The sequence below is a fragment of the Roseateles agri genome, assembly GCF_034043675.1.
In the GTDB taxonomy this organism is placed as follows: Bacteria; Pseudomonadota; Gammaproteobacteria; order Burkholderiales; family Burkholderiaceae_C; genus KK5.
Window position 1 is genome coordinate 56424 of record NZ_JAXCLA010000009.1, and the last position, 52979, is coordinate 109402.

Annotated in this window: 61 protein-coding genes (2 of these 61 cut by a window edge); 33 read left to right on the forward strand and 28 right to left on the reverse strand. The window is 68.7% G+C overall.

Features of this window, described 5'->3' with window-relative positions:
- The 6 genes in view from SNE35_RS25280 to SNE35_RS25305 are tightly spaced (at most 30 nt apart) and all read left to right on the forward strand, a layout consistent with a single transcriptional unit that may run on beyond the window.
- Positions 1-1445, forward strand: partial view of an acyl-CoA dehydrogenase family protein gene (locus SNE35_RS25280; protein ID WP_320425811.1) — the 3' portion only. Its footprint begins 343 nt before the window's first position; the window shows 1445 of its 1788 coding nt (coding positions 344-1788); its start codon lies beyond the left edge, outside the window; it ends in the stop codon at positions 1443-1445.
- Positions 1432-1668 carry a hypothetical protein gene (locus SNE35_RS25285; protein ID WP_320425812.1) on the forward strand — a complete coding sequence of 79 codons (237 nt, stop codon included), beginning with the start codon at positions 1432-1434 and terminating at the stop codon, positions 1666-1668. The genes SNE35_RS25280 and SNE35_RS25285 overlap by 14 nt, the downstream gene beginning before the upstream one ends.
- A 14-nt stretch (positions 1669-1682) precedes the next feature.
- The gene (locus SNE35_RS25290) at positions 1683-2480 is read left to right on the forward strand and encodes an SDR family oxidoreductase (RefSeq protein ID WP_320425813.1); all 798 of its coding nucleotides are present in this window, start codon (positions 1683-1685) and stop codon (positions 2478-2480) included.
- A 4-nt stretch (positions 2481-2484) separates the two neighbouring features.
- On the forward strand, positions 2485-2946 hold the full coding sequence (locus SNE35_RS25295) for a PaaI family thioesterase (protein ID WP_320425814.1): 462 nt from the start codon (positions 2485-2487) through the stop codon (positions 2944-2946).
- Positions 2943-4604, forward strand: a complete 1662-nt coding sequence (locus SNE35_RS25300) for an alpha-amylase family glycosyl hydrolase (protein WP_320425815.1) — start codon at positions 2943-2945, stop codon at positions 4602-4604. The genes SNE35_RS25295 and SNE35_RS25300 overlap by 4 nt, the downstream gene beginning before the upstream one ends.
- 30 nt (positions 4605-4634) lie before the next feature.
- Positions 4635-5204 (forward strand): hypothetical protein, encoded by a 570-nt coding sequence (locus SNE35_RS25305; protein ID WP_320425816.1) that lies wholly within the window; start codon positions 4635-4637, stop codon positions 5202-5204.
- On the opposite strand, the gene pstS is transcribed toward SNE35_RS25305, so the two are convergent.
- Complete coding sequence (pstS, locus tag SNE35_RS25310; protein ID WP_320425817.1) at positions 5201-6208, reverse strand: phosphate ABC transporter substrate-binding protein PstS; 1008 nt, start codon at positions 6206-6208, stop codon at positions 5201-5203. The genes SNE35_RS25305 and pstS overlap by 4 nt on opposite strands.
- A gap of 90 nt (positions 6209-6298) precedes the next feature.
- Here pstS and SNE35_RS25315 point away from each other — a divergent pair, with 90 nt between their 5' ends.
- The gene (locus SNE35_RS25315; protein WP_320425818.1) at positions 6299-7045 is read left to right on the forward strand and encodes a hypothetical protein; all 747 of its coding nucleotides are present in this window, start codon (positions 6299-6301) and stop codon (positions 7043-7045) included.
- A gap of 28 nt (positions 7046-7073) precedes the next feature.
- Here the strand turns inward: SNE35_RS25315 and SNE35_RS25320 are convergent, their stop codons facing one another.
- The 3 genes from SNE35_RS25320 to SNE35_RS25330 are packed head-to-tail and all read right to left on the reverse strand — an operon-like array spanning position 7074 to position 9902.
- Complete coding sequence (locus SNE35_RS25320; RefSeq protein WP_320425819.1) at positions 7074-7613, reverse strand: DUF1415 domain-containing protein; 540 nt, start codon at positions 7611-7613, stop codon at positions 7074-7076.
- Positions 7614-7620: 7 nt separating this feature from the next.
- Entirely contained in the window at positions 7621-8703 is a 1083-nt protein-coding gene (locus tag SNE35_RS25325) for a M14 family metallopeptidase (protein ID WP_320425820.1), read from the reverse strand.
- The gene (locus tag SNE35_RS25330; RefSeq protein ID WP_320425821.1) at positions 8700-9902 is read right to left on the reverse strand and encodes a M20 aminoacylase family protein; all 1203 of its coding nucleotides are present in this window, start codon (positions 9900-9902) and stop codon (positions 8700-8702) included. Before SNE35_RS25330 ends, SNE35_RS25325 begins: the two co-directional genes overlap by 4 nt.
- Positions 9903-9988: 86 nt before the next feature.
- On the opposite strand from SNE35_RS25330, the gene SNE35_RS25335 reads away from it, so the two are divergent.
- Positions 9989-10957, forward strand: a complete 969-nt coding sequence (locus SNE35_RS25335; RefSeq protein WP_320425822.1) for a hypothetical protein — start codon at positions 9989-9991, stop codon at positions 10955-10957.
- A 9-nt stretch (positions 10958-10966) separates the two neighbouring features.
- Here the strand turns inward: SNE35_RS25335 and dmeF are convergent, their stop codons facing one another.
- Entirely contained in the window at positions 10967-11908 is a 942-nt protein-coding gene (dmeF, locus tag SNE35_RS25340; protein WP_320425823.1) for a CDF family Co(II)/Ni(II) efflux transporter DmeF, read from the reverse strand.
- Between the two features lie 45 nt (positions 11909-11953).
- On the opposite strand from dmeF, the gene SNE35_RS25345 reads away from it, so the two are divergent.
- The gene (locus SNE35_RS25345; RefSeq protein WP_320425824.1) at positions 11954-12226 is read left to right on the forward strand and encodes a metal/formaldehyde-sensitive transcriptional repressor; all 273 of its coding nucleotides are present in this window, start codon (positions 11954-11956) and stop codon (positions 12224-12226) included.
- 81 nt (positions 12227-12307) lie between these two features.
- The gene (locus SNE35_RS25350) at positions 12308-12484 is read left to right on the forward strand and encodes a hypothetical protein (RefSeq protein WP_320425825.1); all 177 of its coding nucleotides are present in this window, start codon (positions 12308-12310) and stop codon (positions 12482-12484) included.
- A gap of 7 nt (positions 12485-12491) precedes the next feature.
- Here SNE35_RS25350 and SNE35_RS25355 read toward each other — a convergent pair whose 3' ends face one another.
- From SNE35_RS25355 to SNE35_RS25370, 4 genes are all read right to left on the reverse strand, one after another.
- Positions 12492-13523, reverse strand: a complete 1032-nt coding sequence (locus SNE35_RS25355) for an isocitrate/isopropylmalate dehydrogenase family protein (RefSeq protein WP_320425826.1) — start codon at positions 13521-13523, stop codon at positions 12492-12494.
- 81 nt (positions 13524-13604) lie between these two features.
- Complete coding sequence (locus SNE35_RS25360; protein WP_320425827.1) at positions 13605-13784, reverse strand: DUF6496 domain-containing protein; 180 nt, start codon at positions 13782-13784, stop codon at positions 13605-13607.
- Positions 13785-13837: 53 nt separating this feature from the next.
- A complete protein-coding gene (locus SNE35_RS25365; RefSeq protein ID WP_320425828.1) occupies positions 13838-15136 on the reverse strand; it encodes a DUF3422 family protein in 1299 nt (432 codons plus the stop codon).
- Positions 15137-15167: 31 nt separating this feature from the next.
- Positions 15168-16328, reverse strand: a complete 1161-nt coding sequence (locus SNE35_RS25370; protein ID WP_320425829.1) for an ABC transporter substrate-binding protein — start codon at positions 16326-16328, stop codon at positions 15168-15170.
- 97 nt (positions 16329-16425) lie between these two features.
- Here SNE35_RS25370 and SNE35_RS25375 point away from each other — a divergent pair, with 97 nt between their 5' ends.
- Genes SNE35_RS25375 through SNE35_RS25385 form a run of 3 tightly spaced genes read left to right on the forward strand, consistent with a single transcriptional unit; the run spans position 16426 to position 19856 of the window.
- On the forward strand, positions 16426-18471 hold the full coding sequence (locus tag SNE35_RS25375) for a molybdopterin-containing oxidoreductase family protein (RefSeq protein ID WP_320425830.1): 2046 nt from the start codon (positions 16426-16428) through the stop codon (positions 18469-18471).
- Positions 18468-19535, forward strand: a complete 1068-nt coding sequence (locus SNE35_RS25380) for an aminopeptidase (protein ID WP_320425831.1) — start codon at positions 18468-18470, stop codon at positions 19533-19535. The genes SNE35_RS25375 and SNE35_RS25380 overlap by 4 nt, the downstream gene beginning before the upstream one ends.
- A 15-nt stretch (positions 19536-19550) precedes the next feature.
- Positions 19551-19856, forward strand: coding sequence for a polyhydroxyalkanoic acid system family protein (locus tag SNE35_RS25385; protein WP_320425832.1), 306 nt, complete (start codon positions 19551-19553; stop codon positions 19854-19856).
- A 9-nt stretch (positions 19857-19865) separates the two neighbouring features.
- On the opposite strand, the gene SNE35_RS25390 is transcribed toward SNE35_RS25385, so the two are convergent.
- From SNE35_RS25390 to SNE35_RS25400, 3 genes are all read right to left on the reverse strand, one after another.
- A complete protein-coding gene (locus tag SNE35_RS25390; protein WP_320425833.1) occupies positions 19866-20117 on the reverse strand; it encodes an acyl-CoA-binding protein in 252 nt (83 codons plus the stop codon).
- A 59-nt stretch (positions 20118-20176) separates the two neighbouring features.
- Positions 20177-20959 carry a tetratricopeptide repeat protein gene (locus tag SNE35_RS25395; RefSeq protein ID WP_320425834.1) on the reverse strand — a complete coding sequence of 261 codons (783 nt, stop codon included), beginning with the start codon at positions 20957-20959 and terminating at the stop codon, positions 20177-20179.
- Positions 20960-21076: 117 nt separating this feature from the next.
- Positions 21077-22420 (reverse strand): diguanylate cyclase domain-containing protein, encoded by a 1344-nt coding sequence (locus tag SNE35_RS25400; RefSeq protein WP_320425835.1) that lies wholly within the window; start codon positions 22418-22420, stop codon positions 21077-21079.
- 104 nt (positions 22421-22524) lie between these two features.
- Between SNE35_RS25400 and SNE35_RS25405 the strand changes: the two genes are divergently transcribed.
- The 5 genes from SNE35_RS25405 to hisD are packed head-to-tail and all read left to right on the forward strand — an operon-like array spanning position 22525 to position 26439.
- Entirely contained in the window at positions 22525-23439 is a 915-nt protein-coding gene (locus SNE35_RS25405; protein WP_320425836.1) for an ABC transporter ATP-binding protein, read from the forward strand.
- Positions 23440-23453: 14 nt separating this feature from the next.
- A complete protein-coding gene (locus SNE35_RS25410) occupies positions 23454-24209 on the forward strand; it encodes an ABC transporter permease (RefSeq protein ID WP_431312796.1) in 756 nt (251 codons plus the stop codon).
- Positions 24210-24236: 27 nt separating this feature from the next.
- Positions 24237-24479, forward strand: coding sequence for a BolA family protein (locus SNE35_RS25415; protein ID WP_320425838.1), 243 nt, complete (start codon positions 24237-24239; stop codon positions 24477-24479).
- Positions 24476-25120: an ATP phosphoribosyltransferase gene (gene hisG / locus SNE35_RS25420; RefSeq protein ID WP_320425839.1), complete on the forward strand. Its 645-nt coding sequence runs from the start codon at positions 24476-24478 to the stop codon at positions 25118-25120. The genes SNE35_RS25415 and hisG overlap by 4 nt, the downstream gene beginning before the upstream one ends.
- Positions 25121-25122: 2 nt before the next feature.
- The gene (hisD, locus tag SNE35_RS25425) at positions 25123-26439 is read left to right on the forward strand and encodes a histidinol dehydrogenase (protein ID WP_320425840.1); all 1317 of its coding nucleotides are present in this window, start codon (positions 25123-25125) and stop codon (positions 26437-26439) included.
- 6 nt (positions 26440-26445) lie between these two features.
- Here hisD and SNE35_RS25430 read toward each other — a convergent pair whose 3' ends face one another.
- Positions 26446-26934: a GNAT family N-acetyltransferase gene (locus SNE35_RS25430; protein WP_320425841.1), complete on the reverse strand. Its 489-nt coding sequence runs from the start codon at positions 26932-26934 to the stop codon at positions 26446-26448.
- Between the two features lie 19 nt (positions 26935-26953).
- On the reverse strand, positions 26954-28123 hold the full coding sequence (locus SNE35_RS25435) for a serine hydrolase domain-containing protein (protein ID WP_320425842.1): 1170 nt from the start codon (positions 28121-28123) through the stop codon (positions 26954-26956).
- 107 nt (positions 28124-28230) lie between these two features.
- Between SNE35_RS25435 and SNE35_RS25440 the strand changes: the two genes are divergently transcribed.
- From SNE35_RS25440 to rsmD, 8 genes are all read left to right on the forward strand, one after another.
- Positions 28231-28449, forward strand: coding sequence for a CopG family transcriptional regulator (locus SNE35_RS25440; RefSeq protein WP_320425843.1), 219 nt, complete (start codon positions 28231-28233; stop codon positions 28447-28449).
- Positions 28446-28886 carry a PIN domain-containing protein gene (locus SNE35_RS25445; protein WP_320425844.1) on the forward strand — a complete coding sequence of 147 codons (441 nt, stop codon included), beginning with the start codon at positions 28446-28448 and terminating at the stop codon, positions 28884-28886. The genes SNE35_RS25440 and SNE35_RS25445 overlap by 4 nt, the downstream gene beginning before the upstream one ends.
- The gene (hisC, locus tag SNE35_RS25450; RefSeq protein ID WP_320425845.1) at positions 28886-29968 is read left to right on the forward strand and encodes a histidinol-phosphate transaminase; all 1083 of its coding nucleotides are present in this window, start codon (positions 28886-28888) and stop codon (positions 29966-29968) included. The genes SNE35_RS25445 and hisC overlap by 1 nt, the downstream gene beginning before the upstream one ends.
- Positions 29965-30588, forward strand: coding sequence for an imidazoleglycerol-phosphate dehydratase HisB (gene hisB, locus SNE35_RS25455; protein WP_320425846.1), 624 nt, complete (start codon positions 29965-29967; stop codon positions 30586-30588). Before hisC ends, hisB begins: the two co-directional genes overlap by 4 nt.
- A 1-nt stretch (position 30589) precedes the next feature.
- Positions 30590-31243 (forward strand): imidazole glycerol phosphate synthase subunit HisH, encoded by a 654-nt coding sequence (gene hisH / locus SNE35_RS25460; protein WP_320425847.1) that lies wholly within the window; start codon positions 30590-30592, stop codon positions 31241-31243.
- Between the two features lie 73 nt (positions 31244-31316).
- Complete coding sequence (gene hisA / locus SNE35_RS25465) at positions 31317-32060, forward strand: 1-(5-phosphoribosyl)-5-[(5-phosphoribosylamino)methylideneamino]imidazole-4-carboxamide isomerase (protein ID WP_320425848.1); 744 nt, start codon at positions 31317-31319, stop codon at positions 32058-32060.
- A 10-nt stretch (positions 32061-32070) separates the two neighbouring features.
- On the forward strand, positions 32071-32832 hold the full coding sequence (gene hisF / locus SNE35_RS25470) for an imidazole glycerol phosphate synthase subunit HisF (RefSeq protein WP_320425849.1): 762 nt from the start codon (positions 32071-32073) through the stop codon (positions 32830-32832).
- On the forward strand, positions 32829-33380 hold the full coding sequence (gene rsmD / locus SNE35_RS25475; protein WP_320425850.1) for a 16S rRNA (guanine(966)-N(2))-methyltransferase RsmD: 552 nt from the start codon (positions 32829-32831) through the stop codon (positions 33378-33380). Before hisF ends, rsmD begins: the two co-directional genes overlap by 4 nt.
- Here the strand turns inward: rsmD and SNE35_RS25480 are convergent.
- Positions 33377-33949 (reverse strand): CHRD domain-containing protein, encoded by a 573-nt coding sequence (locus SNE35_RS25480; protein WP_320425851.1) that lies wholly within the window; start codon positions 33947-33949, stop codon positions 33377-33379. The two genes, rsmD and SNE35_RS25480, sit on opposite strands and share 4 nt — an antisense overlap.
- Positions 33950-34070: 121 nt before the next feature.
- On the opposite strand from SNE35_RS25480, the gene coaD reads away from it, so the two are divergent.
- The 5 genes from coaD (at position 34071) to SNE35_RS25505 (ending at position 38011) form a co-directional block, all read left to right on the forward strand.
- Positions 34071-34571 carry a pantetheine-phosphate adenylyltransferase gene (gene coaD / locus SNE35_RS25485; protein ID WP_320425852.1) on the forward strand — a complete coding sequence of 167 codons (501 nt, stop codon included), beginning with the start codon at positions 34071-34073 and terminating at the stop codon, positions 34569-34571.
- A gap of 4 nt (positions 34572-34575) precedes the next feature.
- Positions 34576-34842 carry a YfhL family 4Fe-4S dicluster ferredoxin gene (locus SNE35_RS25490; RefSeq protein WP_320425853.1) on the forward strand — a complete coding sequence of 89 codons (267 nt, stop codon included), beginning with the start codon at positions 34576-34578 and terminating at the stop codon, positions 34840-34842.
- A 157-nt stretch (positions 34843-34999) separates the two neighbouring features.
- Positions 35000-36487, forward strand: coding sequence for an NCS1 family nucleobase:cation symporter-1 (locus SNE35_RS25495; RefSeq protein WP_320425854.1), 1488 nt, complete (start codon positions 35000-35002; stop codon positions 36485-36487).
- A 32-nt stretch (positions 36488-36519) separates the two neighbouring features.
- Positions 36520-37293: an aspartate/glutamate racemase family protein gene (locus SNE35_RS25500; RefSeq protein ID WP_320425855.1), complete on the forward strand. Its 774-nt coding sequence runs from the start codon at positions 36520-36522 to the stop codon at positions 37291-37293.
- Positions 37268-38011, forward strand: coding sequence for a GntR family transcriptional regulator (locus SNE35_RS25505; RefSeq protein ID WP_320425856.1), 744 nt, complete (start codon positions 37268-37270; stop codon positions 38009-38011). The genes SNE35_RS25500 and SNE35_RS25505 overlap by 26 nt, the downstream gene beginning before the upstream one ends.
- Positions 38012-38021: 10 nt before the next feature.
- Here SNE35_RS25505 and SNE35_RS25510 read toward each other — a convergent pair whose 3' ends face one another.
- From SNE35_RS25510 to SNE35_RS25550, 9 genes are all read right to left on the reverse strand, one after another.
- The gene (locus SNE35_RS25510) at positions 38022-38417 is read right to left on the reverse strand and encodes a DUF3597 domain-containing protein (RefSeq protein WP_320425857.1); all 396 of its coding nucleotides are present in this window, start codon (positions 38415-38417) and stop codon (positions 38022-38024) included.
- A 93-nt stretch (positions 38418-38510) separates the two neighbouring features.
- On the reverse strand, positions 38511-39251 hold the full coding sequence (locus SNE35_RS25515; protein ID WP_320425858.1) for an L-fucose dehydrogenase: 741 nt from the start codon (positions 39249-39251) through the stop codon (positions 38511-38513).
- Between the two features lie 6 nt (positions 39252-39257).
- Positions 39258-40538 carry an L-fuconate dehydratase gene (locus SNE35_RS25520; RefSeq protein WP_320425859.1) on the reverse strand — a complete coding sequence of 427 codons (1281 nt, stop codon included), beginning with the start codon at positions 40536-40538 and terminating at the stop codon, positions 39258-39260.
- Positions 40539-40551: 13 nt separating this feature from the next.
- Entirely contained in the window at positions 40552-41406 is an 855-nt protein-coding gene (locus SNE35_RS25525) for an ureidoglycolate lyase (RefSeq protein WP_320425860.1), read from the reverse strand.
- 109 nt (positions 41407-41515) lie between these two features.
- The gene (locus tag SNE35_RS25530) at positions 41516-42451 is read right to left on the reverse strand and encodes an ABC transporter substrate-binding protein (protein WP_320425861.1); all 936 of its coding nucleotides are present in this window, start codon (positions 42449-42451) and stop codon (positions 41516-41518) included.
- A gap of 78 nt (positions 42452-42529) precedes the next feature.
- Positions 42530-43546, reverse strand: a complete 1017-nt coding sequence (locus SNE35_RS25535; RefSeq protein ID WP_431312792.1) for an ABC transporter permease — start codon at positions 43544-43546, stop codon at positions 42530-42532.
- Positions 43547-43562: 16 nt separating this feature from the next.
- The gene (locus SNE35_RS25540) at positions 43563-45071 is read right to left on the reverse strand and encodes a sugar ABC transporter ATP-binding protein (protein WP_320425862.1); all 1509 of its coding nucleotides are present in this window, start codon (positions 45069-45071) and stop codon (positions 43563-43565) included.
- Positions 45068-45910 carry an amidohydrolase family protein gene (locus tag SNE35_RS25545; RefSeq protein ID WP_320425863.1) on the reverse strand — a complete coding sequence of 281 codons (843 nt, stop codon included), beginning with the start codon at positions 45908-45910 and terminating at the stop codon, positions 45068-45070. Before SNE35_RS25545 ends, SNE35_RS25540 begins: the two co-directional genes overlap by 4 nt.
- A 7-nt stretch (positions 45911-45917) precedes the next feature.
- On the reverse strand, positions 45918-46670 hold the full coding sequence (locus tag SNE35_RS25550; protein ID WP_320425864.1) for an SDR family oxidoreductase: 753 nt from the start codon (positions 46668-46670) through the stop codon (positions 45918-45920).
- Between the two features lie 177 nt (positions 46671-46847).
- Here SNE35_RS25550 and SNE35_RS25555 point away from each other — a divergent pair, with 177 nt between their 5' ends.
- Together SNE35_RS25555 and SNE35_RS25560 are read left to right on the forward strand one after the other, a co-directional pair.
- The gene (locus SNE35_RS25555; RefSeq protein ID WP_320425865.1) at positions 46848-47612 is read left to right on the forward strand and encodes an IclR family transcriptional regulator; all 765 of its coding nucleotides are present in this window, start codon (positions 46848-46850) and stop codon (positions 47610-47612) included.
- 3 nt (positions 47613-47615) lie between these two features.
- On the forward strand, positions 47616-49295 hold the full coding sequence (locus SNE35_RS25560) for a PAS domain-containing sensor histidine kinase (protein ID WP_320425866.1): 1680 nt from the start codon (positions 47616-47618) through the stop codon (positions 49293-49295).
- On the opposite strand, the gene SNE35_RS25565 is transcribed toward SNE35_RS25560, so the two are convergent.
- The 4 genes in view from SNE35_RS25565 to SNE35_RS25580 are tightly spaced (each overlapping or abutting the next) and all read right to left on the reverse strand, a layout consistent with a single transcriptional unit that may run on beyond the window.
- Complete coding sequence (locus SNE35_RS25565; protein ID WP_320425867.1) at positions 49271-49804, reverse strand: histidine phosphatase family protein; 534 nt, start codon at positions 49802-49804, stop codon at positions 49271-49273. The genes SNE35_RS25560 and SNE35_RS25565 overlap by 25 nt on opposite strands.
- Positions 49801-50562 carry an adenosylcobinamide-GDP ribazoletransferase gene (locus SNE35_RS25570; protein ID WP_320425868.1) on the reverse strand — a complete coding sequence of 254 codons (762 nt, stop codon included), beginning with the start codon at positions 50560-50562 and terminating at the stop codon, positions 49801-49803. Before SNE35_RS25570 ends, SNE35_RS25565 begins: the two co-directional genes overlap by 4 nt.
- Positions 50562-51599, reverse strand: a complete 1038-nt coding sequence (gene cobT, locus SNE35_RS25575) for a nicotinate-nucleotide--dimethylbenzimidazole phosphoribosyltransferase (protein ID WP_320425869.1) — start codon at positions 51597-51599, stop codon at positions 50562-50564. The genes SNE35_RS25570 and cobT overlap by 1 nt, the downstream gene beginning before the upstream one ends.
- On the reverse strand, positions 51596-52979 hold the 3' portion of the coding sequence (locus SNE35_RS25580; protein ID WP_320425870.1) for a cobyric acid synthase. Its footprint extends 71 nt past the window's final position; the window shows 1384 of its 1455 coding nt (coding positions 72-1455); its start codon lies beyond the right edge, outside the window; it ends in the stop codon at positions 51596-51598. The genes cobT and SNE35_RS25580 overlap by 4 nt, the downstream gene beginning before the upstream one ends.

Sequence of the window (52979 nt, forward strand, 5' to 3'; positions counted from 1 at the left end):
CGGTGTCGATCGGTGGCTACGCGATGCTGACCAAGGGCAATGCCCACCTGCTGCTGGCCCACGGCACGCCGCGCCAGCAGGAAGTCTTCGTGGCGAAGGAGCTGGCCGGCCAGTGGTTCGGCACGATGTGCCTCAGCGAGCCGCAGGCCGGCTCCTCGCTCAGCGACGTGGCCACCCGCGCCGAGCTGGAGGACGAGGCCGATCCGCTCGGCCCGCGCTACCGCCTCAAGGGCAACAAGATGTGGATCTCGGGCGGCGAGCACGAGATCACCGAGAACATCGTCCACCTGGTGCTGGCAAAGATTCCCGGCCCGGACGGCAAGCCGGTGCCCGGCGTCAAGGGCATCTCGCTATTCATCGTGCCCAAGAAGATGGTGGGCCCGGACGGCGCGCTGACCGGCGAACGCAACGACGTGCAACTGGCCGGCCTCAACCACAAGCTCGGCTATCGCGGTACCACCAACTGCCTGCTGAACTTCGGTGAGAAGAACGGCGCCGTGGGCTACCTCGTCGGCAAGCCCGGCGAGGGCCTGAAGTGCATGTTCCACATGATGAACGAGGCCCGCATTGGCGTGGGCCTGGGCGCGGTGATGCTGGGCTATGCCGGCTACGAGGCCAGCCTCGAATACGCACGCCAGCGGCCGCAGGGCAGGGCCGTGACCAGCACCGGCAAGGACGCCGCCAGCCCGCAGCTGAAGATCATCGAGCACGCCGACGTCAAGCGCATGCTGCTGGCGCAGAAGAGCTATGTGGAAGGCGGCCTGGCGCTGGAGCTGATGTGCGCGCGCCTAGTCGACGAGCAGCGCACCGGCACGCCCGAGGACGCCGCCGAGGCCGCGCAGCTGCTGGAGGTGTTGACGCCGATCGCCAAGAGCTGGCCCAGCGAATGGTGCCTGGAGGCGAACTCGCTGGCGATCCAGGTGCTGGGCGGCTACGGCTACACACGCGACTTCCCCGTCGAGCAGTACTGGCGCGACAACCGCCTGAACATGATCCACGAGGGCACGCACGGCATTCAGGGTCTGGACCTGCTGGGTCGCAAGGTCGTGATGAACGGCGGCGCCGCACTGCAGGTGCTGGCTGCCCACGTCAACGACACGATCGAGAAGGCGCTGCAGCAGCCGGCGCTGGCCGAGCAGGCGAACCAGCTCGCCGCTGCGCTCGCCAAGGTGGGTCGCGCGACCAAGAATGCCTGGTCCACCGGCCTGCCGGAGGAGGCGCTGGCCAATGCCACGCCCTATCTGCAGGCCTTCGGCCACGTCGTGCTGGCCTGGCTGTGGCTGGACGTTTCGATGGCTGCAGACAGCGACAGCGACTTCCACAAGGGCAAGCGCGCCGCCGCTTCATACTTCTTCGCCTACGAACTGCCTAAGATCGACGCTTGGCTGGCCGTCGTGGCCCGCCGCGAATCCTTGTGCAGGGAGATGCAGGATGGCTGGTTCTGAAGCAACGAAGACCGCGTCGCCGAAAACGATCGTCTGGATCGAGCGGCTGGTCTGGATCCTCATCTACGGTGGCCTGTTGGTGATGAGCCTCGGCCTGTTCCTGGTGCGCGGCGAGGGGCCGGTGCTCGGTTCGGTGCTGCTCGTCAAGGGCGGCATCGCGACGGCGGCCGGTGTGTTCCTGATCTGGCTGCGCTCGCGCTTGAAGCAAACCCCTAACGATTGAACTGGACTGACACGATGAGCACCACGAGGCGCGTCCAAGACCTCTTCGACCTGAGCGGCCAGATCGCCCTCGTCACCGGCGGCTCGCGCGGCCTGGGCCTGCAGATGGCCGAGGCGCTCGGCGAGGCCGGTGCCAAGGTGATGCTGACCTCGCGCAAGGCCGCCGACCTGGAGGAAGCCGTGGCGCAGCTGCAGGACCGTGGCATCGACGCCCGCTGGATCGCCGCCGACGCCTCCAAGGAATCGGCCGCGCAGGACGTCGTCGTGCAGACGATGGAGCGGCTCGGCCAGATCGACATCCTCATCAACAACGCCGGTGCCACCTGGGGCGCGCCGGCCGAGGAGCACACGCTGGAGGCCTGGGACAAGGTGATGAACCTGAACGCCCGCAGCCTGTTCGTGTTCGCGCAGGCGGTGGGACGGCTGTCGATGATCCCGCGCCGCAAGGGCCGCATCGTCAACATCGCCTCCATCGCGGGCCTGGGCGGCAACCCTTCGGTGATGAAGACCATCGCCTACAACACCAGCAAGGGCGCGGCGGTGAACTTCACCCGCGCGCTGGCCGGCGAGTGGGGTGCCTACGGCATCACCGTCAACGCCATCGCCCCCGGCTTCTTCCCGAGCAAGATGACCCGCGGCACGATGGACGCGGTCGGCGCCGACGTCATCGCCTCGCACTCGCCGCTGAACCGCATCGGCGACGACGAGGACCTGAAGGGCGCCGTGCTGCTGTTCGCCAGCGAGGCCGGCAAGCACATCACCGGCCAGATCCTCGCCGTGGACGGCGGCGTCAGCGCCATGGTTGGAGGCTGAGCGGATGGCCGAGAAGCTGGCGTTCCCGGTCCACATCCCCTTCGTCGAACGGCTGGGCTTCGAACTGGTGGCGGTGGGCCACGGCGATGCGGAACTGAGCGTCGACCTGACCGAGGCGCACCTGAACTCCTGGGCCGTCGCCCACGGCGGCGTCGTGATGACCCTGCTGGACGTGGCGATGGCGCATGCCGCGCGCTCGGTGAACCGCAAGACCGCGGAAGACGGCGCCACCGACTTCGGTCCCGGCGTTGTCACCGTCGAGATGAAGACCTCCTTCATGCGGCCCGGCGAAGGCCGGTTGCGCGCCAGCGGCAAGCTGCTCCATCGCAGCACGACGATGGCCTTCTGCGAGGGCTCGGTGTTTGACGACACCGGCAAGCTCTGCGCGCACGCCACCGGCACCTTCAAGTACCTGCGGGCGCTGCCGGGCCGGGGCCTGGCTTTGAAGCCGCTGCAGGGCCGATGAAGCTGCGCCGCCTGCTGCCGGCCCTCGTGCTCGCGGCGGGTATTGCGAGCCTAGCGGGCGCGGCGATGGCTGCGGACTTCGCCGACAACCCGATCGTCTACTTCCTGATCACCGACCGCTTCGCCAACGGCGATCCGTCCAACGACAACAGCTACGGCCGCACGCGCGAGAAGGATCCGAAGGCCGACGTCGCGACCTTCCACGGCGGCGACCTCAAAGGCGTCACGGCCAAGCTGAAGCAAGGCTGGTTCCAGCAGCTGGGCATCAACGCCCTCTGGATCACCGCGCCTTACGAGCAGATCCACGGCTGGGTCGTCGGCGGCGACAAGGCCTTCAAGCACTACGCCTATCACGGCTACTACGCGCTCGACTACACGGTGCTCGACCGCAACATGGGCACGCCCGACGAGCTGCGCGAGATGATCGACACGGCCCATGCGCAAGGCATCCGCGTGCTGTTCGACGTGGTGATGAACCACCCCGGCTACCTGGACATCCGCACGGCCGACGAGCTGAAGATCCCCGTGCTGTGGCCCGGCGCGCTGGCCAAGGCCACGCTGGCGGATTACCACTCCTTCATCGACTACAACAGCGCCAACTTCAAGGACTGGTGGGGCCGGCCCTGGGTGCGCGCCGGCCTGCCGGGCTACATCGACGGCGGCATCGACGACCTGACCAAGCAGCTCGCCTACCTGCCCGACTTCCGCACCGAGAGCCGCGAGTTCGTCAAGCTGCCGAAGTTCCTGCGCGACAAGCCGGACACGAAGGCCGTAGACCTGCCGGACACCACCGTGCGCGGCTACCTCGTCAAATGGCTCAGCGACTGGGTGCGCGAGTACGGCGTCGACGGCTTCCGCTGCGACACCGTCAAGCACGTGGAGCCCGAAGCCTGGCGGGAGCTGAAGCAGCAGGCCAGCGCCGCGCTGGCCGACTGGAAGGCCCGCCATCCGACGAAGAAGATCGACGACGCGCCCTTCTGGATGACCGGCGAGTTCTGGGGCCACGGGCCCGAGCGCGACAAGCGCGACGAGCAGGGCGGCTTCGACGCGATGGTCAACTTCGACTTCCAGGAGCGCGCGGCGGATGCCGACCGGCTCGACGCGCTGTTCGCCCGCTACGCCGCGCTGCAGGCCGGCCACGCGGTGCAGATGCTGAACTACATCTCCTCGCACGACACCCGCCTGTTCCCGCGCGATCGCTTGATGGCCGGCGCCGACGCGCTGCTGCTGGCACCGGGCGGGGTCCAGGTCTTCTACGGCGACGAGACCGCGCGGCCCGCCGGCCCCGCGCCGGCCGGCGATCCGCAGCAGGCGACGCGTTCGGACATGAACTGGGACAGCGTGGACGAAGCGCTGCTCGCGCACTGGCGCAAGCTCGGCCAGTTCCGTGCGCGCCATGTGGCGCTGGCGCGTGGCGCGCACGAGCGCCTGGGCACCCAGCCCTATGCGTTCTCGCGCATCGACGGCGATGACAAGATCGTCGTGGCGCTGGACGTGAGTGCGGGCTCGCGCGTGCCCGTGGGAGCGGTGTTCGCGGACGGTACGCCCCTGGTGGACGCGTATTCGGGCCGACGCCTTGTCGTCCGCGCCGCCGCCGTGCAAGCCGAGGTCGCTGCGCCGGCGATGCTGCTGGAACGCGAGGAGATCGCGCCGAAATAGTCGAAGATGGCGGCACGGGAGGAACCACGGATGCCGCTCTACTTCATCTTTTTCCTGGCCATGCTCGGCGCTTCGGTGCTGCTTTTTGTGGGGGCGCTGCTGCGGGCGGCGTTCGCGCGTGGCAAGCCGCCACCCCGCCTGCTCGGCGCGGCAGCCGCCGACATCGTGCAGGCCCTGGGCCTGGCGCTGCTGTGGATCAACTTCGGCGTCGGCTGGCTGCTCTACTTCAACGTCTACCAGATCCACGTGGACATGGGCGCCATCGGCAACGAAGCCTTCCAGGCCTTCACCCGTGGCTACACGCGGCGCCTGCCCATCGTCGTGCTGCCCTTCGGCGCGGCCTGCCTGGCATGGGCGCTGTCGCTATGGGGCGAGCCGGGCCGCTATTCACGCCGGGCCCTTTGGGCGATCACGGCGCTGTGCCTGCTGTCCATCGCGAGCACGCCCTGGGCCGCCGGTGCACAGGGCGACATGCAGGAACAGGGCTTCACGCAGGCGGCCTACGAGCAATTGCAGGCGGCGCATCTGGTGCGCTCGCTGGCGATCAGTGCGGCGGCGGTGTGGGCGCTGGTGAAGGGCTGGCGCCGCGCAGGCTCCTAGGGCGCGTACCGCTCCCGCCACAAGGCTTCCACGCCGGCCACCGCCTCGGGCGGCAGCGGCACGTAGTCCTGCTGCATCGCCAGGCCCTGGCCGTGATGCAGCGCCCAGCCGAAGAAGGCCAGCACCTGCTGCGTGCGCGGCGTCGCCTGGGCCGGCAGCAGGATGAAGCTGGCGCCGACGATGGGCCAGGTCTGCGTGCCGGGCCGGTCCAGCAGCGGTGGTTGCGCCGCGGGCAGCGCGGTCCAGTCCAGGCCCTCGGTCGCCGCTTCGAAGGCGGGGCGGCTCGGCACTGCAGGCAGGCCGTCGTGGTTGCGAAGTGCGGCCATGTTGAGCCGGTGCTGCATCGCGTAGCTCGATTCCACGTAGCCGATGGCCATGCGCGTGCGCTGCACCGTGGCTGCCACGCCCTCGTTGCCGGTGGCGGCCACGCCGGTCTGCCATGCGGCGTCGTCGCGCGCCGCGGGATCGGACAGCGCGAGGTACTCGCGCCACAGCCGCGTCGTGCCGGAGCCGTCGGCGCGGCGCACGACGGTGATGCGCGAGCTGGGCAGGCTCAGGTCCGGGTTCAGCGCGGCGATTCGCGGGTCGTTCCATTTGCGCACTTGGCCGAGGTAGATCGCAGCCAGCAAGCGGCCGTCGAGCTTCAGCTCGGCCGGGCCGATGCCGTCCACATGGATGACTGGCACCACGCCACCGATGACGACCGGAAACTGCACCAGCCCGCGGCGCTGCAGTTCCTCCGGCGCCAGCGGAATGTCGGAGGCACCGAAGTCCACCTCGCCGCGCGTGATGCGCTCGATGCCGGCCGTCGAGCCGATGGGCTGGTAGCGGATCTCGTGCATCTCGCCATTGCCGGCCTCGCGCGCCCAGGCGGCGGCCCAGCGGGCGTACAACGGGGCGGGGAAGGTGGCGCCGGCGCCGTCCGCAGCTGCAGCGGGACTGGCGAGCAGCGCCATCGACAGCGCAGCGAGCAGGGCTGTGCGCTGGGCAAAGAGCGGCCTCATGCGCCGAGTATGGGGCTGGCCCGTTGCGCCGATGTGACGGCTTCGTGGCGGGGTCACGGCTTGGTCATCAGTGCTTCCTAGACTGCCGCGATGCGGTTTTTTGCCTGTCTCCTTGCCTCGTTCATCCTGGCTGGCCCGGCCCATGCCGCCCACCCGCTGCAGACCGAGGACACCGGCACGCAGGGCGAGGGCAATCTGGAGCTGGAGAACGGTCTCGACCGCGCGCGCAACCGCGACGGCAGCCGCGACTTCTCCTACCAGCCGCAGCTCTCCTGGGGCCTCACGCCTGAGGTGGACCTGATCGTCCAGCCGTCCTGGCTCGCGCACCGCGACCCGGCCGGCGGCCCGACCCACCGCGCAGCGGGCGATACGAACCTCGACGCCAAGTGGCGCTTCTACGGCAGTGCGCCCTGGTCGCTGGCCGTGCGGGCCGGCGTGACCCTGGCCACCAGCGGCCAGGACCTGGGCCAGCCCAAGGGCACGGTCGGCGCACACGGGCTCCTGGCGCTGACGCTGGACGCTGCGCCGCTGACGGCGCATTTCAACGTGGGCGCGGCGGAGAACCCCAACGACGTCGGTCAGCGCCGCCGCATCGCCAGCACCTCGGTGGCGCTGATGTGGCAGGCGAGCGATGCGCTGATCCTGACGATGGATGGCAGCCTGCAGTCGAATCCCGACCCGTTCCGCAAGGCCTGGCCCGGCCTGCTGCTCGGTGGCGTCATATGGACCGTGCGGCCGGGGCTGGACCTGGACGTCGGCTGGCAGAAGAGTTACGGCCCCGCGCAGCCGGCGCGGCGCGACCTGCTGATGGGGCTCACCTGGCGCTTCGCGCCCTAGCCCCCTACCGGCTTACCGGCTTACCTGCCTACTTGAGCCCGAGCGCCTGCCAGCCCTCGATGCCCAGCTTCTCCATCGTCTCGATGTTCTTCTCGAAGATCGAATCGGTGTCTTCCATCGTCTCGGTGGCCCGCTCGATGCTGCTCTCGCGCAGGATGTGCATCGTCGGGTAGGGCGAGCGGTTCGTGTAGTTCGTGATGTCCCCGGGCTCGGTGCCGCCGAACTGGTAGTGCGGGTGGAAGTTGGCGAACTGCAATTCACCGTCCAGTTCCAGGTCCTCGATCAGCGCATCGGCGGCGCCGAGGAAGTCGTTGAAGTCGAGGAAGTCGGCAAGCGTGTGCGGATGGATGACCAGCGTGGTCTCGATCTCTTCCGGGTCGGCGCGCTTCAGCGCCAGCAGCTCGCGGGCGAGGTCCTTCAGCAAATCCTCGGGTGTCTCGGCGGCGCTGACGACGTAGCGGATCCGGTCGTTGACGTGGACGCTCTTGGCGAAGGGGCAGAGGTTCAGGCCGATGACGGCCTTCTCCAGCCAGGCGCGGGTGTCCGCAATGACTTCTTGTTCGTTCATCGCGCGATTATCGAAGCAGGCCTGCCAAGCCCTGCCGCACCGCGTCGGCGGCCTGCTCGACGAGCTGCCGTTTCCACGCGGGCGTGTCCACGTAGAACGCATCGCGCACCTGCCGCTTGATCGACACGGCCAGCGCCTCGGGCGCTTCGGGGTGCAGTTCCAGCCAGTGGTCGGCGCGCAGCGCCAGGATCATCTGGTCGACCGGCAGGGTGCCGAACTCCAGCGCGATGCCGGTGTACTCGGCCCCGGGGCAGGCATCGAACACGACGTTCCACATCAGGCCCTGCAGCAGCGCGGAGCTGGAGCTGCCGTCGTAGATCGAGGTGACCTCGGGGCCCCACCAGGCGCGGGCGCGGGCCAGGGCGGCATCGTCGTTGCGGCTGGCGAAGATGCGCTCGCCGTGGCCGGTGGGTCCGAGGCCCGTGTGCAGGTCGATCCAGGCGATGCGCTGCGCGCCGCGTCCGTGTTCTTCCAGCAGGTGGTGCAGGGTGACGTTGCTCCAGGTCGGCGCGCGGCCGCCGTAGAACAGGCCGGTCTCGTGCCCGTACTGGCCGCCGGAGATCGCGGTCTGCAGGCCGCGCTGCCCGTGTTTCGCGGCATAGGCGTCCAGCACCGCCTCGTTCGCGGCGCTGGGCGGCCACTGGCGGGGCAGCAGCGCGGCGGCGATCTCGTCGTAGCCGGCGTTGTGCGGCAGCGGCTGATGGAAATCGTGGAAGTTGCGGTTCAGGTCCACGCCTTCCTGCGTGACGCGGCGCAGCCAGGAGAAGCCGTGCGGGTTCAGCGCGTGGATGTAGAGCACCCCGATGCCCGACTGCTTCACCGCCTCGTTCCAGCCCGCGTCGTTCAGCAGCGCGCACTGGATGCCGGAGCCGGCGAAGCCTTCGACGCCGTGGCAGGCGCTGCTGATGATCAGCAGCTTGTCCGCATCTCGCGGCCCCTGGCGGGCCACGTCCATCGCCAGCCGCTCGCCGTCGCGGCCCAGCAGCGGATGCAGGTGTGGCTCGTTGTCCAGGCCCGCCGCGTCGAGCGCGGCGAGGAACTTGGCCCGCGCCTCGGCGTAGCTCGCCGCGAAGAAGGCCTCGGCGTTCATGCCTGCTGCTGCGGCTTGGCCAGCCAGGCCTCGGCGAGGCGCACCCACATCGAGCCGCCCAGCGGGATCAGCTCGTCGTTGAAGTCGTAGCTCGGGTTGTGCAGCATGCAGGGGCCCATGCCGTGCCCGCCCTCGCGGTGGCTGCCGTCGCCATTGCCGATCAGGAAGTAGCAGCCGGGCTTCTCCTGCAGGAAGTAGCTGAAGTCCTCGGCGCCCATCGTGGGCTCGAAGTGCAGGACGTTCTCGGCGCCGACCACCTCGGTGAGCGCCTCGCGGACGAAGGCGGTCTCGGTCTCGTGGTTGATCGTCGGCGGGTAGTTGCGGTGGAACTCGAAATCCACCGTCATGCCGAAGGTGGCGGCGATGCCCTCGGCGACTTCCTTCATCCGCTGCTCGATCATGTCCAGCACCGGCAAGGTGAAGGTGCGCACCGTGCCTTCCATCGTGACCGAGTCTGGCACGACGTTGGTGGCCTCGCCGGCATGGATCATCGTCACCGAGATCACGCCGGCATCGATCGGCCGCTTGTTGCGCGTGATGATGGTCTGGAAGGCCTGCACCATCTGGCATGCGGCGGGCACCGGGTCCAGGCCCAGGTGGGGCATGGCGCCGTGCGAGCCCTTGCCCTTCAGCACGATCTTGAATTCGTTGCTGGAGGCGAACACAGGGCCGCTGGCCAGCGCGAACTGGCCGGCCTTCATGCCGGGCCAGTTGTGCGCGCCGAACATGGCCTCCATCGGGAACTTCTCGAACAAGCCGTCCTTGATCATCTCGCGCGCGCCGCCGCCGCCTTCCTCGGCCGGCTGGAACACCAGGTAGACCGTGCCGTCGAAGTTACGGTGCGTGGCCAGGTGCTTGGCGGCGGAGAGCAGCATGGCCGTGTGGCCGTCATGGCCGCAGGCGTGCATCTTTCCGGCGTGCTTGCTGGCGTGCTCGAAGTGGTTGTGCTCGGTCATCGGCAGCGCGTCGATGTCGGCGCGCAGGCCCACGGCGCGATCCGACGTGCCGTTCTTCACGATGCCGACGACGCCGGTCTTGCCGAAGCCCCGGTGCACCGGGATGCCCCAGTCGGTCAGCGCCTTGGCGATCAGGTCGGAGGTGCGCTCTTCCTGGAAGCACAGCTCCGGGTGGGCGTGGATGTCGCGGCGCAGCGTCTGGATCGTCGGCGCGTCGGCGAGGATGGATTCGATCAGCTTCATGGGCATGCCTCGTGTGCGGCGGGGGTGGTCAAGTCTACTCAATGAAGCTGCCGGGGCAGGCCGCGCGCCCGCGCCAGAATGGGCGGATGAAATCGCACATCGCCCGGCGCCGAGCCCTGCAAATGCTGGGCGCGAGCCTGCTGCCCGTCTCGACGATGGCGGCACCCCTTGACGAAGCGTCGTCGCTGCGGGACCTGATGCCGGCCTTCTGGCGCGCTTATGACGAAGGCCAGGGCCAGCCGAGTGGGGAACGCGCCCGGCTGCTCCGGCAGAACTTCTTCGCGCCGCATGCGGCCGACTACGCGCGCGCCGGTGCCGGCGTGGCCGCCGCGGCACGGGACGAGGCTCGGATCGGCCGCTGGCTGGCCAGCTTCGACCCCATCGCCGCGGACGCGCGCGCCATCTCGCTGGCGTTCGGGCGCCTCTACGCCGCGCAGTTGGCGAGCTTCCGCCGCGCGCTGCCGGATTTCGACAACGCCGCCTCGCCGGTCGCGCTGCTGCCGTCTTTGTTCTACTTCGATGCCCACCTGGAGCCCGCCGGCTCGATGCTGCCGCTGTTCTTCTCGCCCGACGGCATCGTCCGCTACCACGGCGCCTCGGCCGATCTCAGCGTGCTGTTCGCGCATGAGCTGTTCCATTGCTACCAGGGTCAGAAGAACGCCGCGATGAGCATCGACCCGCAGCCGCCGCTGTTCGCCAGCCTGTGGATCGAAGGCACGGCGACGCTGGCGAGCGAGCGGCTGAACCCGGACGCTTCGCTGCTGCACGTGCTGCTCGACGATCCCCGGCTTGTTGCGCCTGATGGGGACGTGCTGCGCCGTGCCGCAGCGGCCGCGCTGAAAGGTCTGGATTCGACCGACGAGGCACTGGCCGAGAGTTTGCTGAGCGCCGGCTACGGTGGCGCCGACTGGCCGCCGCGCGCCGGCTACCTGATCGGGTTGCTGGTGGGGCGACGCGCGGCGGAGCAGATGTCCCTGCCGCAGATCGCCGCGCTGCCCGCGCCGCAGGTGCGCGAAGCGATGGCCAAGGGCCTGCGGGAGTTGCTGGCGACTTGAGTTCGCTGCCTATCGAGCCGGGTTCAGCTCCACCGTGATGTGGACCAGCTCCTCATGAATCGCCAGCTGGCGCTTGAAGTCGTCCGGCGTGGCCCGCGGGTCGGGCGTGGTCAACGCGACGATGCAGGCGTACTTGCCGCCGCCAACGCGCCAGACGTGAAGGTCGCTGATGCGGGCGGGAATCGGGCTGGCGGCGATCACCTCGCGGATCTCCGTGACGACCGGGGCGTCCATCTCGGCGTCCAGCAGCACGCGGCCGGAGTCGCGCATCAGGCCGAAGGCCCAGGCCGCCACGATCGCCGCGCCCGCCAGGCCCATGGCCGGATCGAGCCAGGCGACGCCCCACAGCTTGCCGCCAGCCAGCGCGGCGATGGCCAGCACGGAGGTCGCAGCATCGGCCAGCACGTGGATGTAGGCGGAGCGCAGGTTCAGGTCGCGATGATGGTGGTGATGCCCGTCATGCCCATGATCGCCGTGGTCATGGTGATGATGACCATGCGCATCGCGCAGCAGCCAGGCGCAGGCCAGGTTCACGGCCAGGCCGATCGCGGCGATCAGCATCGCCTCGTCGTAGTGGATGGGCGCCGGCGCCAGCAGGCGCTCGGACGACTGCCACACCATCGTCAGCGCCACGATCAGCAGCAGGATCGCGCTGGTATAGCTGCCCAGGATCTCGATCTTCCAGGTGCCGAAGGCGAAGCTCGAATGACGCTGCAGGCGCCGCGCGAACAGGTAGGCGAGGAAGGACAGGCCCAGCGCGATCACGTGCGAGCTCATGTGCCAGCCGTCGGCCAGCAGCGCCATCGAATTGAAAATCCAGCCGCCGGCGATCTCGGCCACCATCATCACGGCGGTCAGCAGCACGGCCAGCAGGGTGTTGCGCTGGGCCAGCGGATTGCCTTCGTCGAAGACGTGCGAGTGGGACTCGATGGAGGGTGCTGCAGCGTTCATTCTGATACTGTACCCCAGTATATTTTGGATGACTAGAATCAACCCATGAGCCACACGATCACCGACAAGAAGCCGCTGCTGGCCCGGGTGCGCCGCATTCGCGGCCAGGCCGAGGCGCTGGAGCGCGCGCTGGATGCGGACGCCGACTGCATCGCCATCCTCCAGCAGATCGCCGCGGTGCGCGGTGCCGTCAACGGCCTGATGGCCCAGGTGCTGGAAGGCCACATCCGCGACCACCTCGGCGCCGATGCGGAACCCGAAGAGCGCGAGCGCGACCTGGAGGCGGTGGTGACCGCGCTGCGCAGCTACCTGAAGTAAGAGAGTAAGAGAAGCAGAAGCGGGCATGGGCCTTGCCGCCCGGCGGCATCGGCTGACGACAGCCGCCCCGAGGAGCCCGCCGTGGATTCATTGCGCCATCCGATCCTTCACAGGATCGTTCTCGCCGCCGTGCTGGGCGGCCTTGCGCTGCTGGGCGCCTGCAATCGTCGCGACCAGGAGCCGGGGCGCGACCTCGCGCCGCCGAACCCCGGGCTGCCGGCCTCGCCGGCACTGCCTTCGTCGTCGCCGACGGTCTGAACGGTGATCAGCCGTTCTTGATGCGCTGGACCAGCGCCTGCGTGTAGGCGGCCGTGCCGGCGTTGCCGCCGAGGTCGCCGGTGCGCACCTTGTCGATGTTCAGCGTTTCGTCGATCGCGCGGCGCAGTCGGGCGGCGAGATCGGGCAGCTTGCAGTGGTCCAGCATCATCGCGCCGGCCAGCAGCAGCGCCGTCGGGTTCGCCAGGCCCTTGCCGGCGATGTCGGGCGCCGAGCCGTGCACGGCCTCGAAGATCGCTGCATCGGTGCCGATGTTGGCGCCCGGCGCCATGCCCAGGCCGCCGACGAGGCCGGCTACCAGGTCCGACAGGATGTCGCCGAACAGATTGGTCGTCACCAGTACGTCGAACTGCCAGGGGTTCAAGACCAGCTTCATCGCGCAGGCGTCGATGATGACGGTGTCCAGCTCGATGCGGCCCTTGTACTTCTGCTCCCACAGCTGCTGGCCGGTCTCGAGGAAGATGCCGGTCAGCGCCTTCATGATGTTGGCCTTGTGCACGATGGTGACCTTCTTGCGCCCGGTGGCAATCGCCAGCTCGAACGCGTGCTCCAGCACGCGGCGGCTGCCCTGGCGCGTGTTGACGCCGGTGGACATGGCCACCGCATGCGGGTCGCCGTCGATCGGGATGTAGGCCTCGTGGCCGATGTACAGGCCCTCGAGGTTCTCGCGCACCACCAGCAGGTCGATGTTGTCGAAGCGGCCGCCGGGGATGATGGTGCGGGCCGGCCGCACGTTCGCGTAGAGCTGGAATTCCTCGCGCAGCCGCACATTGGACGAGCGATAGCCGCCGCCGGACGGCGTCTCCAGCGGCCCTTTGAGCGCCAGGCGCGTGCGGCGGATGCTGTCCAGCGCCGCCTTGGGCAGCGGATCGCCGTGGGCCTGCACACCGGCCAGGCCAGCGACCTGCCGGTCCCATTCGAAGGGGCTGCCCAGCGCGTCGAAGACGGCCAGCGCGGCATCGACGATCTCGGGGCCGATGCCGTCGCCGGGGATGAGGGTGGCGGGGATGGGTGTGCTCATGAGGATGCTGCCTGGGGAAGTAACGAATCACCCAAGCGTACCCGCTCGCGCGGCACCCCTGCCGGCACAGGGTCGGTAGGCTCAGTGCTTTTTCGGTGGCGGCACCTTGCCGCCGGCCTTGCGGGCCTCCGACAGCCCGATCGCGATCGCCTGCTTGCGGCTGGTGACCTTCTGGCCCGAGCCGCTCTTCAGCGTGCCTTCCTTGGCCTCGTGCAGGGTCTTGTGGACCTTCTCGGCGGCCTTCTCTCCGTAGCGTGCCATGGGCTTCTCCTGGCGATGGTGATCCATCACCAGGGCAAGGCACGTGCCCCGGCTCAGTGCGGCGCGTGGCCGACGATGCGCCGGTGCACGCTGCGCATCGACAGCCACACGGCCAGCACCACCACCGGTACCGCCACCGCGCTGGTCGCCTCCACGCCGAAGGGCCAGCCGAGCTTCATCGCGCCCTTGGCGACATAGCTGACGAGGCCGACGATGTAGTAGCTGATGGCCGCCACGGACAGGCCTTCGACGGTGGCCTGCAGCTTCAGCTGCAGGTCCTGGCGGCGGTTCATCGCCTCCAGCAGTTGTTGGCTGCCGAGCTGCTGCTCGATCTCGACGCGCGTGCGCAGCAGGTTGCTGACTCTCGAGATCCGCTGCGACAGCGCATCCTGCCGGCGTGCCGCCCACTCGCAGGTGGCGCGGGCCGGGCTGAGGCGCCGGTCGATGAACTCGGCGATCGTCTGCAGCCCGGGCAGGCGGGATTCGGCAAGCTCCTCGATGCGCTTGTCGACGAGGCCGAAGTAGGCGGCGCTGGCCGAGAAGCGCGAATGCGTGGCCGCGTACTCGCCTTCCACCTCGCCGGCCAGGCGGGTCAGCCGGTCCAGCAGTTCGGGCTCGTCCTCGCGCCGGGCGCTGCGCACCGCCTGCGCCAGCCCGGCCAGCTCCTGCTCGGCGCGGTTCAGCATGGCGCCGGCCTGGCGCGCGGCCGGCAGGCCCAGCGAGGCGGCCATGCGGTAGGTCTCGATCTCCAGCAGGCGCTGCACGGTGCGGCCGAGCCGCCGCGGGCTCATCGTGGCGCCGGCCATCAGCAGCATGCGCGAGAAGCCATCGGCATGGGTGGCGAAGTCGGTCAAGACCTGGCCCTCCTCGCCCGCCACGGCCGAGCCGACCAGCCGGTCCTCGTTCATCAGCGCGCGGGCCTGGTCCTGCACGGGCAGCAGATGCGGCCGGGCCTGGAAGGCCCACAGGTGCAGCGCAGCCAGGCACTGGCCGGGCAGGGCGGCCAGCCAGTCCTGCGGCAGCAGCTCCACGGCGCGTACCGGGTCGCGCGGGTCGAGCCGCTGGCCATCCTCCAGCGGTCGCAGGAAGGTCCAGGCCACGAATTCGGTATGCAGCTCCCAGCGCAGCCGCACCGTCCCCAGGTCCATCCGCAGATGGGTGGCCTCGCCGTCGGGCACAGGCAGGTGCAGGTCGCGCAGCAGTCGCGCCAGATGCTCGCGGCTGGCCGTGCGTTCGCCGGCGTCGCAGAACATCACGATGTGCGAGATCGCAAGCGGCGCCGCCATCGGCTCGGGCGGCCGCTCATGGATCTCGTTGTGGAGCTGGCTGCGCTGGGGGTGTTGGCGGATCATGCGTGCATTCTCCGCGCAGCCGTTGCTGGCGTTAGCGCTTCACGCGCCCATCCCCCGTCAGCATCGACAGCTCGACGAAGTTCGACGCCACGTGCCGCCCGGCCGAGAAGCGCAGCGGGAAGCCGCCGGGGTTGTAGGGTTGCAGCGTCTCCAGCGCGGCGACGAGCGCCTCGCGGCTGGCCTTGCCACCGCTACCGGCGCCCATGCGGCGCAGGCCTTCGGTGATGGTCTTGGCGGCGAGGAAGCCTTCGATGCCGTTGTAGTCGGGGCGGAAGCCCGCCGCGGGGCCGCCGGCCTTCTGCAGCGCGTTCTGGTACTCCTCGGCGACGCCGGTGGTCGTGCCGAAGGGGTAGGGCATGACCTGGCTGACAACGACGCCGTTGGCGTCCTTGCCGAGCTCGTCGAGCAGCGCCTGGGTGCCGACGAAGGAGACGTTGTAGAACACGCCGCCGAAGCCGGCCTTGCGCGCGGCGCGGATGAAGGCGGCGCAGCTCTTGTAGGCGCCGATCATCACGATCGCCTCGGGCATGTTGCCGGCGTTGACGAGCGACTGCACCGCCTTGGCCACGTCCACCGTGTTGCGCTCAACGGTGCCGGTGGACAAGGGCTTCAGCGCCAGCGGCTTCAGCGCGCGTTCCACGCCTTCCAGGCCCGCCTTGCCGTAGCTGTCGTTCTGATAGAAGACGCTGATCCGGTTCAGGCCCAGCTGGGTCAGCTGCTTGACGATCAGCGCGGTCTCCTCGAAGTAGGAGGCGCGCACGTGGAAGACCTGGCGGCTCATCGGCTCGCGCAGCGCCTCGGCGCCGGTCAGCGGGGCGAAGAAGGGCATGCGGCTCTCGTTCACCAGCGGCAGCGCGGCCAGCGAGGTGGGCGTGCCGACATAGCCGAACAGCGCGAGCACGTCCTCCTCGATGAACTTCTGCGTATTGGCCTTGCAGCGCTCGGGCTCGTAGCCGTCGTCCAGCGTGCGCAGCTCGATCTGCATGCCGTTGACGCCGCCGGCGGCGTTGACGCCGTCGAAGTACAGCTTGGCGCCGATCTGCATCTGCTTGCCCAGCTGGGCGGCCGGGCCGCTCAGCGCGCAGGACTGGCCCAGCACGATCTTGCGGCGATCCTGGGCGCGCGACGGCCCTGCAAGGGCAAGGGAGCCGAGGGTGGCGGCTGCAGCAACAAGGGCTTCACGTCTACGCACGCGTTTCTCTTTTTGTTGAATCGATAATTATGAAATTGTGCGGTGGCTTCACCGCCCCGGAAAACCGCGACCGCGGCCCTCATGGAATAGTTCACGCATGAACATCGTTGTTACGCCTTCGCCGGGCCAGAAGACCGTGAAGGGCGCCTGCCCGCACGACTGTCCGGATACCTGTGCGCTGAAGATCACCGTCGAGGATGGCCGCGTCGTGAAAGTCCAGGGCCAGGCCGACCATCCCAGCACGCACGGCGCGCTGTGCACCAAGGTCTCGCGCTATGCGGAGCGTACCTACCATGCGGAGCGCCTGCTGCACCCGCTCAAGCGCGTCAGCCGCAAGGACGAAGCGCCGCGCTTCGAACAGGTCAGCTGGGAGTCGGCCCTGGCCGATATCGCCACGCGACTGAACAGCATCGCGGCGCGCGACCCGCAGGCGATCCAGCCCTACAGCTACGCCGGCACGATGGGCATGCTGCAGGGCGAGGCGATGGCGGGGCGCTTCTTCAACCGCATCGGCGCCAGCCAGCTCGATCGCACGATCTGCGCCTCCGCCGGCGCCGCCGCGCTGACTGCCACCTACGGCCACAAGCTCGGCATGCACCTGCGCTTCTTCGCGGAAAGCCAGCTGATCCTGATCTGGGGCAGCAACTCGATCGCCTCGAACCTGCATTTCTGGACCTATGCGAACCAGGCCAAGCGCAATGGCGCCAAGCTGATCTGCATCGACCCGCGCAAGACCGAGACGGCCGACAAGTGCCACCAGCACATCGCCCTGCTGCCGGGCACCGACGGCGCGCTGGCGCTGGGCCTGATGCATGAGCTGATCGTCAATGACTGGCTCGATGCCGACTACATCGAGCGCTACGTGGACGGCTGGGACGAACTGCGCGAGAAGGCGCTGCAATGGCCGCCCGAGCGCACGGCCGAGGTCTGTGGCATCAGCGCCGACGAGGTGCGCGGCCTGGCGCGCGACTACGCCGCGGCCAAGCCCGCCGCGATCCGGCTGAATTACGGCATGCAGCGCGTGCGCGGCGGCGGCAATGCGGTCCGTCTGGTGGCGCTGCTGCCCTGTCTCACGGGTGCCTGGCGCCACCGCGCCGGCGGCCTGCTGCTGTCCAGCTCGGGCTGGTTCGCGCCCTACAAGAACCCGCGGCTGGAGCGGCCGGACCTGAGGACGGCGCAGAAGGCGCCACGCGTCGTCAACATGAGCACCATCGGCGACGCATTACTGGAGGAAACGACGCCCGAGTTCGGTCCGAAGATCGAGGCGGTGATCGTCTACAACAGCAACCCGGTGGCGGTGGCACCCGAGTCGCCCAAGGTCGTCAAGGGCTTCCAGCGCGCGGACCTGTTCACCGTCGTGCTCGAGCACTTCATGACCGATACCGCCGACCTGGCCGACTACGTGCTGCCCGCCACGACGCAGCTGGAGCACCTGGACGTGCACACGGCCTACGGTCACACCGACGTGCTGATCAACCACCCGGCGCTGGCGCCGCTGGGCGAAGCGAAGTCGAACACGCAGATCTTCCGCGAACTGGCGGCGGCCTGCGGCTTCGACGAGCAGGCCTTCCGCGAGAGCGACGAGCAGCTCGCGCGCCAGGCCTTCACCGACGCGATCGACTTCGATGCGCTGGCCGAGCAGGGCTGGCAGTCGCTGCCGCTGGCCGAGGCGCCGTTCGCGGAAGGTCGCTTCCTCACCGCCAACGGCCGCGCGCAGGCCGGCGGCGCCGACTACGTGCCCAACTACGAGAGCGCCCGTTCGGCGCCCGAGCTGGCAGCGCGATACCCGCTGGCGATGATCTCGCCGCCTGCGCGCAACTTCCTGAACTCCAGTTTCGTCAACGTGAAGAGCCTGCGCGACATCGAGGGCGAGCCCATCGTCGAGATCCATGCCGACGACGCGGGCGCCCGCGACCTCGCCGACGGAGCTATGGTGCGCGTGTTCAACGACCGCGGCAGCTACCGCTCGCGGCTCAAGGTCAGCGAGCGCGCACGGCCCGGCGTCGTCAACGGCCTGGGCGTGTGGTGGCGCAAGCTGGGCGTGGACGGCACCAACGTCAACGAGCTGACCCACCAGCACTTGACAGACCTGGGTCGGGCGCCGAGCTTCTACGACTGCCTCGTCGAGGTCGCAGCCGCGTGATCGGGCGGCGCCTGGCGATCCTGTTGGTGGCCGGACTGGCGGCCGTGCTCGTCGCCGGCTGCGGCCAGGTGGGCTACCTGGCCCAGTCGCTGAACGGGCACATGCGGATGATGTCGGCCGCCGAGCCGGTCAGCACGCTGCTGGCCCGACCGGACCTGGACCCGAAGCTGCGCGAGCGCCTGCAGCTGAGCCAGCGCCTGCGCGACTACGCCATCACCGAGCTGCACCTGCCCGACAACAACAGCTACCGCCGCTACGCCGACCTGCATCGCGGCGCGGCGGTGTGGAACGTGATCGCCGCGCCGGAGCTGAGCCTGAAGGCCAAGACCTGGTGCTATCCGATCATGGGCTGCGTCGCCTATCGCGGCTACTTCGACCAGGCCGCGGCCGAGGCCTATGCCCGCGGCCTGCGCGAGGACGACGAGCACCTGGAGGTCATGGTCGGCCCGGTGCCGGCCTATTCGACGCTGGGCTGGAGCACCTGGCTCGGCGGCGATCCGCTGTTGAACACCTTCATCGGCTACCCGGAGGGCGAGCTGGCGCGGATGATGTTCCACGAGCTGGCACACCAGGTGGCCTACGCGGACGACGACACGACCTTCAACGAATCGTTCGCCACCGCCGTCGAGCGCATCGGCGCGGCGCGCTGGCTGAAGGCCCGCGGCAGCGAGGCGGCACGCGAGACCTATGAGCGCGGCAACCAGCGCCGGCTGCAGTTCCGCGCGCTGACCGATGCCTATCGGGTGAAGCTGGCCGCCGTCTACGACAGCGCGCAGGACGACGAAGCGAAGCGCGCCGCCAAGGCCCACACGATGCAGGCGCTGCGCGAGGACTACGCGAAGCTGAAGGCGGAGGAGTGGGGCGGCTACAGCGGTTACGACGACTGGTTCGCGCGTGCCAACAACGCCAGCTTCGCGCTGCTGTCGGCCTACGGCGAACTGGTGCCGGCCTTCGAGGCGCTGTTCGAGCGGGAAGGCGAGGATTGGCCGCGCTTCTATGCCGAGGTAAAACGGCTGGCGAAGCTGCCCAAGGCCGAGCGCCGAAGCCAGCTCGAATCACACTGACCGGAGACACCCCCGATGGCCGACATCCACATCCGCCGCGAGCACACGCTGGGCCTGACGAAGGCCCGCGAGCTGGCCTGGGCCTGGGCCGAGAACGTCGAGGACAAGTTCCAGATGGTCTGCACCCTCGTCGAGGGCAAGGCCGGCGACACGGTCGAATTCAAGCGCCCGGGCGCCAGCGGGACGCTGGACGTGACGGCCACGCACTTCGAACTGCGCGCCAAGCTCGGCTTCCTGCTCGGCGCCTTCAAGGGCACGATCGAGAGCGAGATCCAGAAGGAACTGGACAAGCTGCTGGCGGCGGCCCCGAAGAAGAAGTAGGCCCGGGGCTTACTTCAGCGACTCGATCAGGTCGATGTACTGCTGCATCGCCTCGTCCTTCGTCGTGCCCTTCAGCTCGCTCCAGGCGTCCCACTTGAAGCGGCCGACGAAGTCGGTCATGCCGGGGCGATCGCCTTCGACGTCGCCGACGCTGCCCTGCTTGTACAGCGCGTAGATCTTCAGCAGCGTCTGGTTGTCGGGCTTCTCGGGCAACTGCTTCGATTCGGCGACGGCGGCTTCGAACTGGTCCTGGAGGCTCATGGCGGTCTCGATAGTAGTGATGACTAGCGTCATATCTTACGGCTTCATTCCTTACGGCTTCATTCGTCGAGTGCGTCCCGCGCCAGCTCGACGCCGAGGAACTCCAGCGCATCGAGCGGCTCCGCGGCCGCGGCGTCGAGGTACAGCGCGTCGGCACGCCGCATGTCGCCGTCCAGCAGCCGCAGCGCGTGAGCACGCTCCATCATCGAGATCGGATTGGCCGGATCGAGCAGGGCGGCGTGCTGCAACTGCTTCAGGCCCTCGGCGGCATCGGCACCGAGCGTGCGGCCGATCATGCGGCCGACCTTGTCGAGCACCTCGGCATGGAAGCAGCCGAGCGCCAGGTGGGCGTCGGCGTGCTGGGGCGCCAGTTCGATCGTCGTCTCCAGCGCGCTGACGAGCCGCGCCCGCAGGCCGCGGCCCAGGCCCTTGGCCGGGCCGAGAGCCTGGGCGTGCCGGCCCAGCGCATAGGCCTGCCAGAAGTAGGCGTTCGGATGTTCGGGGTCCAGCCCCTGGTGGCGCGCGGCGCGCTCGGCGACGGCGAGGTACATCGCCTGCTTGCGCCGAGGATCGCGTTCCAGGTAGTGGGCCTGGCAGGCCTGCGCCTTGTTGGCCAGCGCCATGCCGCTGTGGTTGCCGGCCTCGGCGGCGACCAGGCCGGCCACGTGGGCGGCCTGGAAGCGTCCGGCATGGAACAGCCGCCAGCCGTCGACCAGCGCGGCCTTGCGCGGCCACGGCTCGACATCACCGGCATGCAGCCGCGGCCATTGCTGGCGGAGCGCCGCGTCGTCGTACAGAAAAGCGACCTGCTCGAACGGGAAATGCACCCAGGGCTCGGACATCGGACAACACCTCGACTGCGCCCGTTGCCGGGGCCCAGCAGTAGAGCATTCAGGTCGCGGTGCAGGAAGCGGTGCTGCCGCATCCGCTCCTACGGCGTGGGGAGGAACCGCCCGCGCTTACAGCTGTGCCCAGGAGCTGACGCGGCCCTTGCCGCCGTGTTTTGAGCGATACATCGCTTCGTCGCTGCGGGCCAGCAGGTCTTCGGCGCTGATCTTCTCGTCGGGCGAGTAGACGCTCACGCCCAGGCTGGCCGACAGCGGCAGCCACTGCCCCTCGCCGATCTCGTAGGGCACGCGCGAGGCCACCAGGACTTTCTCGGCGACCCGGGCGGCGTCATCTTCGCCGGCCACCAGCCCTTCGAGGATCACGACGAACTCGTCGCCGGCCAGGCGTGCGGGCGTGTCCGTCTCGCGCACGGCGCCGCGCAGCCGGCGCGCGAACTCGATCAGCACGTGGTCCCCGGCTTCGTGGCCGAAGCTGTCGTTGACGCTCTTGAAGCCGTCCAGGTCCAGGAAGATCAGGGCCAGCGGACGGCCGCTACGCTGCGCGCGCCGCATCGCCTTGGGCAGCGATTGCAGCAGGCTGCGGCGGTTGGGCAGGCCGGTGAGCTGGTCGGTGGTGGCTTGCAGCTCCAGCGTTCGCTCCAGCTGCTTGCGCTCGGTGATGTCGCGCAAAAAGGCGTCGAAGAAGCTCGCATCGCCGCGCTTGCGCACGCGCAGCGAGACCTCGACCTGGATCTCCTGGCCGTCGCGCCGGCAGCCGACGACCTCGACCCGGTTGTCCACCAGCATCCGCGCTTCGCCGGTGGCAAGGTAGCGGGCCAGGCCCTGCCGATGCGCCTCGCGCTGCTGCGGCGGGATGATCAGTTCCTCCAGCGGCCGCCCGATGGCCTCGGCCGGCCGCCAGCCGAAGGTCCGCTGTGCCATTTCGTTCCAGGCGGTGACGCGGCCCTGCTGGTCCATCTGGACGAAGGCGTCGTTCGCGTGTTCAAGAATGGCACGCAGGGTGGTCTCGCTTTCGGCCAGCTCGGCGGTGCGCTCGACCACGCGTGCCTCCAGCGCCGCGTTGGCCTCCTTCAGCGCGCGTTCGCGGTCGACCAGGGTTTCCAGCATGACGTTGAAGGCCGCGGCCATGCGGTCCACCCGGTTGACGGCATCCGGCGGGATCTGCGGCGAACCGCCTCGAAAGCCCTCGACCAGGCTCAGCAGCTCGGTCGCGCGCCGGCGCATGATGCGTTCCACCTGCCAGGCCAGCAGTGCCGCCAGCAGCGCGCCGACGAGCACATAGAACGCGGCGCGCGCGGGCAGCGAGTGTTGCGGTGTGGGCGGGCGCACCAGCAGGTCGACGGCGATGAGCGTCAGCAACGTCGCCTGCGCCAGCGCCACGCCGAGGATCATTCGCCGCCGCATGGACCAGGGGCGGCCGGTTTGCGGCCGGTGCGGGCTCGTGGGCTCGGGCATAACGCCATGTTCAAGCGGTGTTAAGGGAGTGTCAACGTCCATTCGGAGGATGCGAACAACCCTTGACCGGCGCCATTCCCGGCCGCTACCTACAATCCGCCGCCATGCAATCGACCCCACCCGCCATTTCGTTCCAGAACGTCAGCAAGACATACCGAGGGGGCCAGGTCCGGGCGCTCGACGGTGTTTCCTTCGACATCCAGCCCGGTGAATTCTTCGGCCTGCTGGGCCCGAACGGCGCCGGCAAGACCAGCCTGATCAGCATCCTCGCCGGCCTCGCCCGCGCCAGCGGCGGCAGCGTCAAAGTGTTGGGCCACGACGTCATCGATGACTACGCCGCTGCCCGCAAGGCGCTGGGCATCGTGCCGCAGGAGCTGGTGTTCGACCCCTTCTTCAGCGTGCGCGAGACCCTGCGCATCCAGAGCGGCTACTTCGGCGTGCACAACAACGACGCCTGGATCGACGAGCTGCTGTCGAACCTCGGCCTCGCCGACAAGGCCCACGCGAACATGCGCCAGCTCTCCGGCGGCATGAAGCGCCGCGTGCTGGTGGCGCAGGCACTGGTGCACCGGCCGCCGGTGATCGTGCTGGACGAACCGACGGCGGGCGTGGACGTCGAACTGCGCCAGACGCTGTGGCAGTTCGTCGCCCGCCTGAACCGCGAAGGCCACACGGTGCTGCTGACGACGCACTACCTGGAAGAGGCCGAGGCGCTGTGCCACCGGATCGCGATGCTGAAGCTCGGCAAGATCGTCGCGCTGGACAGCACCTCGGAGCTGCTGAAGGGCACGGCCTCGACGATGCTGCGCTTCAAGACCGATGCCACGCTGCCGGCCTCGCTGGCAGGGCAGTCGCGCGTGACCGGGCGGATCGTGCAGATCACCGCGCACGACGCGACCGAGGTCGAGACCATCCTCGCCACGCTGCGCTCGGCGGGCGTGCCCATCGAAGACCTGGAGATCGGCCGCGCCGACCTGGAAGACGTGTTCATCGAAATCATGCAGGGAGCAAGCGCATGAGCGCCGCATTCACGCTGGAGGGTGCACGCACCCTGTTCTACAAGGAAGTGCTGCGTTTCTGGAAGGTCAGCTTCCAGACGGTGGCCGCGCCGGTGCTGACCGCCGTGATGTACCTGCTGATCTTCGGCCACACGCTGGAAGAACACGTCAAGGTCTACGGCACGATCGGCTACACCGCCTTTCTGATCCCTGGCCTGGTGATGATGAGCGTGCTGCAGAACGCGTTCGCGAACAGCTCGTCCTCGCTGATCCAGAGCAAGATCACCGGCAACCTCGTGTTCCTGCTGGTGACGCCGCTGTCGCACTGGGCCTGGTTCGCCGCCTATGTGGGCGCGGCCGTGATCCGCGGGCTGGTGGTGGGCCTGGGCGTGCTGGTCGTCACCGTGTGGTTCTCGCCGCCGGGGCTGGCCGAGCCGTTCTGGATCATTGCCTTCGCCGTGCTGGGCGCCGGCATCATGGGCACGCTGGGCCTGGTGGCCGGCCTCTGGGCGGAGAAGTTCGACCAGATCGCTGCCTTCCAGAACTTCATCATCATGCCGATGACCTTCCTGTCGGGCGTGTTCTATTCGATCCATTCGCTGCCGCCGCTGTGGCAGGGCGTGAGCCACGCGAACCCCTTCTTCTACATGATCGACGGCTTCCGCCGCGGCTTCTTCGGCGTCAGCGACGTGTCGCCGTGGACCAGCCTGGCGATCGTCGGCGTCTGCTTCATCGCGCTGGCAAGCCTCGCGCTGGAGCTGCTGCGCCGGGGCTACAAGATCCGGTCCTGAAACGCTCCTAAGTAGAATCCCGAGACCATGGCCGATCCCACTCCCGCAGAAGTCCAGTCCTACATCGCCGCCGGCCTGCCGTGCCAGAGCCTGACGGTGGAGGGCGACGGACGCCATTTCTTCGCCACCATCGTCTCCAGCGAATTCGAGGGCCTGTCCCGCATCAAGCGCCATCAGCGCGTCTACGCCGCCCTGGGCGAGCGCATGCGCGAACAGATCCACGCGCTGTCGATGAAGACGCTGACGCCCGGCGAACAGGCCTCCCAATGACCACCATCACCCTGGCGCTCTCGAAGGGTCGGATCTTCGAGGAAACCCTGCCGCTGCTGCGCGCTGCTGGCATCGAGGTGCTGGAAGATCCGGAGAAATCCCGCAAGCTGATCCTGGCGACGAACCAGCCCAACGTGAAGGTGGTGCTGGTGCGCGCCAGCGACGTGCCGACCTATGTGCAGTACGGCGGCGCCGATCTGGGCGTGGCCGGCCGCGATGTGCTGATCGAGCATGGCCTGGAAGGCATGTACCTGCCGCTAGACCTGAACATCGCTCGCTGCCGGATGAGTGTCGCCACGCGCGCCGACTTCGACTACGCGGCCGCGGTGAAGCAGGGCTCGCGCATCCGCGTCGCCACCAAGTACACCGAGATCGCCCGCCAGCACTTCGCCGAGAAGGGCGTGCACGTGGACCTGATCAAGCTCTACGGCTCGATGGAACTGGCCCCGCTGACGGGCCTGGCCGACGCGATCGTCGACCTCGTCTCCACCGGCGGCACCTTGCGCGCGAACAAGCTTGTCGAGGTCGAGCAGATCATGGACATCTCCTCGCGCCTGGTCGTCAACCAGGCCGCCCTCAAGCTCAAGCGCGAGCCGCTGCGCCAGCTGATCGACGCGTTCGCGTCCGCCACCCCGAAGTAACGATGTTGAATCTCCGCCAGTTGAGCACCGCCGCCGCCGATTTCGAGACCGAGTTCCAGCGCGTGCTGCATTGGTCGGCGGAGACGGACGGCGCGATCGAGTCGCGCGTGGCCGAGATCCTGGCCGAGGTGCGCGCCCGCGGCGATGCGGCGGTGCTCGAATACACCGCCCGCTTCGATCATGTGGACGCGGCCAGCGTCGCCGCGCTGGAGCTGACCCGCGAGGAACTGAAGGCGGCCTTCGAGTCGATCACGCCCGCGCAGCGCGCAGCGCTCGAATCGGCCGCCGCCCGGGTCCGCAGCTATCACGAGCGCCAGAAGGCCGCCTGCGGCGAGAGCTGGAGCTACCGCGACGAGGACGGCACCTTGCTGGGCCAGAAGGTCACGCCGCTGGATCGCGTCGGCATCTACGTGCCCGGCGGCAAGGCGGCCTACCCGAGCAGTGTGCTGATGAACGCGATCCCCGCGCAGGTGGCAGGCGTGCCCGAGATCGTCATGGTCGTGCCCACGCCGCGCGGCGAGAAGAATCCGCTGGTGCTGGCAGCCGCCTATGTCGCCGGCGTGCATCGCGCCTTCACCGTCGGCGGCGCGCAGGCGGTGGCGGCGCTGGCCTACGGCACGGCGACCATCCCGCGCGTCGACAAGATCACCGGTCCCGGCAACGCCTACGTGGCCAGCGCCAAGAAGCATGTGTTCGGCCAGGTCGGCATCGACATGATCGCCGGCCCCAGCGAGATCCTCGTGCTGGCCGACGGCACGACCCCGCCCGACTGGGTGGCGATGGACCTGTTCAGCCAGGCCGAGCACGACGAGATGGCGCAGAGCATCCTGCTGTGCCCCGATGCCGCCTACATCGACGCCGTGCGCGCCAGCATCGAGCGCCTGCTGCCGGAGATGCCGCGCGAAGCGGTGATCCGCGCCTCGCTGGAAGGCCGCGGCGCGTTGATCCTGACTCGCTCGATGGACGAAGCCTGCGAGATCAGCAACCGCATCGCGCCGGAACACCTGGAAGTGAGCAGCGCCGACCCGCACCGCTGGGAACCGCTGCTGCGCCACGCCGGCGCGATCTTCCTCGGCGCCTTCACCAGCGAATCGCTCGGCGACTACTGCGCCGGCCCCAACCACGTGCTGCCCACGTCCGGCACCGCGCGCTTCTCGTCCCCGCTGGGTGTCTACGACTTCCAGAAGCGCTCCAGCCTGATCGAGGTGAGCGAAGCCGGTGCGCAGAAGCTCGGTCCCATCGCAGCTGAACTGGCCTATGGCGAGGGCCTGCAGGGTCACGCCCGTGCGGCGGAGATGCGGTTGAGTAAGGGCGGATGAGCGCCTTCAGGCGAGGCGCTTCGCCAGCCTGACCATCATCGTTCCCGTCAGATCGTTCGGCCCGCGCTGATCCTCGGCGAAGCTGTGCCGTGCGTAGAGCGCGATCAGCGGCGTGTTCGTTGACGAGGTCCAGGTCGCGGCCAGCGGCAGTTGCCGCTCGCGGAACCACCGTTCGGCTTCCTGCAGGAATGCGCTGGCGAAGCCCAGCCTCCGAGCCGCCGGCAATACGTAGCTGGTCGAGACGAGGCCGAAGGGCTGGCCCTGCTCATCTTGCTCAACACGAAAGATCGTGTGCCCGGCAACGCCTCCGGCATCATCGATGCCCAGCACGACGCGAGCCTGCCGTGCCCCGTCGAGATGCCAGCGGACCCGGTCGACCAGCCATTCCATCGTGTAGAGGCCGTCGCCCTCGACCTCCATCAGCGTCGCCCGCATCCGCTCGGCGACGAGCGTGATCTCGGAGTCGTTGAGGGGATCGATGTCGCGCAGTCTCATGCGCGCCATTGTGGCTTCGTCAGGGAGCGCTCAAGCCCGCCGCTTTCGCCGCGATCGTGCCCAGTTGCCCATACAGCGGCAGCGTGTTCGTCGGCCCGCGCGGGTGCACCCGGTTAGCCAGCAGGACGTAGAAGCTCTTGCTGCCCGGGTCGAGCCAGAACGCGCAGCCCGTGAAGCCGGTGTGGCCGAAGCTCTTGCCCTTCGGGTAGAGCTCGCCGCGCGGGCGGGAGAAGGGCGTGTCGATGTCCCAGCCCATGGCGCGCACCGGCAGGCCGGCGGGCGACTGGGGCGTGGTCAGCAGCGCGACGCTCTCATGGCTCAGCAGGCGGCGGCCATCGTCGGCCACGCCGTCGTTCAACAGCATGCGGGCGAAGCGGGCCAGGTCGGCCGTGGTCGTGAAGAGGCCGGCATGGCCGGCGACGCCGCCCATCGTGCGGGCGGTCGGGTCGTGGACGACGCCGCGCAGCATGGTGCCGTCCGGCTGCTTCTCGGTCGGTGCGATGCGGGCGGCGGGGAAGCGGCGCAGCGGGAGGTAGCCGCTGTCCTTCATGCCCAGCGGCTCGAACAGCGCGTGCTGCGCGAAGTCCTCCAACGGTTCGCCGGACTGACGGGCGACGATGACGCCCAGCAGCACGAAGTTCAGGTCCGAGTACTTGAATTGCGCGGCCGGCGCAGCCTCGGGCGGCAGTGCGCAGGCGAGGCGCAGCGCGTCGGCGATGCCGTGCCAGGGGCCGTTCTTGATCTGGTCGCCGTTGCCCGGCAGGTCGGGCTGCAGGCCGGAGCTGTGCGTCAGCAGCTGGCGCACGGTGATGCCGGCGAGCGCCGTGCATTCGGGCAGGTAGCGGCCGAGCGGCGCCTCGACGTCGAGCTTGCCCTGCTGGCGCAGCACCTGGACCAAGGTCGAAGTGACGACGACCTTGGTCAGTGATGCGGCGTCGAAGATCGTCTGCTCGTCCAGCGGCTCGGGCTGAGGTTCGATGGCACGCTGGCCGTAGGCGCGGTGGTAGTTGCCCACGCCGAGTTGCTCGATCCACAGCGCGCCGCCGGGCATCTGGTGCGCGTCGATCATCGACTGCACCGCGCGGTCGGCCTCGGCGAGCGGGGCGGGTGGCAGCTGGCGCGGCAGAGGGGGAGACGTTGAGCAGGCGGCCAGCAGCAGGGCGGCGAGAAGAGAGAGCTTGAGCTTCATGGCCGCCGATTGTGGGTGGTCGGTCGGCCGCCTTGTCATCACTTTCATATCAGGTTTGATAACACACGAAGTTCGTGTAACACGAACTTCGTGTTAAATTGGATGTTATGAAGAACGTCACCATCTCGATGGAAGACAGCGTGGCCGAGTGGGCCCGGCTGGAGGCGGCGCGCCGCAATACCAGCGTCTCGCGGCTGGTCGGCGAGATGCTGGCCGAGAAGATGCGCAGCGACGATGCCTACGAGCGCGCGATGCAGGACTGGCTGCACCGCGAACGAAGCTGGGCCTCGGGCGGCAACGCCTATCCCAAGCGGGGTGAGGCGTGAGCGCCGAGCCGGTCTTCGTCGACACCTCGGTGCTGATCCTCAGCGAGGACGGCGCCCACCCCGAGCAGCGTGAACAGGTGCTGACCTGGCTGCGCACGCTGTGGGCCGAGCGCACGGGGCGGTTGTCCACCCAGGTACTGAACGACTTCTATGCCCAGGTGACGACGCGGATCATGCCGGCCATGCCCAACGGCGATGCCCGCGCCGAGGTGCGCCGCTACCAGCGCTGGAATCCCTGGCCGATCGACCATGCGACGGTCGAGAGCGCCTGGTCCATCGAGAGCCGCTTCGGCCTCGGCTACACGGACGCGCTGATCGTCGCCGCCGCCAAGGCGCAGGGCTGCACCCTGCTGCTGAGCCTGGACCTGCCGCACGACACCGTCTACGACAGCGTCCGCATCTTCAATCCCCTCTTCGCCGCGCCTGGAGCCGCCTGATGGACGAGAAAGAAAGAATCGAGCAAGGCCTCGCCTGCTTCCGCGACGACGTCCGCGCCACCCATGCCTACCCGGTGCAATCGGCCGAGGGCATGGTCAAGCTGGACGTGATGGAGAACCCGTTCCGCCTGTCCGCCGAGCTGCAGCGCAAGCTGGGCGAGCGGCTCGGCGCGGTAGCGATCAACCGCTATCCGGCCGAAGGCACGCAACGCCTCGCGGCCGCGCTGGCCCGGCATGCCGGCATGCCCCAGGGTTGTGCGATCACCTTGGGCAACGGTTCCGACGAATTGATCACGATGCTCGGCATGGCCTGCGCGAAGCCCGGCACCGTGGTGCTGGCGCCGACGCCGACCTTCGTCATGTACGAGATCTCCGCCCGCTACCAGGGCCAGCGCTTCGTCGGCGTGCCGCTGCGCGCGGATTTCGAGCTGGACGGCCCCGCGATGCTGGAAGCCATCAAGGAACATCGGCCGGCGATCATCTACCTGTCCTACCCGAACAATCCCACCGGCAACCTGTGGGATGCCGCGGTGATCGAGCAGATCGTCCGCGCCGCGCCGGGCCTGGTCGTGATGGACGAGGCCTACCAGCCCTTCGCCGACTCGGACTCGATGGCGCTGATGCAGCGCCATCCGCACGTGCTGATCATGCGCACGATGAGCAAGTTCGGCCTGGCCGGCGTGCGCATCGGCTACCTGATCGGCAACGAGGCTCTGATCCACGAGGTGGACAAGGTGCGCCCGCCGTTCAACGTCAGCGTACTGAATGCCGAGGCCGGCATGTTCGCGCTGGAGCATGTGGACGTGTACGACGCCCAGGCGGCCGAACTGCGCGCCCAGCGCGAGCGCGTGTTCGCCGCGCTGCGGGCCATGCCCGGCATCGAGCCGTATCCGAGCCAGGGCAATATGATCCTGGCGCGGGTCGCCGATGCTGCGAAGACCTTCGCGGCGATGAAGGCCCGCGGCGTGCTGGTCAAGAACTCGTCGGCCGCGCACCCGGCGCTGGCCAACTGCCTGCGCATCACGATCGGCAGCGCCGATGAAAACACGGCCATGCTGGCCGCCCTGGAAGCAAGTCTATGAACGCCCCCGCCCCTGTTCTTGCCCCCGTCTCTGCCCGTATTGCCGAAGTCAGCCGCAACACCAAGGAGACGCAGATCCGCGTCCGCGTCAATCTCGACGGCAGCGGCGAAGCCAAGCTGAACACCGGCATCGGCTTCTTCGACCACATGCTGGACCAGATCGCCCGCCACGGCCTGATCGACCTGGAGATCGAGGCCAAGGGCGACCTGCACATCGACGGCCACCACACGGTAGAAGACGTCGGCATCACGCTGGGCATGGCCGTCGCCCAGGCCGTTGGCGACAAGAAGGGCCTGACCCGCTACGGCCACGCCTACGTGCCGCTGGACGAAGCGTTGTCGCGCGTCGTCATCGACTTCTCGGGCCGCCCGGGCCTGGAGATGGACTGCAAGTTCACCTCCGGCAGCATCGGCGCCTTCGACACGCAGCTGACCTACGAGTTCTTCCAGGGCTTCGTCAACCATGCGCTGGTGAGCCTGCACGTGGACAACCTGAAGGGCCACAATGCCCATCACCAGGCCGAGACCATGTTCAAGGCCTTCGGTCGCGCGCTGCGGATGGCGATGACCTTGGACCCGCGCAGCCTGGGCGTCATTCCGTCGACAAAGGGAAGTCTCTGACATGAGCACGAAGCGCACCGTCGCGGTCGTCGACTACGGCATGGGCAATCTGCGCTCGGTCTCGCAGGCGGTGATCCATGCGGCGGCCGATACCGACGTGGACGTTGTCATCACCTCGAAGGCGGAAGACGTCTTCCGGGCAGAGCGGGTCGTGCTGCCCGGCCAGGGCGCGATGCGCGATTGCATGCGCGAGCTGGCCGACTCTGGCATGAAAGAGGCCGTGCTCGACGCCGCGGCGAACAAGCCGCTGATGGGTGTCTGCGTCGGCATGCAGATGCTGCTGGATCACAGCGACGAGCAGGACACGCCGGGCCTGGGCCTCATTCCCGGCCGCGTGAAGCGCTTCCAGCTCGACGGGCAGCTGCAGCCCGACGGCAGCCGCTACAAGGTGCCGCAGATGGGCTGGAACCGCGTGGCCCAGACCGTTCCGCACCCGGTGTGGGCCGGCGTGCCCGACGAATCCTGGTTCTACTTCGTGCACAGCTTCTACGCCGCACCGTCGGACTCGCGCCACAGCGCCGGCGAAACCGACTACGGCCAGCGCTTTACCTGTGCGGTGGCCCGGGATAACATTTTTGCTACCCAATTCCACCCCGAGAAAAGTGCAGCGCTGGGCCTTGCCCTGTATCGAAACTTCCTGCATTGGAAGCCTTGAGGCCTCATCTCAAGGTGTGCGCGTGCCACTTTCCTCTTCCCTAACCCCCTCCTTCGACTGACCCCCTTCGGCCATGCTGCTGATCCCTGCCATTGACCTGAAAGACGGTCGCTGCGTCCGCCTGAAACAAGGCGACATGAACGAGTCCACCACCTTCGGAGAAGACCCGGCCGAGATGGCGCGGCGCTGGGTCGATGCCGGCGCCAGACGGCTGCACCTGGTGGACCTGAACGGCGCCTTCGCCGGCAAGCCGGTCAACGAGTCGGCGATCAAGGCGATCCTGCGCGAGGTGGGCGGCGAGATTCCCGTGCAGCTGGGCGGCGGCATCCGCGACCTCGACACGATCGAGCGCTACCTGGACGACGGCCTCTCGTTCATCATCGTCGGCACCGCCGCGGTGAAGAACCCGGGCTTCCTGCAGGACGCGGCCACGGCCTTCGGCGGCCACATCCTCGTCGGCCTCGACGCCAAGGACGGCAAGGTCGCCACCGACGGCTGGAGCAAACTGACCGGGCACGAGGTGGTGGACCTGGCGCAGAAGTTCGAGGGCTACGGCATCGAGGGCGTGATCTACACCGACATCGGCCGCGACGGCATGCTTACCGGCATCAACATCGAGGCCACCGTGAAGCTGGCACGCGCGCTGAGCATCCCGGTGATCGCCTCCGGCGGCCTGTCCAATATGGCCGACATCGAGGCGCTGTGCGCCGTCGAGAGCGAAGGCGTCGAAGGCGTCATCTGCGGCCGCGCCATCTACACCGGCGACCTGGACCTTGCCGCCGCGCAGGCGCGCGCCGACGAGCTGAACGGCCGATAACTCTTTCTCCATGCTCGCCAAACGCATCATTCCCTGCCTGGACGTCACCGGCGGCCGGGTCGTCAAGGGCATCAACTTCACCGAACTGCGCGACGCCGGCGACCCGGTCGAGATCGCCGCCCGCTACAACGAGCAGGGCGCCGACGAGCTGACCTTCCTCGACATCACCGCCACCTCCGACGGCCGCGACCTGATCCTGCCGATCATCGAGGCGGTGGCTTCGCAGGTGTTCATCCCGCTGACGGTGGGCGGCGGCGTGCGCGAGGTGAGCGACGTGCGGCGGCTGCTGAATGCCGGCGCCGACAAGGTCAGCTTCAACTCGGCAGCGGTGGCGAACCCGGACGTGATCCGCGCCGCGTCGGACAAGTACGGTGCGCAGTGCATCGTCGTCGCGATCGACGCCAAGCGCCGCGCGGATGGTTCGGGCTGGGACGTCTACACCCACGGCGGTCGCAAGAACGTCGGTCTCGACGCCGTCGAATGGGCCGTCAAGATGGCCCAGTACGGCGCCGGCGAGATCCTGCTGACCAGCATGGACCGCGATGGCACCAAGAGCGGCTTCGACCTGGCGCTGACCCGCGCGGTCAGCGACGCGATCAGTGTGCCGGTGATCGCCTCCGGCGGCGTCGGTTCGCTGGACGACCTGGCCGATGGCGTGCAGAAGGGTGGCGCCGATGCGGTGCTGGCTGCCAGCATCTTCCACTACGGTGAGCACACGGTGGGCGAGGCGAAGGCACTGATGGCGCAGCGGGGAATCCCAGTCCGCCAATGAGTGAAGTCAGGATCATCGGCGGCCAGTGGAAGCGCTCCAAGCTCCCGGTCGCCGACAGGCCGGGCCTGCGCCCGACACCCGATCGCGTGCGCGAGACGCTGTTCAACTGGCTCGGCCAGGACTTGAGCGGCTGGCGCGTGCTGGATGCCTTCGCCGGCAGCGGCGCGCTGGGCTTCGAGGCCGCCTCGCGCGGCGCCGAGCGCGTGACCCTGCTGGAACGCGACGGCGAACTGGCTCGCAGCCTGAAGGCCAGCGCCGTGCGCCTGAAGGCTGAGAACCTGGCCATCGAGCCGGCCGACGCGCTGGCCTGGATGCGCCGCGCCGCGCCGGCCTCGTTCGAGCTCGTGCTGCTCGATCCGCCGTTCGGCCAGAACCTGTTCGAACCCGCCTTGCGCGCCGCGCTGCCGCTGCTGGTGCCGGGCGGGCTGATCTACCTGGAAGCGCCGGAGCTGATCGAGCCGCCGGCCGAACTGGGCCTGGAACGCTGGAAGTCCGGCCGCGCCGGTGCCGTGCACTTCCAGCTGCTTCGCAAAGCGGAAACCGCTTAACGCCGACGGCGCATCCAGCCCGCGACGCCCAGCAGGCCCACGGCCAGCATCAGGCTGGTGCTGGCCTCGGGCACGGCCTGCGCCACCAGGAAGCCCTGGATCTCGCCGCCGGGTGCGGCCGTCGTGTGGATGTTGAAGTAGGCGTGGTCGGTGTCCAAGCCCACGCCCAACGCCGCGTAGGCACCGTTGATGTTGGTATTGGCGGTGATGAAGGCCGGGTTGTAGCTGCTGGCGTCCAGCAGGTTGAACTGGTGGCTGTAGGTACCGCTGGTGACGCCGCTCGGGAAGCCGGGGAAGGTCGGCGTCGTCGTCGCCACGCCGGCCGGGGTCACGCCGGCATCCACCGTGCAGCAGTGGATGTGCGAGGCGGTGACCGTGCCGGTAAGGCCGCTGAACGAGGCCTCGACGTCCATCGTGCCCAGGTCGTAGTCGACCGTCACCGTGGCCGAGCCGCTGCCGTTCGAGCCCGGCAGGATCGACGACAGGTTGGCGGTGTAGACGACCGTATGGGCCAGGGCCGGGCCGGCGGCGAGCAGGGTGGCGGCAAACAGGATCGAAAGCTTCTTCATGCGCTGTCTCCTTCGGGGTGGGCGTTCGTCGGACGATCGAACGCCGTGAGTACCCTTGCCGGGCGGGAAGGTTCATCGCCGGCCTCGACGGATAATCCGCCACTCGCCGCAGGAGCCCGAATTGACGATCACGCCCGCCCCCACCGCCGTCTACCCCGGTACCTTCGACCCGATGACCTTGGGCCACGAAGACCTGGTGCGCCGTGCCAGTGGCCTGTTCGGGCGGCTGATCGTGGCGGTGGCCGTGGGCCATCACAAGAAGACGATGTTCTCGATCGAGGAGCGGCTGGCGATGGCCCAGGGCCTGTTCGCCGGCAGTTCGAACATCGAGGTGATCCCGTTCAGCGGCCTGCTGCGCGACTTCATCGTCGAGCACGGTGCGCGGGTGGTGGTGCGCGGCCTGCGCGCGGTCAGCGATTTCGAATACGAATTCCAGATGGCCGGCATGAACCGCAAGCTGATGCCCGAGGTCGAGACCCTGTTCCTGACGCCGTCCGAGCAGTACCAGTTCATCTCCAGCACCTTCGTGCGCGAGATTGCCCGCCTGGGCGGTGATGTCTCCCAGTTCGTGTCAGAGTCCGTCCTTCAACGCCTGAAGGAACGAGTGAAGGACGAGGGCTGAAGCCATGGCTTTGATGATCACCGACGAATGCATCAACTGCGACGTCTGCGAGCCCGAGTGCCCGAACGACGCCATCTCGATGGGTCCCGAGTACTACCAGATCGCGCCGGACAAGTGCACCGAATGCGTCGGCCACCATGACGAGCCCCAGTGCGTGGCGCTGTGCCCGGTGGCTTGCATCCCCGTCAATCCGGACCACGTCGAGAGTCGGGAGACTCTGATGGGCAAGTACCTGCGCCTGACTGCGACTAAGGCGGCCAAAGCGGCCTGAACCTTCCGTCCGCCCGTTCGGGCGGATCAACCCTAGCGATTGCTCTAGCGGGTTTGTCCCGAGTGGAATGGGCTGGCGTGCCGGCATTTTGTGTTCTATCTTTGTATACAAAAGATGGATTCATAAATCGCCAACCCTCAACCACAGAGGACGATCCATGAGCACAGTCGCCAGCACGGCATCCGCCGTCGCGCAACCCGAGGCCCCGCACGGGCACGCCGCGTCGTCGAACGCGCTGATCAAGCCCGGCTACCACCCGCGGCTGACCAATGAGGACCTCGCGCCGCTGCGCCAGCAGACCTGGGGCGCGTACAACATCTTCGCGTTCTGGATGTCCGACGTGCACAGCGTCGGCGGCTACATCACCGCGGGCAGCCTGTTCGCGCTGGGCCTCTCCAGCTGGCAGGTGCTGGTCTCGCTGCTGGTGGGCATCGTCATCGTGCAGTTCTTCTGCAACCTGGTGGCCAAGCCGAGCCAGGTGACGGGTGTGCCCTATCCGGTCGTCTGCCGCGCGCCCTTCGGCGTGCTGGGCGCCAACATCCCGGCGATCATCCGCGGGCTGATCGCCGTGGCCTGGTACGGCGTGCAGACCTACCTGGCCTCGGCCGCCTTCATGGTGCTGGCGCTGCGTGCGGCGCCGTCGCTCGCGCCCTATGCGGACGTGCAGCAGCACGGCTTCGTCGGCCTCTCCACACTGGGCTGGGCAGCCTTCATGTTCATGTGGGTGCTGCAGGCCATCGTCTTCTGGCGCGGCATGGAGGCGATCCGCAAGTTCATCGACTGGGCGGGTCCGGCCGTCTACGTCGTGATGGCGGTGCTGTGCGGCTACCTGGTGGCCCAGGCCGGCTGGAGCAATATCGACCTGAACCTGGGCGGTGTGAAGTTCCAGGGCTGGGACGCGCTGCCGGTGATGATCTCGGCGATCGCGCTGGTCGTCAGCTACTTCAGCGGCCCGATGCTGAACTTCGGCGATTTCTCCCGCTACGGCAAGAGCTTCGAGGCGGTGAAGAAGGGCAACCTCTGGGGCCTGCCGATCAACTTCGTGTTCTTCTCGCTGCTGACGGTGATCACCACCGCCGCCACGCTGCCGGTGTTCGGCGAGCTGATCACCGACCCGGTGCACACCGTCGGCAAGATCGACAGCACCACCGCCGTCGTGCTGGGCGCGCTGACCTTCATGATCGCGACGATCGGCATCAACATCGTCGCCAACTTCGTGTCGCCGGCCTTCGACTTCTCCAACGTCAATCCACAGAAGATCTCCTGGCGCACCGGCGGCATGATCGCCGCCGTCGGCTCGGTGTTCCTCACGCCCTGGAACCTCTACAACAGCCCCGAGGTCATCCACTACACGCTGGACATCCTGGGTTCCTTCATCGGCCCGCTGTTCGGCATCCTGATCGCCGACTACTACTTCGTGCGCAAGCAGAAGATCGACGTCGATGCGCTCTACACGATGAGCGAGCAGGGCGAGTACTGGTACCAGGGCGGCTACAACCCCAAGGCGATCCAGGCACTGGTGCCGGCCGCTGTCGTGCCGGTGCTGTGTGTGCTGGTGCCGGCGCTGCACGGCGCGGCCAACTACGCCTGGTTCATCGGCATGGGCCTGGGGCTGGTCATCTACGCCGCCCTGAATCGCAAATGAACCGCAAGTAAACACAAACGTCGCCAAGCAGTATGCGCATCAAGATCATCAACCCCAACACGACGCAGAGCATGACCGACAAGATCGGTGCCTGCGCCCGCGCCGTCGCGCGGCCCGGCACCGAGATCGTCGCCGTCAGCCCCGCGATGGGCCCCGTGTCCATCGAGAGCCACTACGACGAGGCGCTGGCCGTGCCGGGGCTGCTGCAGGAGATCGCCAAGGGCGAACGCGAGGAAGGCATCGACGCCTACGTGATCGCCTGCTTCGGCGATCCCGGGCTGAAGGCCGCCCGCGAGCTCGCCCGCGGCCCGGTGATCGGGATCGCCGAGGCCGCGATGCACTTGGCCAGCATGATCGGCACGCGCTTCAGCGTCGTCACCACCTTGGCCCGCACGATCGGGCAGGCCGAGCATCTGGCCGAGGCCTATGGCATGGACCGCTTCTGCGCCCGGGTGCGCGCCTGCGAGCTGCCGGTGCTGGAGCTGGAAGAGCCGGGCTCCCAGGCACGCGAGCGCATCGCCGCCGAGTGCAGGCGCGCGCTGGACGAGGACGGTTCGGACGTCATCGTGCTCGGCTGCGCCGGCATGGCCGACCTGTGCGAGCACCTGTCGCACCTGCTGGGCGTGCCGGTGATCGACGGTGTGGCGGCGGCCACGCAGCTGGCCGAGTCGCTGGTGACGCTGGGCCTGCGCACCAGCAAGCGTGGTGAGCTGGCGCGGCCGGTGCCCAAGCCTTACACCGGTGCGCTGGCGGGTTTCGCGCTCGGCGACAATTCCGGCCATGCCCCGCACGAAGAAATCCGCTGAAGACGAGGACACCGCCGCCGCGCCAGCAGCCGCCGGAACGGCCTCGATCGACAGCATTGCCCGCGACATCGCCACCGCCATCGTCGAGAAGCGCCTGCCGCCCGGCACCTGGCTGCGCGAGGAGGCGCTGGGCCGCGTCTATTCGGTCAGCCGCACCAAGGTGCGCGCGGCCCTGCTGACCCTGTCCAAGGACAAGCTGATCGAGATCATCCCGGACAAGGGCGCCTTTGTCTGCCAGCCCTCGGTGAAGGACGCGCGCGAGGTCTTCGCCGTGCGCCGCGTGCTGGAGAGCGAGGTCGTGCGCCTGTTCATCGCCAACGCCAAGGCCGCGGACTACCAGACGCTGGAGCAGCACATCCGCTTCGAGCGCAGCACGCTGAACCAGAGCGTGACGACGACCAGCGGCTCCGTGCGCGAGCGCCTGCTCGGTGATTTCCACGTCGCGCTGGCCCAGGCGGCCGGCAACGACACCTTGGCCGAGCTGGTGCGGGAGTTGGTCGCGCGCAGCTCGCTGATCGCGATGCTGTACCACTCGTCCAACGACCCGCACTGCTCGTCGGACGAGCATGCCGATTTCCTGAAGCTCTGCCGCGCCGGTCAGGTCGATGCGGCGGTGAGCTCGATGTGCGATCACCTCAGCCGCATCGAGCAGAGCCTGGAGCTGGGCTCCGAGAAGGTGGACCGGCAGCTGGACCTGGTGAAGGCGCTGCTGGCCTAGCCGCGACTGATCAGTCGCGCAGCTCGGCGGGCACGGTGCCGCCGTTGGCCGCGATGCGGGTCATCACCTGGCGGTGCAGCCAGATGTTCCATGCGGCCGAGCCGGGCTCGTCGCTGCCCGCGTAGGTGAACTCCTGGGCCAGTTCCTTGCGGGCGGCCAGGCTGCTGTCCAGGCCGACGAGCTTGAGCAGATCCACGATCGAGGTCCGCCAGTTGAGCCCGCTGGCGCCGGGCATCGCGTCGAGGATCGGTGTCACATCGCCGAGGGCAATGGGCGCCGGCGCTGCCACGGCGGCGGGTGCAGCGGCAGCCGTTGCGGCAGGCGCAGCAACAGGCGGCGCGGCGACGATTTCAGCGGCGTTGGCCGAGGGGAAAATCTTGGAAAAAATCTTGCCGAAAAAGCTCATGCGGGGTACTCCAGCTGGGTTACTACGAGGCATCGCGCGCGACGAGATCGCGACGCGGACCGCCTTGTAGCACGGCCATTCGGCAGCTTTGGCCTAGCTCAGCCCACGGTCTAGGTGTACGTAGCCGCCGTCGGGATGCAGCCACTGGCCGGTGGTGTGTGATGAGCGGTCGGAGAGCAGGAACAGCACGGTGTCGGCGATCTCCGTGTCCCGCGTCATCCGGTGGCCCAGCGGGATGCGGCCGGTGATGCGCTGCAGCGCCTGCGCCGGCTCGGGCAGGGTCTGCAGCCAGCTCTGGTACATCGGCGTCATGACCTCGGCCGGCAGCACGGCGTTGACGCGCACGCCGTCGCCCGCCAGCGCGGCGGCCCACTCGCGCGTCAGCCCCAGCAGCGCGCCCTTGGCGGCGACGTAGCCGCTGGTGCGGCCCTGGCCGGTCAGCGCGGTCTTGGAGGCGATGTTGACGATCGCACCGCGCGAGGCCTTCAGCGCGTCCTGGCACAGATGGGCCAGCACGTAGCAGTGGATCAGGTTGGCCTCCAGCGAACGCATGAAGGCGGCACGGCCGGCGGCCAGGTCCACGCCGTCGTTGACGCCGGCGTTGTTGACCAGGCCGTCGATGCGGCCGTGCTTGGCCAGCGTGGCCTGCACGGCGGCAGTGCAGGCCGCCTCGTCCGTGAGGTCGAGTTTGTGCGACTCAACGCCCTCCGCGAGCTGCCGGTCCAGCACCACCGGCCGCGCGCCTTCCTCCACCAGCCCGTGCACGATCGCCGCGCCGATGCCCGCGGCGCCGCCGGTGACGATGACCACCTTGTCCTTCAGGTGCAGATCCATCGAGGCTCAGCCCCTGAACTCGTAGCGCTCGATCGACGCCGGCTTCATCTCGATCGAGTAGCCGGGCCGCTCGGGCGGCATGTAGGCCGCGCCGCGGATCACGCAGGGATCGACGAAGTGCTCGTGCAGGTGGTCCACGTACTCGATCACGCGGCCTTCCTTGGTGCCGGCGATGCACAGGTAGTCGATCATCGACAGGTGCTGCACGTACTCGCACAGGCCCACGCCGCCGGCGTGCGGGCAGACCTTGAGCCCGTACTTGGCGGCCATCAGCATCACGGCCAGCACCTCGTTGACGCCACCCAGGCGGCAGGAGTCGATCTGCACGACGTCGATCGCGCCTTCCATGATCAGCTGCTTGAACATGATGCGGTTCTGGCACATCTCGCCGGTGGCGACCTGCATGTGGCCCTTCATCGCCTGGCGGATCTTGCGGTGGCCGGCCACGTCGTCGGGCGAGGTCGGCTCCTCGATGAACCAGGGCTTGGCGAAGGCGAGATGGCCCAGCCACTCGATCGCCTGGTTCACGTCCCAAACCTGGTTGGCGTCGATCATCAGGTTGCGGTCCGGGCCCAGCACCTCGCGGGCGATGCGCAGGCGGCGCACGTCGTCCTGCAGGTCGCGGCCCACCTTCAGCTTGATGTGGTTGAAGCCGGCGTCCACCGCCTCCTGCGCCAGGCGCCGCAGCTTGTCGTCCGGGTAGCCCAGCCAGCCGGCCGAGGTCGTGTAGCTCGGGTAGCCGTTGGCCAGCAGGTCGGCCAGGCGCTGGGCCTTGCCTTCGGCTCGCTCGGTGAGGAAGGCCAGCGCCTCCTCGGGCGTGATGCAGTCGGTGATGTAGCGGAAGTCGATGCAGCGCACCAGCTCCGCCGGGCTCATTTCGGCCACCAGGCGCCACACCGGCTTGCCCGCGGACTTGGCCCACAGATCCCAGGCCGCGTTGACGACGGCGCCGGTTGCCAGGTGGATTGCACCCTTGTCCGGCCCGATCCAGCGCAACTGGCTGTCGCTGGTGACGTGGCGCCAGAAGCGGCCCATGTCGGCGGCGATCCAGTCCAGATCGAGGCCGACGACCAGATGCTCCATCGCCCGGATCGCCGCGCAGCAGATGTCGTTGCCGCGGCCGATCGTGAAGGTGAGGCCGTGGCCTTCGAGGCCCGGCGTGTCGGTGCCCAGCACCACGTAGGCGGCCGAGTAGTCCGGGTCGGGGTTCATCGCGTCCGAGCCGTCGAGGTGCTCGGAGGTCGGGAAGCGCACGTCATGGACGCGCATCGAAGTGATCTTGGTCATGCGTCTCTCGTCGTCAGGCTTGCACGGTCTTCTGTGTCTGCACACCCAGGCCCTGGATACCCAGGCGCATCGTCTGGCCGGCGCGCAGGTAGACGGGAGGCTTCATGCCGAGGCCCACGCCCGGCGGCGTGCCGGTGGAGATCAGGTCGCCCGGTTGCAGGCTCATGAAGCGGCTCAGGTAACTGACCAGTTCACGCACACCGAACACCATCGTGCGCGTGTTGCCGTTTTGGAAGCGCTTGCCGTCCACTTCGAGCCACAGGTCGAGCTGCTGCGGATCGGCGATCTCGTCGGCCGTCACCATCCAGGGGCCGATCGGGCCGAAGGTGTCGCAGCCCTTGCCCTTGTCCCACTGCGTGCCGCGCTCCAGCTGGTACTCGCGCTCGGACACGTCGTTGATCACGCAGTAGCCGGCCACATGCTTCATCGCGTCCTCGGGCGCGATGTAGCGTCCGCCCTGGCCGATGACGATGCCCAGCTCCACCTCCCAGTCGGTCTTGACCGAGCCGCGCGGGATCTCCACCTCGTCGTCGGGCCCGCAGATCGCGCTGGTCCATTTGCTGAACACGACCGGCTCGCTGGGCACCGGCATGCCGGACTCGGCCGCGTGGTCCGCGTAGTTCAGGCCGATGCAGATGAACTTGCCGACGCTGCCGACGCAGGGGCCGATGCGCAGATCCTGCTGCGGCGTGCCGGACACCAGCGGCAGGCTGCTGATGTCGATGCCGCGGAGCTGATCGAGCCAGGCCGGCGTCAGCACCTCGCCGGCGATGTCGCGCACCCGGGCGCTGAGGTCACGCACACGCCCGTCGGCATCGAGGATGCCGGGCTTTTCCTGCCCCTTGGGGCCGTAGCGAAGAAGTTTCATTCAAGTCCTTGTGGTGGAGGCTGTGTCGGGGTTCGCTGCGCTCACCGCCAACCTACGAAGGAGCCGTAGGTTGGAGTGAACGAAGGTGAACTCCAACAACAGACGGGGATCAGTCGTACAGCACCGCCGCGATCTTCGGATCGGTGATGTTGGTCTTGTCGTACCAGTAGAAGCCGGTGTCGATCACCTTGGGCAGCTTCTCGCCCTTCAGGGCCTTGACGGCGGCTTCCACCGTCTTGAAGCCGATGCCGACCGGGTTCTGCGTGATCGCGCCGGCCATGGCGCCGCTCATGATCGCGTCCTTCTGCTGCTTGCCCGAGTCGTAGCCGATGATGACGATCTGCCGCTTGGCTTCGCGCGCGCCGTTGACGACGCCGATCGCCGAGCCCTCGTTGGCGCCGAAGATGCCCTTGAGCTTCGGGTGCGCCTGCAGGATGGACTTGGTGATCTCGGTGGACTTCAGTTGGTCGCCGGCGCCGTATTGGATGTCGACGATCTTGATCTTGGGGTACTTGGCCTTGATCTGGTTGACGAAGCCGTCGCGGCGGTCGATGCCGGTGCGGCTGGTCTGGTCGTGCACCACCAGCGCCACCTCGCCCTCGCTGCCGATCAGGCCGGCCATCTTGTCGGCAGCCAGGGCCGCGGCGGCCTTGTTGTCGGTCGTCGCCGTCGTCAGCGGCACGTCGCTGTCCACGCCCGAGTCGAAGGCGATCACCGGGATCTTGGCGGCCTGGGCCTTCTTCAAGAGCGGCGTCGCGGCCTGGCTGTCCAGCGCGGCGAAGCCGATGGCGGCGGGCTTCTTGGCCAGCGCGGCGGACAGCATGTCGATCTGCTTGTCGACCATCGCCTCGGTCTCCGGGCCCTCGAAGGTGACCTTGACCTTGTACTGCGTCGCGGCCTGCTCGGCGCCCTGTTTCACCGCCTGCCAGAACTGGTGCTGGAAGCCCTTGGAGATCAGCGGGATGTAGGTGTCCTGCGCGTAGGCGTTGCCGGCCAGGGCCAGGCCCACGGCCAGCGAGAGTTTCAGCAGATTGCGCTTGTTCATCGAAGTCTCCGGTTGGTTATTTGAGGAAGAAGCCGGATGCCGTCCGGAGCGGTCGCAGACAGCGCGAATGGGGAAGGATCAGGATTTGCCCTTGCGCAGGATGTCGGTGTAGACGGCCAGCACGATGATCACGCCGGTCAGCACCGTCTGCCATTCCTGCGCGACCGAGAGGATGCGCAGGCCGTTGGTCAGCACGCTCATGATGAAGGCGCCGATGATGGTGCCGAGGATGGTGCCCGCGCCGCCGGAAAGGGACGTGCCGCCGATCACCACCGCCGCGATCGCGTCCAGCTCGTAGCCCTGGCCCAGCGCCGGCTGCGCCGAGTTCAGCCGCGAGGCGATCAGCAGGCCCGCGATGCCGCAGATCGCGCCGGACAGCGTGTAGACGACGATCTTCCAGAACACCACGTTGACGCCGGAGAGCCGCACCGCCTCCTCGTTGCTGCCCAGCGCGAAGGTGTAGCGGCCGACGATCGAGCTGTTCAGCACCACCGCGGCCAGCACCGCCACGATGAAGAAGATCAGCACCGCGTTGGGCAGCGGCAGCGCCGGGATCAGCTCGCCGATCAGCGAATCCTGCGAGATCGCGGTGAAGCCGGGCGTGTCGTTGAAGTAGATCGGCTTGGTGCCCGAGATCACCAGCGACAGGCCCTTGAGCACCATCATCATGCCCAGCGTCGCGATGAAGGGCGGCACCTTCAGCTTGGCGATGATCACCCCGTTGACGAAGCCGCACAGCGCGCCGAAGAAGATCGCCCCGAGCACGCCCAGCGCCAGCGGCAGGCCGTGATAGGTCAGCACCACGCCGGCCATCACGGCGCAGAAGGTCATCATCGTGCCGACCGAGAGATCGATGCCGGCCGAGATGATGACGAAGGTGCAGGCGATGGCCAGCACGCCGTTGACGGCGGTGGCCTGCAGGATGGCGACGATGTTGTCCATCTGCAGGAAGTTCTCGGACGCGAACGAGAAGTACACCATCAGGATCAGCAGGCTCGCGAAGGCGAGCAGCTTCTGGCGCGCGGCCGGATTCAGGAAGGACTTCTTCGTCATGGGCCTGGGCTCCACGGCGGTCTCGGTGATCGTCGTCGTCATGCTCTTGTCCTTCATCTCATGCGGCCATGCGCTGCGTGGCCAGCGCCATGATCTGTTCCTGCGTGGCGCCGCGGCCGGGCAGTTCACCGGTGACGCGACCCTCGCACATCACCAGGATGCGGTGGCTCATGCGCAGCACCTCGGGCAGTTCGCTGGAGATCATCACGATGGCCTTGCCCTCGGCGGCCAGCGCGTCGAGCAGGCGGTAGATCTCGCTCTTGGCGCCGACGTCGATGCCGCGTGTCGGCTCGTCGAAGAACAGCACTTCGCAGTCGCGCAGGATCCACTTCGCGATGACCACCTTCTGCTGGTTGCCGCCCGAGAGCAGGCGCACCTGCTGGGCGACCGAAGGCGTCTTGATCGCCAGCTGCTTGACGAAGCCCTCGGCCACGATGCGCAGCCGGCGTCGGTTGACGAAGAGGCCGCCGAAGTCGAGGAAGCGCTTCATGCCGGCCAGGCCGATATTGCTCTGCACATCGAGCCCGGTGGCGAGGCCGAACTGCTTGCGGTCTTCCGACAGGTAACCGATGCCGAGCCGCACCGCGTCGCGCGGCGAGCGGATCTTCACCGTCTTGCCGTGCACCAGGATCTCGCCGGCCTCGACCGGATCGGCGCCGAACACGGCCCGCGCGGTCTCGGTGCGGCCGGCGCCCATCAGGCCGGCGAAGCCGAGGATCTCGCCGCGCCGCAGGGTGAAGGACACGTCGCGCAGCGCGCGGCCGCGCGTCAGCCCGCGGGCCTCCAGCACGACCGGGTTGGCCGAGGTGTCGGGCGGCTCGGCCGGCGCCTCGTTCAGGTCGCGGCCGACCATCATCGAGATGATCTGGCCCATGCTGGTCGCGGCCATCGGCACGGTGGCCACATAGCGGCTGTCGCGCATCACGGTGATGCGGTCGGCGATCTGCTGCAGCTCGTCCATCTTGTGCGAGATGTAGACGATGCCCACGCCCTGCTCGCGCAGCTGCCGGATGATGGCGAACAGGTCGGCCACCTCGGCGTTGTTCAGCGCGGCGGTGGGCTCGTCGAGGATCAGTACCTTCGAGTCGAAGGACAGCGCCTTGGCGATCTCCACGAGCTGCTGCCGGGCGACGGTCAGCTCGCCGACGCGGTCCGTGGGCTCGATGCGCAGCTTCATGCGCTGGAAGATCTCGCGGGCCATCGCATCGAGCTTCGGCGCATCGATGAAGAAGCCGCCCCACTTGCGCGGCTCGCGGCCGATGAAGATGTTCTGCGCCGCGCTCAGGTGGTTCATCAGGTTGAGCTCCTGATGGACGATGCCGATGCCCAGCCCTTGCGCCTCGCGCGGGCTGCGCACCTCGATCGGCCGGCCGTCCATCAGGATCTCGCCGGCGTCCTTGGCGTAGATGCCCGACAGCAGCTTCATCAAGGTGGACTTGCCCGCGCCGTTCTCGCCCATCAGCGCATGGACCTCGCCGGCGCGCAATTCGAACTGCGCGCCGTCCACCGCCTTGACGCCGGCGAAGGCCTTCGTGATGCCGCGCATCTCGATCAACGGAGCGTTCATAGGGTGTAGAACTCCCGTGCGTTGTCGTGCAGGACGCGCTGCTGGTCGGCAGCGTTCAAGTCACCAAGCAGTGAATCCGACAGCGCGACCCAGCGCCCGTAGTCGGCAGCCAGGTTCAGCACCGGCCAGTCGCTGCCCCACACCAGGCGCTGCGGGCCGAACCAGCGCAGCAGGTCCTCCCAGGCCGGGCGGATCAGCGGCAGCGGCTCGCTGCTGCGCGTCTCGGTCAGCAGGCCGGAGAATTTGCACATCAGGTTCGGATGCGCGGCCAGTGCCGCCATGTCGCGTCGCCAGGCATGGGCCCAGACGGCACTCCAGCCTTCGTCGAGCCGCGGCTTGGCCGCATGGTCGATGACGACGGGCAGGGTGGGGTGGCGGCGCACGAAATGCAGCAGCGGCTCCAGCTGGCGGGGCAGCACCAGCGCGTCCAGGCGCAGGCCCAGCGCGGCGATGCAGGCCATCACGTCGGCGTGCGGGCGGGTGGCGATCCAGTCGTCTTCCGGCAGGTCCTGCAGCATCGGGCGCACGCCCTTGAACTTCGGATGCTCACGGGCCCAGCGCTCCAGGGTGGCGATCGAGGCGCGGTCGCTGATGTCCACCCAGCCGACGACACCGCCGATCCAGTCGTGGCTGGCGGCGAGTTCCAGCATGAAGTCGGTTTCGGCCGTGCTGTCGGCGGCTTGCACGAGCACCGTCTGCGCGACGCCGTGCCGTTGCAGCAGCGGCTGCAGATCGCCGGGCGCGAAGTCGCGGTACAGCGGCGCGAGCTCCGCCGTCAGCCAGCCGTAGTCCCCCCGGTCCAGCCGCCAGAAATGCTGATGCGCGTCGATGCGCTGCATGGCGGGATCAGATCAGAACGCCACCGTCCACCACCACGGCCTGCCCGGTGACGAACTTCGATTCGTCGCTGAGCAGGAAGACCACCTGTGGCGCGATGTCGTCCACGGTGGCGAGGCGCCCCATCGGCTGACGGGCGATGAAGTCCTTCTCCGCCTGCACCGGGTCCGCCGCGGCGGCGATGCGGCCGCGCAGCGAGGGCGTGTCCACCGTGCCGGGGCACAGCGCATTGCAGCGCAGGCCGAGCTTGGCGTAGTCGGCCGCGATGGCCTTGGTCATGCCGATCACAGCGGCCTTGCTGGCGCCGTAGACGAAGCGGTTGGTGAAGCCTTTCAGCGATGACGCCATCGAGGCCATGTTGACGATGGACGCCGCCTGGCCCGAGGCCTTCATCTGCTCCAGCATCGCCGGCAGCGTCGCGCGGATCACGCGGTACATGGACTTGACGTTCAGGTCGAAGCTGAAGTCCCAGTCCGCCTCCTCGCATTCGAGGATGCCGCCGTGGTGGACGAAGCCGGCGCAGTTGAACAGGCCAGTCAGCGGCGGCAACGTGGCGGCGAAGCGACGCACGGCCTCGCTATCGCGCACGTCCAGCAGCGCGGTCTCGATGGCCTGCGCCTCCTCGCGCAAGGTGGCGAGCGTGGTCGGGTTGATGTCGGTCGCGATCACGCGGGCGCCTTCGCGGGCGCAGGCGAGGGCGCTTGCACGGCCGATGCCCTGGCCCGCCGCCGTGATCAGCACGGTCTTGCCTTGCAGTCTCATTCGCTTGTCTCCATGGGCGCTCGCGTCGGCGCTGTATTCATGTATGAACTAAATGTTCATAGGAGAATAATTTATGCCAATTCGAGGGACGTGCCCCTGGGACTAACCCTTGGGAGGTGCTCACCGGGGCTTCCGGTATGGTGCCGGGGCTGCTCTAGAAAACTGGTTCCTCGCCCCATGACCTCGGAAGCCGACCGCTACCGCGCCCCCGCCCTCGACAAAGGCCTCGACATCCTCGAACTGCTGGCCGCGCAGCCGCATGGCCTCACGCGCGCCGAAATCGTCAAGGCGATGGGCCGCAGCCCCAGCGAGATCTACCGGATGCTGGAGCGGCTGGTGGCCCGCGAGTATGTGCTGCGCTCCGTCGAGGGAGACCGTTATTCGCTGAGCCTGAAGCTCTATGTGCTGGGTCACCGCCATCCGCCGGTGGACCGGCTCGTCGCCCGCGCGCAGCCGCTGATGGATGCCTATGCCAAGGCGGCCGAGCAGAGCTGCCACCTGAGCATCTACGACCGCGGCAACCTGACCGTCATCGCGCAGACGCCCAGCCCCGGCAACTGGGGCATGTCGATCCCGCTCGGTGCGCGGGTGAGCCTGATCGACACCGGCTCTGGCCACGCCGTGCTGGCCTTCCAGACGCCGCAGCACCGCTCGGAGATGCTGGCCGCCCACGTGGCACTGGACGGCGAGGTGCCGATCGAGCGCGACGAACTCGACGCGATGCTGGAAGAAGTGCGCCGCTCGGGTCTGTGGCTCGGCGAGAGCAAGCAGGCCTGGGGCGTCACCGACATCTCGATCCCGGTGATGGACCCTTATGACGAGGCCATGGCCGTGCTCACCAGCCCCTATGTGCGCCGCATCGATCGCCACATCGGCCCCGACCTGCAACGCGCCTGCGACCTGCTCAAGGAAGCGGCGCGCGGACTCGGCGTCAATGGTTGATCGATGAACGAGCTTTCGAATCCTCTTCACTGGCTGCTGCCCCTGTCGACGCTGGTGCTGGTGGCCGCCGTGCTGCTGGCCTGGTGGCGCGATGGCCGCCGGCTGCGCCAGGCGCTGCGTGCCCATGCGGAAGGTGAGCAGCGCCTGGCCATGGTGCTGGAGGCCAGCAATGCCGCGCAGTGGGAGTGCGACATTCCCCAGCGCGTCTTCTGGCTCAGCGACCGCTACTACCGCCAGCTCGGCTACGAGCCCGGCGCCTTCCCGCCGCGGATCAGCGCATGGCGCGCGCTGGTGCATCCCGACGATATCGACGAGGTGGCGCGCCGTTTCAACTACGCGCTGGAGGCCGACGGGCAGGGCTTCACCGCCGAGTACCGGATGCGCGCCGCGGACGGCGGCTGGCGCTGGATGCTGTCCCAGGGGCAGGTCTTGCGCCGCGGGCCCAAGGGCGAGCCGCTGCTGATGCTGGGCACGCACAGCGACATCCACGAGGCGCGCACCCGCGCCGAGGCGCAGCGCCAGCTGCAGGAGCGTTATCACAAGATCTACGACGCGACGCCGGATGCCCTGGGCATCGGCATCCTGCACGTGCCCAGCGAGCGCTACATCGCCGCCAACCCGAGCATGCTGCGGCTCTCCGGCTACAGCCGCGAGGAGTTCGTCGGCCACACGGCCGCGGAGCTGGGCATCTGGGCCGAGCCCGCCCAGCGCGACCCCTATGTGCAGGAGTTCCTCGCCACCGGCAAGGTCGACGCGATGGACATCACCGTGCGCCGCAAGGACGGCCGCCTGATCCACGGCCTGATCTCCGCCCGCGCGCTGACCGAGGAGGGCGAGCCGCACATGCTGTTCATCTTCCACGACCTCACCGAGCGCATCGAGCTGCAGCGCCAGGCGGACGCCGCCCGCGAGGAGGTCATCGCCGCGGCAGCCGCCAACCAGGCGAAGACCGAATTCCTCTCCCGCATGAGCCACGAGCTGCGCACGCCGATGAACGCCGTGCTGGGCTTCTCGCAGCTGCTGCGCGAATCGGCGCTGCTGCGCAGCGAAGGCTCGCGGCGCGAACGCGAGCAGGTGGACGCCATCCTCAACGCGGGCTGGCACCTGCTCTCGCTGATCGACGACGTGCTCGACATCGCCCGCATCGAATCGGGCCGCGTGCGCGTGGCCTGCGGACCGGTGCCGCTGGCCGGCATCGTGCAGAGCGCGCTGGACCTGCTGCGAACGCAGGCCGCGGCGGCGGGCGTGCAGCTGCTGGCCGAGCCGCAAGCGCACGAGGTGCCCGAGGTACCCGTGATGGTGCTGGCCGACGAAGTCCGGCTGCGCCAGGTGCTCGTGAACCTGCTGAGCAATGCGATCAAGTACAACCGCCCAGGCGGCAGCGTGCGCGTGGACGGCGTGCTGCGGCAGCAGGAAGACGGCTCGGCGATCTATGAGCTGCGCCTGGCCGACGACGGCCTGGGCATGAGCGAGCAGCAGCTCTCGCACCTGTTCGAGGCCTTCAACCGCCTGGGCCGCGAGCACGATGGCATCGAAGGCGTGGGCATCGGCCTGGTGCTGAGCCGCAGCCTGCTGGAGCTGATGGGCGCCACGATCCGGCTGGAGAGCGAGCCCGGCCGCGGGACGACGGTGTTCCTGGGCCTGCCGCTGGCGAGCGATCAGAGCAGCCAGAGCGCGCCGTAGGCCGGTGGCGCGGGCCAGGTGGCGGCCTCAGGCAAGTCCTGACCCCGTTCGGCCCGCCAGCGCCGCGCCAGCATCCAGCCGCCATGGCCGATGAGGATGCGCGCGCCGGCCGGCGGCGACCACGCCGCCACGCGTTCCAGAAGCGCCGCGAGGCTTTCGCCGCCGACCGAGGCGTAGCCGGCGAAGTCGGCAATCCAGGCATCGACGGCGGCCGCGCCGATATCGTCCCAGCGCCGGCCATCCCAGGCGCCGAAGTCGATCTCGCGCAGCGCGGGATCGATGTGCAGCCGCCAGCCCCAGCGCTTCAGCCAGCGGCCGACGTCGGCCGAGCGGCGCAGCGGCGAGCAGCAGGCGAAGTGCGGCAGCCGTTCGCGCCGCGCGTGCTGCTGGATGCGCCGGGCCAGGCGCTTAGCGCGGCGGCGGTGCACGGGCAGATCGGTGCCGGCGCCGATGCAGCGGCCGGCCGCGCCTTCGGGTCGCGGATGGCGCCAGACCAGCAAGGGGCTCATGAGGCGGCGGCCAGCACCAGCAGCACGGCCAGCTCGCTCAACTGCTGGCAGGCGCCCAGGTTGTCGCCGGTGTAGCCGCCGAGGCGCCGCTTCAGCCAGCGGCGCATCCACAGCACGAGGGCGGCGAGCGCCAGCAGCGCGGCAACGAGTCGCAGCAGGGGCAGCAGCGCGATTCCCGCGACCAGGGTCCAGCCGAGCGCGAGGGCCAGCGTGTCGGTGCCCGCCTGCGTCGCCAGCGGCTTGGCCTTGGCGTGCTCGATGTCGCCGGCATAGGGCAGCAGGCGCATCAGCACGACCGGCGCGGCGCGCGAGGCGGTGTGCGCGAAGACGAGGCCTGCCAGCGCCAGTGGCGCATTGGCCGTCAGCGCCGTGAGCGTGGCGGCCTTCAGGCCCAGCATCAGCAGCAGGCCCAGCGCGCCGTAGCTGCCGATGCGCGAGTCCTTCATGATCGCCAGCGCCTTCTCGTGGCTCACCGCACCGCCGAGGCCGTCGCAGGTATCGGCCCAGCCGTCCTCGTGGAAGCCGCCGGTGAACCAGACGCTCACCGCCATCGACAGGCCCACCGCCACGGCCGGCGGCCACAGTTTCAGCGCCGCCCAGAGCACCAGCGCGGCCACGATCCCCACCAGCGTGCCCACCGCCGGGAACCAGCGCGCGCAGTGCTGCAGCCACGCCGGCTGGTAGCCGACCCAGCGCGGCACCGGGCAGCGCGTCAGGAACTGCAGCGCCACGAAGAAGAGCCGCAACTGGTGTTGCATCAGGCCTTCTCGCTGACCCCGGCGGAGGCGAAGCTGGCCATCTCCTTGAGGATGCGGCAGGCTGATTCCAGCAGCGGCCAGGCCAGTGCCGCGCCCGAACCTTCGCCCAGGCGCAGGCCGAGGTCGAGCAGGGGCTCGGCGCCCAGCGCCTCCAGCATCAGCGCATGGCCGCTCTCGTTCGAGCGGTGCGCGAACACGCAGCGTTCGAGGACTGCCGGCTGCAGCTTCGCGGCGACCAGCACCGCGCTGCCGGTGATGAAGCCGTCGACGACGATCACGCGCCGCTCCAGCGCCGCCTGCAGCACGGCGCCGACCATCATCGCGATCTCGAAGCCGCCGAAGGCAGCCAGCGCCTCCAGCGGCGCTGCCACGCCCGCATGGCGCTCCAGCACCTGCGCCAGCACGGCCGTCTTGCGCGCGAGCTGCGCGTCGTCAAGACCTGTCCCCCGGCCGGTGCAGGCCTCGATCGGCAGGCCCTGCAGGCGCGCCAGCAGCAGCGCGGCGGCCGAGGTGTTGGCGATGCCCATCTCGCCCAGCAGCAGCGCGTTGCCGGGCCGCTGCTGCAGTAGCTCGCGGCCGGCGGCGATCGCCTGCAGGCACTGCGCCTCGCTCATCGCGGGCTGCTGCGAGGAGTCGGCTGTGCCGCGCGCGATCTTGGCGATGGCCAGGCCCTCGCGCGGCGCGAAATCGTGGGCGACGCCAGCATCGACCACCGTCAGCGCCAGACCGTGCTGGCGCGCCAGCACGCTGACCGCAGCGCCGCCGGCCAGGAAGTTCTCCACCATCTGCCAGGTCACGTCGCTCGGGAAGGCCGAGACGCCGCGCGCCGCCAGGCCGTGGTCGCCAGCGAAGACCATCATCTGCGGCGCCACCAGCGCCGGCGGCTCGCTGCCGAGGATCAGGCCCAGGCGCAGCATCAGCGTCTCCAGACGGCCTAAAGCGCCGAGCGGCTTGGTCTTGGTGTCGATGCGCTGCTGCAGGCGGGCGGCGAGGTCGGCGTCGTGCAGCGAGGGAATGTGAGGGATCGGGTTCGTCATCGGATCAGGTCCAGGAGCGCGCCGGGCGCGAAGTGGGGGTCAATGAAATCGGCGAGGCCGTCGAAGACTTCGTCCAGGCTGCGCAGGCCCTGGCCGAACAGTGCCCGCATCACGGCCGGCTGCTCGAACAGGCCGTGCGCGTAGACGCCCAGCACCGGGCCCTGCTGCCAGCCGATAGCCTCGCCTGCTTGCGTCGTCATCGCCACCGTGGCGGGGGCCATGGCGGGGTGCTGGGCCGTGCGGCCTTGGCGGATCTCGTAGCCCTCGGCAGCGACCCCATCGAGCGCCTGCCAGGGGCCGCTGCAGGCGAAGCGCACCTGCGCCGGGCGCAGCAGCTTCTCGCGCTCGTACTGCGTGACCAGCGGCAGCAGGCCGAGGCCCGGCGCATTGCCGTCCAGCTCAAAGGGGTCGAGCAGGCTCTCGCCGAGCATCTGCAGGCCGCCGCAGATGCCCAGCACCGGCCGGCCTTCGGCCGCATGGGCGTTGACGGCCGCGTCGAGCTCGCGCGAGCGCATCCAGGCCAGGTCCGCGGCGACGGACTTGGAACCGGGCAGGATGATCCAGTCGGCCTCCGTCAGTCCCTGCAACTGCGCCGGCTCGCGCGCCCAGACGAGGCGCACGCCGGGCGTGCCGCGCAGCGGCTGGAACTCGTCGAGGTTGGAGATGCGCGGGTAGGCGACGACGGCGATCGTCTTGCCGCTGCCGGTCGAGGCCTCGTCGAACACGCCGTCCTCCTCCGGCAGGCCGTGGCCGCGCCACATCGGCAGCACGGCCACCGTCGGCACGCCGGTCAGCGCCTGCAACTGCTCGGGGCCGGGCGCCAGCAGCGCCGCATCGCCGCGGAAGCGGTTCAGCACGAAGCCGCGGATCAGCGCGCGCTCATCCGCCGGCAGCAACTGGTGCGTGCCGTACAGGTGCGCGAAGGCGCCGCCGCGGTCGATGTCGGTGACCAGCAGGCAGGCGGCATTCGCCTCGCGGGCCGTGCGCATGTTGACGTAGTCGCTGGCATGCAGATTGATCTCGGCCGGGGAGCCGGCGCCCTCGATGACGACCAGATCGTTCTCGGCCATCAGCTCGTGTAAGGCCTTACGTGCACGGGGCCACAGCGCCTCGCTGCGCTGGCGCCAGGGCATGCGGCTCAGCGCGGCGTCGACCTCACCGAGCACGACGACCTGGCTCTGCGTGTCGGCCTCGGGCTTCAGCAGCACCGGATTCATGCGCACCTCGGGCACGCGGCGGGCTGCCAGGGCCTGGAAGTACTGCGCGGAGCCGATCTCGCCCATGCGGCCTTCCAGGCCGGGAACGACGCGGGCGTTGTTGCTCATGTTCTGGGCCTTGAAGGGCGCGACCTTCAGGCCCTGGCGGGTGTACCAACGGCAC

Bases quoted from the DNA above. Each gene is read 5' to 3' on its own strand.
- SNE35_RS25305 (WP_320425816.1), top strand. From the start codon at position 4,635: ATGCCGCTCTACTTCATCTTTTTCCTGGCCATGCTCGGCGCTTCGGTG.
- SNE35_RS25295 (WP_320425814.1), top strand. From the start codon at position 2,485: ATGGCCGAGAAGCTGGCGTTCCCGGTCCACATCCCCTTCGTCGAACGG.
- SNE35_RS25490 (WP_320425853.1), top strand. From the start codon at position 34,576: ATGGCTTTGATGATCACCGACGAATGCATCAACTGCGACGTCTGCGAG.
- cobT (WP_320425869.1), bottom strand. From the start codon at position 51,599: ATGACGAACCCGATCCCTCACATTCCCTCGCTGCACGACGCCGACCTC.
- SNE35_RS25390 (WP_320425833.1), bottom strand. From the start codon at position 20,117: ATGAGCCTCCAGGACCAGTTCGAAGCCGCCGTCGCCGAATCGAAGCAG.
- SNE35_RS25325 (WP_320425820.1), bottom strand. From the start codon at position 8,703: ATGAACGCCGAGGCCTTCTTCGCGGCGAGCTACGCCGAGGCGCGGGCC.
- hisF (WP_320425849.1), top strand. From the start codon at position 32,071: ATGCTCGCCAAACGCATCATTCCCTGCCTGGACGTCACCGGCGGCCGG.
- SNE35_RS25430 (WP_320425841.1), bottom strand. From the start codon at position 26,934: ATGAGACTGCGCGACATCGATCCCCTCAACGACTCCGAGATCACGCTC.
- SNE35_RS25535 (WP_431312792.1), bottom strand. From the start codon at position 43,546: ATGACGACGACGATCACCGAGACCGCCGTGGAGCCCAGGCCCATGACG.
- hisB (WP_320425846.1), top strand. From the start codon at position 29,965: ATGAACGCCCCCGCCCCTGTTCTTGCCCCCGTCTCTGCCCGTATTGCC.
- SNE35_RS25525 (WP_320425860.1), bottom strand. From the start codon at position 41,406: ATGAAACTTCTTCGCTACGGCCCCAAGGGGCAGGAAAAGCCCGGCATC.
- SNE35_RS25400 (WP_320425835.1), bottom strand. From the start codon at position 22,420: ATGCCCGAGCCCACGAGCCCGCACCGGCCGCAAACCGGCCGCCCCTGG.
- SNE35_RS25480 (WP_320425851.1), bottom strand. From the start codon at position 33,949: ATGAAGAAGCTTTCGATCCTGTTTGCCGCCACCCTGCTCGCCGCCGGC.
- SNE35_RS25345 (WP_320425824.1), top strand. From the start codon at position 11,954: ATGAGCCACACGATCACCGACAAGAAGCCGCTGCTGGCCCGGGTGCGC.
- SNE35_RS25555 (WP_320425865.1), top strand. From the start codon at position 46,848: ATGACCTCGGAAGCCGACCGCTACCGCGCCCCCGCCCTCGACAAAGGC.
- SNE35_RS25290 (WP_320425813.1), top strand. From the start codon at position 1,683: ATGAGCACCACGAGGCGCGTCCAAGACCTCTTCGACCTGAGCGGCCAG.
- SNE35_RS25510 (WP_320425857.1), bottom strand. From the start codon at position 38,417: ATGAGCTTTTTCGGCAAGATTTTTTCCAAGATTTTCCCCTCGGCCAAC.
- SNE35_RS25550 (WP_320425864.1), bottom strand. From the start codon at position 46,670: ATGAGACTGCAAGGCAAGACCGTGCTGATCACGGCGGCGGGCCAGGGC.
- rsmD (WP_320425850.1), top strand. From the start codon at position 32,829: ATGAGTGAAGTCAGGATCATCGGCGGCCAGTGGAAGCGCTCCAAGCTC.
- SNE35_RS25515 (WP_320425858.1), bottom strand. From the start codon at position 39,251: ATGGATCTGCACCTGAAGGACAAGGTGGTCATCGTCACCGGCGGCGCC.
- hisD (WP_320425840.1), top strand. From the start codon at position 25,123: ATGTTGAATCTCCGCCAGTTGAGCACCGCCGCCGCCGATTTCGAGACC.
- SNE35_RS25545 (WP_320425863.1), bottom strand. From the start codon at position 45,910: ATGCAGCGCATCGACGCGCATCAGCATTTCTGGCGGCTGGACCGGGGG.
- SNE35_RS25505 (WP_320425856.1), top strand. From the start codon at position 37,268: ATGCCCCGCACGAAGAAATCCGCTGAAGACGAGGACACCGCCGCCGCG.
- SNE35_RS25520 (WP_320425859.1), bottom strand. From the start codon at position 40,538: ATGACCAAGATCACTTCGATGCGCGTCCATGACGTGCGCTTCCCGACC.
- SNE35_RS25530 (WP_320425861.1), bottom strand. From the start codon at position 42,451: ATGAACAAGCGCAATCTGCTGAAACTCTCGCTGGCCGTGGGCCTGGCC.
- SNE35_RS25440 (WP_320425843.1), top strand. From the start codon at position 28,231: ATGAAGAACGTCACCATCTCGATGGAAGACAGCGTGGCCGAGTGGGCC.
- SNE35_RS25415 (WP_320425838.1), top strand. From the start codon at position 24,237: ATGGCCGATCCCACTCCCGCAGAAGTCCAGTCCTACATCGCCGCCGGC.
- hisC (WP_320425845.1), top strand. From the start codon at position 28,886: ATGGACGAGAAAGAAAGAATCGAGCAAGGCCTCGCCTGCTTCCGCGAC.
- SNE35_RS25395 (WP_320425834.1), bottom strand. From the start codon at position 20,959: ATGTCCGAGCCCTGGGTGCATTTCCCGTTCGAGCAGGTCGCTTTTCTG.
- SNE35_RS25315 (WP_320425818.1), top strand. From the start codon at position 6,299: ATGCGGTTTTTTGCCTGTCTCCTTGCCTCGTTCATCCTGGCTGGCCCG.
- SNE35_RS25435 (WP_320425842.1), bottom strand. From the start codon at position 28,123: ATGAAGCTCAAGCTCTCTCTTCTCGCCGCCCTGCTGCTGGCCGCCTGC.
- SNE35_RS25335 (WP_320425822.1), top strand. From the start codon at position 9,989: ATGAAATCGCACATCGCCCGGCGCCGAGCCCTGCAAATGCTGGGCGCG.
- hisA (WP_320425848.1), top strand. From the start codon at position 31,317: ATGCTGCTGATCCCTGCCATTGACCTGAAAGACGGTCGCTGCGTCCGC.
- hisG (WP_320425839.1), top strand. From the start codon at position 24,476: ATGACCACCATCACCCTGGCGCTCTCGAAGGGTCGGATCTTCGAGGAA.
- SNE35_RS25405 (WP_320425836.1), top strand. From the start codon at position 22,525: ATGCAATCGACCCCACCCGCCATTTCGTTCCAGAACGTCAGCAAGACA.
- SNE35_RS25500 (WP_320425855.1), top strand. From the start codon at position 36,520: ATGCGCATCAAGATCATCAACCCCAACACGACGCAGAGCATGACCGAC.
- SNE35_RS25355 (WP_320425826.1), bottom strand. From the start codon at position 13,523: ATGAGCACACCCATCCCCGCCACCCTCATCCCCGGCGACGGCATCGGC.
- SNE35_RS25560 (WP_320425866.1), top strand. From the start codon at position 47,616: ATGAACGAGCTTTCGAATCCTCTTCACTGGCTGCTGCCCCTGTCGACG.
- SNE35_RS25320 (WP_320425819.1), bottom strand. From the start codon at position 7,613: ATGAACGAACAAGAAGTCATTGCGGACACCCGCGCCTGGCTGGAGAAG.
- SNE35_RS25360 (WP_320425827.1), bottom strand. From the start codon at position 13,784: ATGGCACGCTACGGAGAGAAGGCCGCCGAGAAGGTCCACAAGACCCTG.
- SNE35_RS25330 (WP_320425821.1), bottom strand. From the start codon at position 9,902: ATGAAGCTGATCGAATCCATCCTCGCCGACGCGCCGACGATCCAGACG.
- hisH (WP_320425847.1), top strand. From the start codon at position 30,590: ATGAGCACGAAGCGCACCGTCGCGGTCGTCGACTACGGCATGGGCAAT.
- SNE35_RS25285 (WP_320425812.1), top strand. From the start codon at position 1,432: ATGGCTGGTTCTGAAGCAACGAAGACCGCGTCGCCGAAAACGATCGTC.
- SNE35_RS25540 (WP_320425862.1), bottom strand. From the start codon at position 45,071: ATGAACGCTCCGTTGATCGAGATGCGCGGCATCACGAAGGCCTTCGCC.
- SNE35_RS25495 (WP_320425854.1), top strand. From the start codon at position 35,000: ATGAGCACAGTCGCCAGCACGGCATCCGCCGTCGCGCAACCCGAGGCC.
- SNE35_RS25300 (WP_320425815.1), top strand. From the start codon at position 2,943: ATGAAGCTGCGCCGCCTGCTGCCGGCCCTCGTGCTCGCGGCGGGTATT.
- dmeF (WP_320425823.1), bottom strand. From the start codon at position 11,908: ATGAACGCTGCAGCACCCTCCATCGAGTCCCACTCGCACGTCTTCGAC.
- SNE35_RS25365 (WP_320425828.1), bottom strand. From the start codon at position 15,136: ATGATCCGCCAACACCCCCAGCGCAGCCAGCTCCACAACGAGATCCAT.
- SNE35_RS25570 (WP_320425868.1), bottom strand. From the start codon at position 50,562: ATGCAACACCAGTTGCGGCTCTTCTTCGTGGCGCTGCAGTTCCTGACG.
- SNE35_RS25385 (WP_320425832.1), top strand. From the start codon at position 19,551: ATGGCCGACATCCACATCCGCCGCGAGCACACGCTGGGCCTGACGAAG.
- SNE35_RS25375 (WP_320425830.1), top strand. From the start codon at position 16,426: ATGAACATCGTTGTTACGCCTTCGCCGGGCCAGAAGACCGTGAAGGGC.
- SNE35_RS25565 (WP_320425867.1), bottom strand. From the start codon at position 49,804: ATGAGCCCCTTGCTGGTCTGGCGCCATCCGCGACCCGAAGGCGCGGCC.
- pstS (WP_320425817.1), bottom strand. From the start codon at position 6,208: ATGAGGCCGCTCTTTGCCCAGCGCACAGCCCTGCTCGCTGCGCTGTCG.